Source organism: Bacillus sp. 22483 (assembly GCF_052044605.1).
GTDB classification, from domain to species: domain Bacteria; phylum Bacillota; class Bacilli; order Bacillales; family Bacillaceae; genus Bacillus; species Bacillus altitudinis.
This window is the reverse complement of the sequence record NZ_JBQENU010000002.1, coordinates 288,358-346,028: the sequence shown is the minus strand read 5'-3', so window position 1 is coordinate 346,028 and position 57,671 is coordinate 288,358. Positions and strand designations below refer to the sequence as shown.

Genomic DNA, 57,671 nt, shown 5'->3' with positions numbered 1-57,671 from the left:
TTTGTCAAACCGATCATTTATAAATGGTGTTTGAAAGAAAATCCATTTCCCGTTTTTGCTGAGGCGAAGCTGACACATGATTTTCCAAAAGCCAATCCATTCACACGATTTGTTAGAGCATCACTTGATTTCGCTGGCAGCCAGCTGAGTGTGACGCCAACAGGTCTTGATAAATCTAGTGCGGTGACATCTATTGCTCATGCTGATTGTTTCATTGTTTTGCCCGGAGGAACAAGAGGGTTTAGTGCAGGTGACCAGGTCAGCGTTCTGCTATTTCACCACGAAGGCGGTGCTCCATGTTGGATGACAAATTAAACATTCTACAAGTCGTGGGCTATCAAAATAGTGGTAAAACGACGCTGATCGAAAAATTATGTCAGCTGGCGGATGAAGAAGAAATGCAGCTAGGCTGCTTCAAACATCACGGACATGGTGGAAAGCCAGACCGTCTGTTCAAACAAAAAGATACGGATCGATATGTTCAAGCGGGTGCATTTGCCGCAGGTGTGGAGGGAGAAGGTGAATGTCACTTTTTCATACGGCACATGACATTCACACAACTAATCAACATGTGTCAGCATCTTCCTTTAGATGCCGTCTTGATCGAAGGATACAAACAAGCGCCTTACCGCAAAATCCTGTGTGTCAAAGACGAACAGGAACTCATTGATCTTTCGACACTTTCTCATATACAAGCAGCCATTTATTTCGATAAAGAAATACAGTTCACCGAGAAATACCCGTTTCCTGTGTTTTCAGCATTTGACAAGCGCGGGATCACATTTGCTTTTAATTTATTGAAGGGGGAAGCCTCGTATGAATGAACTTTTTAACATCACAAAAGAGCCAATTGATGTGAATGAATTGATTCAGCATGTCACAAGACGCAAAGCGGGAGCCATTACGACATTCATAGGCACGGTAAGAGAATGGACAAATGGCAAAAAAACGCTGCGTTTAACATATGAAGCATACATACCAATGGCGGAAAATATGTTGAGTCAAATTGGACAAGAAATTAAAAAACGCTGGCCTGATACAGAAGCTGCCATTGTGCATCGTATTGGCACTCTTGAGATATGTGACATTGCAGTGGCAATAGCTGTTTCATCACCTCATCGGAAAGCTGCATACGAAGCCAATGAATATGCGATTGAACGAATAAAGGAAATAGTTCCTATTTGGAAAAAGGAATACTGGGAAGATGGAGAGGCTTGGATAGGTGATCAGCTTGAAACCGTTTCATACCCGGAAGGAAAACCTAGTACTCTCCAACTTAACGAGAAAGAAGGGAAGCGGCATGATTAGCGTATTATTGTTCGCCGGCCTTGCTGAGAAGGCCGGTAAACAACAAATCATCATTCAAAAAGATCAAACAACGGTTGATGAGATTAAAATAGAATTACAGGAGGTATATGGAGTTGATACTGCACAAAACGTGATGGTTGCAGTCAACGAAATATATACGAGGGGAAATGCTGAAGTGCGTAGCGGGGACACTGTTGCACTCATTCCTCCTGTAAGTGGTGGATAATAGATATTAGAGGATTTGGTTATGGCCAGCGGCTGTAACCAATTTTTTTATGTGTGAAAAGATTGTAGAGGTACTTGGGTATGATCTTCGTAAATAAAACATCCCCGGCGTGCTTTAGAAATGTGAGGATCGAGCTGTTGAATGAGATCATACAATTCGCTGATTCGTCTCACATTGAAATCTGTTTGAGCTTGAAGCTGTTCTTTTAGTTCTTTTGTGCTCACGATGCTTCCCTTTTTTTCTTTAATAATATCTACACACCTTGCTGCGTAGTATATTTTGTCATTAGAAGGTCTGCTCTCTTTCATATCAAGTAATTTGAGCTCATGATAAATCAGTTCTCTTTCCTTTCTAAAGTATTGCCATGCTTCTTGTTCCTTTTCATAAAGTAAAATCAATTGCATTTTCAATTTTTCTCTTAACATTCACTTGACTCCATTTCCACTATCATTTAACCTACCTCTATTTTACATTATATGAAAAAATAACATTTGATCAAGTAAAATCCTTTTATTTTTATTTTTTTAATATGAAAGTATTGATACTAAAGGCTCATCTGTTCTATAAAAGGCGCTAAACATAGTCCTATAAAGCCGGGATTCATTGAAATTACTAGGAATATTTTAACAAAAAATTGTTGTGTCTAACTGAGACCATCTGAATCCAAAGGAAAAGGATATTTATTCCGAAAGACATGTTGTTTACTTCATAAACTGTTTTTCAGTCAGTAAAATCATAATTTTTTCATATGAATATGGTCGGATCAAGGTATCATTTGAAGGATGTCGTTCATGAAAATAGAATAATAGATTCAATCCTATCACTATGAAAATAAGAAAATCAAATGATCTATCACTTATTGGCAATCTTTTGATAAAATAGAAACAACAAGAGTATGAAAAAACGATTCCATACTTACAGCACATGGAGAGGATGACATTTGATGAAAGAAACAACGCAAAAACCCACAATAATAGGCGTAAGCACAAGACCATCAGAGTATTTAAAAAGAGTGTGGGAGCAGCCATTCGTTTGGTGGCCTTTATCATGTGTGCTTGTATTAACAGTTGTTGTCACTTATTTGTCTCAGCTAGTGAATGAAGGATTGTGGGCAGATTTAATTTTACCAATCCCTTTCGTTTATGTGATCACGCTCATTGGTCTGGTCATTGGGATTGTCATTAATACTGCCGTATACAAGTTCATCGTCTTTTTAGCAAAAGGTGATGCAACGTTTCAGCAGCTATTTTCAGGTGTACTTTATATCACACCTATTACGATCATTGGTACGATTATTTCTCATTTGGCGATCATTTTTTTTCATGTGCCAAAAGATATCACGGTTACCTCATTAAACGCATTCATTCGAATGTCTGGTCCATGGCATGCCGTGTTAGCCAATATCGATCTTTTTGTGATCTGGAATCTTGTTTTAACAGGCTTTTTATTGATCAAAGTCGGCCGCATTTCGCCAAGAATATCTTGGATTATTGTGAGTGTCTTTTATGTATTATCTTTAATTTTTCAATATGTAGGAACCACAATCACCATCAACATGCAGTAAGCTGGGGGTAGAATGTTTTTATGAGAAAGAAAATCATTATCGGATCCATTATCATTATTGTGATTGGTCTATTCATTGGATTTAATATTGCAAAAAACCAATCAAAGCCTGCCTCTACGGCATCATTTAAAACAGTCCAACTTGCATCAAAAGAAATAACTTCTACGGTGATGACGCCTGGAACACTTTCATTCTCGGAGGAGCAATTCATTTATACAGAAGAAGAGAAGGGAAGCCTGAATCATATCGCTGTGAAAGAAGGAGAAAAGGTGAAAGTTGGAACACCGCTCCTTACATATGAAAATAAGGAACTGGAGCTTGAAGAACAGCAGCAAGCACTTGCGGCTGAATCAAGTACACTAAAGCTTGAACAATTACAAAATAGACTCAATTCATTAGATGAAAATCAGGGAAAAAAGGTGGGCGCTGATTCGAAAAACGAGCGAGATCAGCTTGAACTCGAACTCAAAGCTGCTGAATTAGAGCAAAAACAAGCGGAGCTTAACCAAGAAAAAGTAAAGGCACAAATAGAAGATTTGACGATACATAGCAAAATTGAAGGAACAGTCATCTCCATCGAGCAAGATGCTGGCGCAGGGAAGCTAGAAGAGAGACAGCCGGTAATCCATATTGGCAATGAGAAAAAAATGATTGTACGAGGCTTAATCAGTGAGTATGATGCTATGAAAGTCAAAAAGAAACAAAAAGTAAAGGTAACGTCTGATGTCATTCGCGGAAAGAGTTGGCAAGGAGTAGTGAAAAAAGTGGGCGCTGTGCCTGCCCAGTCAACAGCAGAAACAGCTGCTAGTGATCAAACCGTACAATATCCAGTCGAAATTGAAATGAAAGGGAAAAAGCCGGATGCAAAACCAGGCTTTAAAATGATCATGGAAATTGAAACGGACAAGCGTCAAGTGCTCACAATTCCTGAAACAGCCGTGAAAAAAGAGAAAGATGGTTCATACGTTTATGTTGTTGAAAAGAATGCACTGAAGAAAGTAAAAGTGACATTAGGTGAAACGTCAGGTCAAGATCTTGAAGTGACGAAAGGTTTAACAAAAGAAGATCAAATCATTGCAGAGCCATCAGATGATATGTATGACGGAATGGAAGTGAATGCTGAATGATTCAGCTTTCAAACGTGACAAAAAGCTACGAAGTCGCTGAGGAGACATTTGATGTATTAAGTGATGTGAACCTCGTCATTGGTAAAGGCGAGTATATGTCCATTATGGGCCCGTCCGGTTCTGGAAAATCAACGTTAATGAATATCATTGGCTGTTTGGACCACCCGACCTCCGGACAGTACCATTTTCAAGGTATGGAGCTGTCGGCAGCAAAGGATCAAGAACTCGCAGTGATTCGAAATCGATCCATTGGTTTTGTTTTTCAACAATTTTATTTACTGCCTAGATTAAATGCGAGGCGAAATGTTGAACTTCCGATGATTTACGCTGGTATCAGTCAAAAGGAAAGAAAAGAACGTGCGGAAATGGCACTTGAAAAGGTTGGTTTGGCAGATCGAATGAAGCATATGCCAAACGAGTTGTCAGGGGGGCAAAAACAAAGAGTAGCCATCGCACGTGCGATTGTCAATGAGCCGGAGCTCATCTTGGCAGATGAACCAACAGGCGCTCTTGATTCAAAAACGAGCGGCTCGATTATGGAACAGTTTACAAAGCTCAATGAGGAAGGAACAACGGTTGTGCTCGTTACTCATGAAGAAGAAATAGCTGCGTATACAAACCGGATAGTCGTTGTAAGAGATGGACGCCTCGTTCAAGATAGATTGATACAAGGAGACGCAATGAATGAAACTCTTTGAAAATATCAAAATAGCGCTGAATTCTGTCCTAGCTCATAAATTGCGGTCTATTTTAACGATGCTTGGCATTATTATTGGGGTTGGATCAGTGATTGCAGTCGTTGCCATCGGTCAAGGCGGAGAGCAAATGCTGAAAGAATCAATTTCAGGGCCAAACAATACCATTGATATGACCTATACACCCTCTGATGAGGAGTTAAATGCGAATCCTAATGCGTTATTTGAAGCCACATTTACTGAAGAAGACATTCAAAGTGTTCAAGCATTGAATGGGGTTAAACAGGTTGCCTCCTCCACTGCACAAGGCATGCAATTAAGATTCCAAGATACAACAATAGATGCAACGGTCAATGGGATTAATGAAGGCTACACGAATGTACATTCTTTACATATAGCAGAAGGACAGGACTTACGTGAAATCGATTTTAGGAGCGGAAGAAGGGCAGCTGTTATTTCAGAAGGGATACAAAAAGAATTGTTTAATGGAGAGAAGGCAGTAGGCGAGTTGATTTGGATGAATGGACAGCCGGTTGAGGTGATCGGAGTTTTAGCAAAACAGGAAGGGCTGTTTTCATTTGATATGAATGAAATATATGTCCCTTTTGCAATGCTGACAACTGCATTTGGTGTGAAAGAATATGATAAGTTGTCTATTCAAGTCGCACATGCTGATCAAATGAAAGAAGTGGGAAAGAGTGCGGCTGCACGCTTAAATGAAAATCACCATACAGACGATGCTTACGAAATGATCAATCTGGAAGAGATTGCAGCAGGCATTGGTCAAATTACGTCTGTCATGACAACAATCATTGGCTCAATTGCTGGAATCTCATTACTTGTTGGCGGCATTGGTGTCATGAATATTATGCTCGTATCTGTCACAGAAAGAACAAGAGAAATCGGAATTCGAAAGGCACTTGGGGCAACTAGGGCTCAAATACTCGTTCAGTTTTTAATTGAGTCTGTCGTCCTTACACTGATCGGTGGGTTACTTGGAATTGCGCTTGGCTTCGGAGGTGCTTCACTTGTGTCACTGTTTGCAGGGTGGCCTTCTCTTGTATCGTGGCAAATCGTATGTGGAGGCGTCCTATTTAGTATGCTCATTGGTATTATTTTTGGACTGATTCCTGCCAATAAAGCAGCGAGGCTCGATCCGATTGAATCACTTAGATATGAATAATCCTAAAGTTAACTTTCAAAGTGCTGACAAGAAGGTAGAACGAGATATATTGCCTGCTGCTCCACACCTGAAGCTTTTATGCAAAACGCATAAAGGCTTTTTTTCGTTCAATTGAATGAAATGAAAAATGATAGAAATGCTAATATCATGACTTTCTTCTCAATGTCACATATTTTTCAGTTTACAAATGGTACATATAAAGGTAAGATGACCATTGTGAAAGATTTTGATAGTTATTGAATGTATTTGATTGTTTTGTATTGATAATGTTGAAAAAAGCGATTACAATAAAGGTGCGCGCAAAATGAATACGTTTTCAAAAGGGGGTGTTTTCAATGCTCACACCAGAAAGACATCAACTCATTATCGACTATTTAGAAGAAAACGATGTCATCAAAATACAGGACTTAACGATTATGACGGATGCGTCTGAATCTACAATTAGAAGAGATTTATCAGCCCTCGAAGAAAAAGGCTTTCTTAAAAGAGTTCACGGAGGAGCTGCTAAAATATCTAGTATTCGTCTTGAACCAGATGTGTTTGAGAAATCTGCCAAAAACCTTCATGAAAAGTCATTGATTGCAGAGGCAGCTGCATCACTTTTAAAACAAGGCGATTGTATTTACTTAGATGCTGGTACGACAACACAGCAAATGATTGACTTTATCGATCCAGATCAAGATATCGTGGTGGTGACAAATGGTGTCATGCACATTGAAGCACTCATGAGAAAAGGCATTTCTTTTTACCTGATAGGCGGATCAGTGAAACATCGAACAGGAGCCATGGTGGGAGCCGCAGCTTTGACAGCTATGGAAAATTACCGTTTTGACAAAAGCTTTGTTGGGACGAACGGCATTCATCCCGAGGCAGGGTTTACAACACCTGATCCAGAAGAAGCACTCATTAAAAAAAGAGCCATGAAGCAGGCGAAAAAAACCTACATCTTAACAGATGCCTCAAAGTTTGGCGAAATATCGTTTTCAGCCTTTGCTAGTTTACAGGAAGCCACCATTATCACAAACGACGCAAAAGAGGATTCATTCGATAATTACCATGAAAAAACGGTTATAAAGGTAGTGAAAACATGATTTATACAGTTACTTTAAACCCATCAGTTGATTACATCGTACACGTGGAGGATTTTGCGGTCGGCGGTTTAAATCGTTCAACCTATGACAAAAAATATCCAGGTGGTAAAGGAATCAATGTCTCAAGGCTTTTAAAACGGCACGGTGTTGAATCAAAAGCACTTGGATTCATTGGCGGTTTTACAGGCAAATATATTCAAGACTTTTTACAAAACGAACAATTACAAACAGCCTTTCATGAGGTGTCAGAAGATACACGTATCAATGTGAAACTAAAAACAGGCGAAGAAACAGAAATCAACGGGCTCGGTCCAAGTATTACTGAAGCACAGTTCGATTCGTTTTTATCCCAATTCACTTCATTAACAGAAGGCGATGTCGTTGTATTAGCGGGTAGCATTCCTTCTTCACTGCCTCATAACACATATGAGCGCATTGCTGAGGTATGTGCGAAGCAAGGGGTAAGAGTAGTACTTGATATTTCTGGAGAAGCCTTAAAAAAAGCAGCAGATCTGAAACCATTCTTAATGAAACCAAACCATCATGAGTTAGGTGAAATGTTTGAAACCAGTATTTCATCTGCAGAAGAAGCCATTCCTTATGGGAAAAAGCTGTTGGAACAAGGTGCTGAACATGTCATTGTATCTATGGCTGGAGACGGCGCTCTCTTATTCAGTAAGGAAGGGATCTTTCAATCTAATGTTCCAAAAGGCAAGCTGATCAACTCAGTTGGTGCAGGGGATTCAGTCGTTGCAGGATTCTTAGCTGGCGTTTCTAAAGGCCTTTCCATAGAAGAATCATTTAAGCTTGGCGTCACATCAGGAAGTGCTACAGCATTTTCTGAGGAACTTGGAACAAAAGAGCTTGTCGATACATTATTGCCACAAGTAAAAGTCACACGCATTTAAAGGAGGAGTCATCATGAAAATTACAGAACTACTCACGAAGCATACGATTAAGCTTCAATTAGACAGCCAGCAAAAAGAAGCCGTTATTGAAGAACTGGTCACTGTATTAGATACAGCTGGTAAATTAAATGATAAAGAAGGCTACAAAGCAGCTGTTGTTAATCGTGAAAAACAAAGCTCTACGGGAATTGGAGAAGGAATTGCGATTCCTCATGCGAAAACAGCAAGTGTGAAAGAACCTGCCATTGCATTTGGTCGTTCAACAGCTGGTGTAGATTATGAATCATTAGACGGACAGCCAAGTCATCTTGTCTTTATGATTGCAGCAACTGAAGGCGCAAACAACACGCATTTAGAAGCACTTTCTCGTTTATCCACACTTCTCATGCGTGAAGAGATCCGAAAGCAGCTTCTTGAAGCGGCTACTGAAGATGAAATCATTGAAATTATCAATACACATGATAAAGACGATGAAGAAGAAGAGGAAGTCAAAGAGGAACCGGCTGCACCGGGAAAACCTGCTAAAATTTTAGCGGTGACAGCTTGTCCAACAGGCATCGCGCATACATTTATGGCCGCAGATGCTTTGAAAGAAAAAGCAAAAGAAATGGGCGTTGACATTAAAGTTGAGACAAACGGCTCTAGTGGAATTAAACATGCCCTGACAGCAAAAGAAATTGAAGAAGCGCCAGCTATTATTGTGGCAGCTGATAAACAAGTGGAAATGGAACGCTTTAAAGGCAAACATGTCATTGAAGTACCTGTGACAGCTGGAATTCGCCGTCCGCAAGAATTGATCGAAAAAGCCATCAATCAAGATGCGCCGATTTATAAAGGTTCAGGCGGCAGTTCTTCAAAAGATGAAAATGAATCGTCAGGTAAGGGAAGAAGTGGATTCTATAAGCACTTAATGAGCGGTGTAAGCAACATGCTTCCGTTTGTTGTTGGGGGCGGTATCCTCGTTGCGATTTCATTCTTCTGGGGAATTAACTCAGCTGACCCTAAAGATCCTTCTTTCAATTCATTTGCAGCTGTATTAAAAGGAATTGGTGGAGATAATGCACTTGCCTTAATCGTTGCTGTATTAGCTGGATTTATCGCAATGAGTATTGCAGATCGTCCAGGTTTCGCACCAGGTATGGTTGGCGGATTCATGGCCTCAGCAGCAGGTGCTGGATTCTTAGGCGGATTGATTGCTGGTTTCCTTGCTGGTTACATCGTGGTGCTGCTCAAAAAAGTATTCACTTTTGTACCACAGTCGCTCGATGGTATTAAACCAGTTCTGCTCTATCCATTGTTCGGTATTTTCTTTACAGGGATTATCATGCATTACATCGTCAACACACCTGTTAAAATGGTCATGGACGGATTAACACACTGGCTTGAATCACTTGGTACTGGAAACCTTGTATTAATGGGGATTATTTTAGCTGGTATGATGGCCATTGATATGGGTGGTCCGATTAACAAAGCGGCCTACACATTTGGTCTTGCGATGATTGCTGCTGGCAACTATGCACCGCATGCTGCGATTATGGCAGGTGGAATGGTGCCGCCTCTAGGAATTGCCCTAGCGACAACGATCTTTAGAAACAAATTCTCTAAACGTGACCGTGAAGCAGGTATTACATGTTACTTCATGGGAGCTGCGTTCATTACGGAAGGGGCGATCCCGTTTGCAGCGGCAGATCCTCTGCGCGTTATTCCTTCAGCTGTGATTGGTGCAGCAGTTGCAGGTGGATTAACAGAATTCTTTAGAGTGACGCTTCCTGCACCGCACGGCGGACTATTCGTTTTCTGGGTAACAAACCATCCAGTTCTTTACATCATCAGCATCTTAATCGGTGCCATTGTTACAGCGCTACTTCTCGGAATTCTAAAAAAACCAGTCCGACAAGAAGCTTAATTTGAAAAGAAGCATCGTGAAGAGCGGTGCTTCTTTTTGTTTAATCATCAGCAAATTAGGAAAAAATATCTAATTGAATGGTTGTCTTGTGAATTTTTAAATAACATGTGATAAAGTAAAGTTATTCAATTCGCGTTTCAAGTCTTTTAGCAGAAAGTCTTAGGAGGAAGCAGTATTTTGAACGAAGAAAACAAACAAAACGAAAATGACATTCAATCTGATGGGAAACAAGCCAAAAAAGAGAAGAAAAGTTCTCTGTTTGAATGGATCAAAGCCATTTTAATTGCACTTGCCCTCGTCCTCATCATCCGTACGTTTATTTTTGAGCCGTATGTGGTGGAAGGAGAGTCAATGGAACCAACCCTTCATGATGGAGAAAAGCTGTTTGTTAACAAAACCATCAACTATCTCGGTGGAGTCAAACGTGGTGACATCGTGATTATTAATGGAAAAGACGGTCAGAAAATTCATTATGTCAAACGATTGATCGGCCTTCCAGGCGACACGATTGAAATGAAGGATGATACGCTTTACATTAATGGTAAAAAAGTAGATGAGCCTTATTTAAAAGAGAACAAGGCGCATGCCAAAGAGTATGAGGTCCATTTAACAGGAGATTTTGGTCCAGTGAAAGTACCGAAAAACGATTACTTTGTTATGGGTGACAACAGACTGAATTCTATGGACAGTCGAAATGGACTCGGACTCATTGAAAAGGATCGGATTGTCGGCACATCAGAATTTGTTTTCTTCCCATTTGGCGATATTCGACAAACACAATAAATACACCTTTCTCAATGCGTAAGAAAGGTGCTTAAATGGACGACCCTTCATGTAGGGTCGTTTTTAATTTGGTGTGAGCATCGTGACAATGATGACAATGGCCAAAACAGAAGCGAAAACGGACCCAGTAATCGCCACAACAGAACGGAATAATCCAATTTTCACATTGTCTTTTCCGCGCTTTTGTAAAAACCGTTTTGAAAAGATATGGACCAGTGTGTAAATGAGGACAAGCCCAATATAAAGGCCAAAGTCTCTTGCATTAAAGCCAGTCGCCGATAAATAAATGCCCATAAAGAAAATCAATAAACAGTATTCCATGAGTGTGAGTAATCTCAAATCGCCCGAACTCCTTCAACAAAAACATTCCCACTTATTATACCATATTGGACAAAAAGCCTTTGTTCTTAGCGAGAGACGTTTCTATCAATCGTTATTCATGTTATACTTCATATTGATGAATGAGTGATGGAGGATTAATAAATGATTGCAGTGAATAATGTTAGTTTGCGATTTGCTGATCGTAAATTATTTGAAGAAGTAAATATTAAGTTCACTCCTGGCAACTGCTACGGACTAATTGGTGCCAATGGAGCTGGTAAATCAACGTTCTTAAAGATTCTTTCTGGAGAAATTGAAGCTCAAACGGGCGATGTTCATATGAGTCCTGGTGAACGTTTAGCGATTTTAAAACAGAACCACTTTGAATACGAAGAGTTTGAAGTGTTAAAAGTCGTCATCATGGGTCACAAACGTCTATATGATGTGATGCAGGAAAAAGATGCGATTTATATGAAACCTGATTTCTCAGATGAAGACGGGATTCGTGCAGCAGAGCTTGAAGGTGAGTTTGCTGAGTTAAACGGATGGGAAGCGGAAAGTGAAGCTGCGATCCTATTAAAAGGTCTTGGCATTCCAGAGAGCTTGCAATCGAAGAAAATGTCTGAGCTTGGCGGATCTGAAAAGGTTAAAGTATTGTTAGCACAAGCTTTATTCGGTAAACCTGACGTTCTCCTTCTCGATGAGCCAACGAACCACTTGGACTTACAAGCGATCCAGTGGCTAGAAGAGTTCCTCATTAACTTTGAGAATACCGTCATCGTCGTCTCGCATGACCGTCATTTCTTAAACAAAGTATGTACGCATATTGCAGACCTTGACTTTGGAAAAATTCAAGTGTATGTCGGAAACTATGATTTCTGGTATGAATCAAGCCAGCTGGCATTAAAACTCAGCCAGGATGCCAACAAGAAAAAAGAAGAACAAATTAAGCAGCTTCAAGAATTCGTTGCTCGGTTCAGTGCGAACGCATCTAAATCGAAGCAAGCGACATCAAGAAAGAAATTGCTTGATAAGATTTCGCTAGATGACATTAAACCATCTTCTCGTAAATATCCTTATGTTCATTTTGCGCCAGAGCGTGAAATCGGAAATGATGTCCTTCAAGTAGAAGGTCTATCAAAAACGATTGACGGTGTAAAAGTACTGGATAACGTCAGCTTTATTATGAATCGTGAGGATAAAATTGCGTTCTTAAGTCGTAATGAACTTGCTGTCTCTACTTTATTTAAAATCCTTGCTGGTGAAATGGAGCCAGACAGCGGGACGTTTAAATGGGGCGTGACAACATCTCAAGCCTTTTTCCCTAAAGACAATAGCGAATATTTTGAAGGAAGCGATTTAGATCTTGTTGATTGGCTTCGTCAATATTCTCCTAATGATCAAAGTGAAAGCTTCCTGCGTGGTTTCTTAGGCCGTATGCTTTTCTCTGGGGAAGAAGTGAAGAAAAAAGCAAGCGTCTTATCAGGTGGAGAAAAGGTTCGTTGTATGTTATCAAAAATGATGCTGTCTGGAGCGAATATTTTGCTGTTAGACGAGCCGACGAACCATTTAGACCTAGAGTCCATCACAGCGCTAAATAACGGTCTAATGAGCTTTAAAGGGGCTATGCTCTTCTCATCTCATGACCATCAGTTTGTTGAAACAGTTGCAAACCGTATTATCGAAGTGACGCCAAATGGCATCGTTGATAAACAAACAACTTATGATGAGTTCTTATCAGATCAAGAGATTCAAAAAAGACTACAAGAGCTGTATGCATAAACATAAAGAAAAGACATCCACATGAGGATGTCTTTTTTCTTTAAAAAGCCCAATTTCCATTTCGGAAAATCGGTTCACGTTTACCATCTTTTGTGATCCCATCAATATTCATTTCCTTTGAACCAATCATGAAATCGACGTGTGTAATACTGCTGTTCACACCAGCTGCATCTAATTCCTCTCGTTTCATCTCTTTACCGCCTTCGATATTAAATGCATAACCGCTGCCGATGGCAAGGTGATTGGATGCATTTTCATCGTAAAGTGTATTGTAATAGAGGATATTTGAGTTAGAAATTGGTGAATCATCTGGTACAAGGGCAACCTCACCTAGATAATGTGAGCCTTCATCTGTTTCAACGAGAGAGGTTAAAATGTCTTCGCCCTCTTTTGCTTTCACATCTACAATACGCCCATTTTCAAAGGTTAACGTAAATTCATCGATAATGTTTCCTGCATAACTAAGTGGCTTAGTGCTAGAGACAGTTCCGTTTACACCATCTTTTTTAGGTACGGTAAAGACCTCTTCTGTCGGCATATTGGCCATGAATGATACGCCGCGTTCACTCACGCTGCCAGCACCTACCCAAATATGCTGCTCTGGAAGTTCAATCGTTAAATCTGTACCAGGTGCTTCATAGTGCAGCTTGTGGTAGTGACGTTCATTTAATACTTTTACTTTTTCATTTAGTGATTCATCATGCTTTTTCCACGCTTCAACAGGATCTGGCTGATCAGCGCGGGCGACTTTAAAGATTTGGTCCCATAATAATGCAACAGCTTCTTCATCTGCATGCTCAGGGAAAATCTTTTTCGCCCAATCTTTTGATGCAGCACCGACGACTGTCCATGCAACTTTGTCAGATTGAACGTATTGACGATATGTATGAAGTGCTGAACCTGCAGCTTTTTGCTGTGAAGCAATTTTTTTCGAGTCAATGCCACTTAGAAGATCAGGGCTTTCTGACAAGATCGTAATAAAAGCACCGCCACGTTTTGCGATGGTTTCCATCATCTGTGCTTCCCATTCTGGAAATTGCTCAAACACATCTTGTGGGGCATGTTCATATTTTAAACGGGTCAGAACACCATCACTCCAGCGGATATGTACGTTTTTCGCTCCGCGCTCATATGCGTGTTTTGCCACAAGGCGGACAAGGTCTACAGATTCAGTGAACGCAGATACGACCACTTCTTGACCACTTTGAACATTTACACCTACTTCAACGATGGTTTTTGCATATTGATCTAGTTGTTTTTCGAATGAACTCATAAAAAACCCTCCTTTAGTCATGTTCATCATATCAGATTTAAGACCGAAAAGGAAAATAGGGAGCCGTCCCGAAGCAAAATAAAAAAGCCGCTTTCGTGCGGCTTTTTTAGCGGTTCAGTTGTTTCACAGGCTGTGCATTAGAAGGGGGCATATGTGAAAACGACAGGCTCATTCCTCCTAAAATAATACCGGTTAAAATGACTGTGACAACGACCCGTTTACCTAAATCAAGCAACATGTTCTTCCTCCTTCACGTTTATCCATTCATCACGATATGATCGAAATGATGAAAAAAGAAGTAGAACATGAAGATTATTTTAATGTTTTTTGCAATTTGTCGATGACTTCTAATGAACGACCTGTTCCAATTGCGACAGATTCAAGAGGATTTGCTGCGATATGAACTGGGACGACAATTTCTTGAGAGAGCCATTCTTGAATGCCGTTTAATAGTGCACCACCGCCAGTTAGAATGACGCCTCGATCTACGATATCACCACTCAGTTCTGGAGGGCTGTCTTCTAATGTAGCCCGAATCGCCTCTAAAATATGAAGAAGTGATTCTCGCATAGCACCTTGAATTTCTGTTGATTCAAGTGTAATTGTTTTTGGAAGACCTGTGACAAGGTCGCGTCCACGTACTTCTAATGACTCAGGTTCGTGTTCAATGAGACCATAACCAATTTCCATTTTTACCTGTTCAGCTGTCCGTTCACCGATCAGTAAATTGTATTTCTTTCTCACAAAAGTAATGATATCTTCATCCAGTTGATCTCCGCCAATTCGGATCGAGTGGCAAGAGACAACTCCGCCAAATGAAATGATCGCTACCTCTGTTGTTCCTCCGCCAATATCTACAACGACGTTGGCAACAGGCTCGTCCACCGGGAGATCAGCACCGATTGCAGCTGCGACGGGTTCTTCAATTAAATGCACATGCTTTGCCCCGCAATTTTTGACAGCATCGCTAATCGCGCGGCGTTCGACAGCTGTTGAACCTGATGGTGTACAAACAACCACAGTCGGCTTTCTAAAGGTAAACCCAATATTTTTTCCTGCTTTTTTCATAATTTGTTTAAGTAAATCGGTTGTCATATCATAATCAGCGATGACACCATCTTTCATCGGACGGATCGCTACAATTTTTCCAGGTGTTTTCCCAATCATCTCTTTTGCTTCTGACCCCACTGCAAGGACAGTTTTTGTTTCCGTATCTACTGCCACAACGGATGGTTCATTGAGAATAATTCCTTTATTTTTACTGTAAACCAATATGTTAGCTGTTCCTAAATCAATTCCAATTTCGGCATTTTGAAACATGTTTTCACCCAATCTCTATTTTTGCTGTTTTAAACAATTTTACATTTAAAAGTTCAGAGGGTTGAGGTCATTTGTGGGGGTGTGTGATCACCTTGAAATGAATCTGTAAAATTCAAGTCTCATTTTGACATTCACAATAAATTTTCCCTTTGGTTTTTCGATTTTGAAAAAAATTTTTATGCAGGAGAAACCTTTTAAGAATCTCTTACGTCTACGATATATCAATTGGTGAAAAACAGATTGATCTTGAGCTAATGAAAGAAAGAGGGAACGAAATTGAAATCTATCGGAGTTGTAAGAAAAGTAGATGAACTAGGGCGTATTGTGATGCCAATCGAATTGAGAAGAGCACTTGATATCGCTATTAAAGACAGTATGGAATTTTTTATAGATGGAGATAAAATCGTCTTGAAAAAATATCAGCCAGAGGGCGTCTGCCTGATGACTGGTGAGATTACTTCTGAGAACCACGAGTATGGAAATGGTCAAATTACATTAAGCGCTGAAGGCGCAGAACTACTGCTAAAAGAGCTTCAAGAAGCCCTTCAGCAGTAAATAAAAATAGCCTGTTCTCTCCCATTGTGCTGAGAGCAGGCTATTTTTTCTAAAAAAGTTCCTTAAAAATGCCGCATCTCCCTCAAAAAATAAGTGGAAAATGGTACAATTGACAAAGAATCTCAGGGCGGCAGGTGGAATTATTTGAACAAAACATATCAAGTACGGATCCTGTTATCCGTTCTTGCATTTATATTAATTTTGAGCTGGGATTTCTTTTATTATCTTAGCGGCTATCACATTAATTGGCCGCTCGATCTAGCCTTTACAGTCGTTGTTTTGGCCGGTATTTGGAGCATCTCAGGCTATGTGGACCGGTTGAATTTGCTTGTATCAGATTTGAATAAACGAGAAAAAGAAGCACACGAACTGACAGAGCGGCTGAATCGAATCACAGATAACTTGCAAGAAATCGTTTTTGAAACCAATGAAAAAGGTGAAATCATTTTTTTAAATCAAGCATGGAAACAAATGACGGGTTACGACATAGAGGAGTGTCTAGGTACGATGTACAATCAGTACTTTGATCAAGAAGAGCATGTCGTTCAGCATTTGTTGTCTGTGATCAAAGAGCATAAGGATGAGGGGCGGGTGGAGCTGCAGCTTCTCCATAAAGAAGGAAAAAAGGTATGGGGAGATGTGCATTATAAGCTTTATTTCGATGAACAGCACCAGTTTACTGGAGGTATTGGAACGGTTGCAGATATCACGAAACAAAAGCAGGCAAAGCTTGAACTTGAAAGATCAAATCAGCAACTGCAAATGCAGGCACAAAAGCTGGCTGTTGCAGGACAAATAGCTGCTGGTATTGCCCATGAAGTCAGAAATCCGCTCACCTCAGTCAATGGATTTTTGCAGCTGATGAAAACGCAATATCCTGAAAGAACCGATTATTTTGATATCATCTTTTCTGAAATTAAACGCATTGATTTTGTTTTAAGTGAACTGCTTGTCTTAGCAAAACCTCAATCGGTTCAATTTCAAGAAGTACAGCTCCATGATTTGCTAGAGCAGGTGATTACCTTATTAAAGACAAATGCCGTTCTTTCAAATATTGATCTCAAACAGCCATTTAAAAAGCAGGATGCTGGCACAATATTAGCAGATGCCAATCAAATGAAGCAGCTGTTCATTAACTTAATCAAAAATGCGATCGAGGCGATGCCTGAAGGCGGCAATATATACATATCAACAGAAAAAGTGATGAATGAATGGAAAATCACGATTCAAGATGAAGGAAAAGGAATGTCCGAAGAGGACATTCTGAAAATATATGATCCTTTCTTTTCGACTAAAAAAGAAGGTACAGGACTTGGTTTAACGATCTGTGCGACAATCTTAAAAGATCACCATGGAAGAATGGATGTAAAGAGCGAGCTCAGCAAAGGGACGGCTTTTGATATTTACTTACCTGTGTATCAAAAAAGCAGATAGTAGCAAGGTGAGAGGATGTGATGTGTGATGACGAAGGAGACAAAGACGTTATTTGTGTATGGGACACTTTTAAAGCACGAAAAGTATCACGAGACATTGATGAAAGAAAGCAGTCCATTAGCAGCATCTGCTTGGATAAAAGGGAGACTGTACGATACAGGTGAGGGTTACCCTGTGTGTGTTGTCTCGGAACAAAACACAGTATACGGAGAATTGTATGAGGTCAGTGATGAAACGTTGCATAAGATAGATGAGCTAGAGGAAGGGTATGACCAGCAGGAAATAGAGGTTATGACAGACCAGGGACCAAGGTCAGCCGTTGCTTATACAATATGTAAGCAGAAGGCTTCGAGCCTAAAGGAGATTGAAAGCGGCTGCTGGAAGTCATATCAACTATGGGAGCGCAAACCGTCTTCCTTCTATTATTTTGCCTATGGGTCCTGCATGGATGATGCAAGGTTTAAGCTTGCGAAAGTGGATCATTATTTCAAACAAATCATCGGCGGCGGCACACTTGATCGTTTTACCACAAGGTTTACATTGGTGCGTCCTGATGGATCAAGAGCAGATATGGTAGAAGACGGCGGAGAAACAGAGGGTGTTCTATATGAAGTGCCTTTTGATGCCATTCGTTATTTGTACAAACGAGAAGGTGTAAATGAAGGGACTTATCGTCCAGCATTTGTCGATGTCACAGTAGGTGATCAAGTGTATGAGGACTGCTTAACGTTTCTCGTTTTAAAAAAGAGCGAAGAAATTGCGCCTCCTGGTCATTATCGCAGTGAAATCGAAAAAGGAGCAGACCTTTACTTAAGTGAAGCGTTCCGTAAAAAAATACGGTCACATATGGATTCATTAATGAAACCGTAGTAAAATGCATGGTAAGTGATATAAAAGGAGTCTGAACATGAAAAAGGAATATGCAGTCATTGGTCTTGGACGCTTCGGCGGAAGTATCTGCAAGGCGCTAAGCGAAGAAGGACTTGAAGTCATGGCCATGGATATGAATGAAGATCGTGTGAACGAATATGCTAAAATTGCATCACATGCCGTGATTGGTGATTCGACGGACGAATCTGTTTTAAAGAACCTAGGCATTCGCAATTTTGATCATGTGATCGTTGCGATAGGTGAAAACATTCAGGCGAGTATTTTAACAACGATTATGCTGAAAGAACTTGGTGTCAAAATGGTCACAGTGAAAGCTCAAAATGACTACCATGAAAAGGTTTTGAATAAAATTGGTGCGGACCGTATTGTCCATCCTGAACGAGACATGGGCAGACGGATTGCACATAAAATTATTTCTAACAACGTGCTTGATTATTTAGAGCTGTCAGATGAGTACAGCCTCATTGAAATCGTCGCCAACAGCAGACTCGCTGGGCACTCTTTGTTAGATCTCGACATTCGTGCAAGGTACGGGATCAATATCGTGGCAATTAAGCGCGGGAAAGAAGTGATCGTTTCACCGCTCGCAGATGAAATGATTCAAAAAGAAGATATCCTCATTGTCATTGGGGCAGTGGCAGATATCGGGCGCTTTGAAAAACGGGAAATGCAGAACGACTATTAAACACTCCGAGAAGGGGTGTTTTTTGCTTTAGAAGTGTACATATGGGGCGGACATTGAGGAAGAGAAATAAGTGGAAATGAGCCGTTTACTTTCTAAAAGAACAGCAAAATAGACCATGGTTATTTTTCAGCCAATTATCACTATTCAGAAATAAAAATCAATCTTTTGATATGGTTGATTTTCTCTAAATGTCATTGACTGGACAAACAGATTCGTTTACGATAAGAAACATTATATTGTTTACTCGGAGGAGGCAGTGTCGTTGGATAAGGAGCTTTTCAGACATCAAATTGAGGTAGCTGCAAAGAGAAAAAAAGCAGCCCTAGTGATTAAACATGCGAAGGTTATGGACGTGTTTAACCAGGAATGGATAGACGCTGATGTCGCTGTTGAAAATGGAAAAATAGTAGGAATTGGGGAGTATGAGGGAGAACAGGAGCTGGATGCAACAGGTCAAATGCTTGTTCCCGGTTTCATTGACGGCCACGTTCATATCGAATCCTCGATGGTGACTCCTGCTGAATTTTCCAAAGCTGTCGTTCCTCACGGTGTGACAACTGTTGTAACAGACCCGCATGAAATTGCCAATGTATCCGGTGTTGCAGGTATCCGTTTTATGCTCGAAGAAGCGAGAAAAGCTGCTTTAAATATATATTTCATGCTGCCATCCTGTGTACCGGCAGTCAGCTTTGAACGATCAGGTGCTACACTAAAAGCAAAAGATTTAAAGCCTCTTTATCAGGAGAAAGAAGTGCTTGGTCTTGCCGAAGTGATGGATTATGTCGCGGTTGAACAAGCGGAAGAAGATATGCTTCAAAAACTGCTTGATGCTCAACATGAACATAAACTCATTGATGGCCATCTAGCAGGATTAACGGACCGATTAATTAATGTGTACCGAACAGCTAATGTCCAAACGGATCATGAGGTGACAACAGCTCAAGAGGCCCTTGAACGTGTCAAAAGAGGCATGTATGTCATGCTCAGAGAAGGCTCTGTTGCTAAAAACGTGAAAAACGTATTACCTGCTGTCAATGAGAAGAATGCGAGACGCTTTTTCTTTTGTACGGATGATAAACATTTAGATGATTTAATGGCTCAAGGAAGTATTGATGAACAAGTACGGATGTCGATACAAGAAGGATTGGACCCCTTTTTAGCATATCAAATGGGAAGTTTAAACGCAGCGGAGTGCTTCGGTCTCAAAACAAAGGGAGCGATTGCACCAGGCTTTGACGCGGACTTTATGCTCATTTCTGACTTACATGAGGTAGGAATTACAAGCGTCTTTATCGCAGGAGAATTGGTCTCTGAACATGGAGAATATTTGCCAAGTGTCGACAAGATCACGCCAAATTCTTCGCTCATGCAATCGGTACATGCAGTGGACGTTCAAGAGAAAGATCTAACGCTGCCTATAACAGATCACCAAAAGATGAATGTCATTCGCATTATACCGAATCAACTTGAAACGAAATTAGAACAAATATCTCCATCTGGAAGCGATGGACAATTTACGAGTGATATTGATCGAGATGTATTAAAAATAGTGCTTGTCGAACGCCACAAAGGTCTATCTGAAATTGGGATAGGGGTTGTCAGCGGATTCGGCCTAAAAGAGGGGGCAATTGCAACAACAGTTGCCCATGACTCGCATAACTTAATTGCCGTTGGAACAAATGATGCTGATATGATCAAAGCCATTGAGACGTTAAAAGAAGCAGGGGGCGGTTTGACCGTTGTAAAAGATGGAGAAGTTCTTCATACGCTTCCATTACCGATTTCCGGTTTATTATCAGATCAACCTGCACATACGGTCAATGAAAGCCTTCATGCACTTCATGATGCTTTAAAGGAAACAGGCTTTGTCTTAGACTTTAATCCGTTTTTGACATTATCCTTCTTGGCACTGCCAGTCATTCCTGATGTGAAAATGACAACACAAGGATTGTTTGATGTGAGAAGTTTTCAGCATCTCCCGATTCAATCGTAAAACAATGACTGAACCCGCACGTATCGTACAGATATGCGGGTTTTTTTATTGCGCATAAAAAAGAGACACAGCCAATTGGCTGTGTCTCCCTGTACGTCCTTACACTTCCATAATAATCGGTAAGATCATTGGGCGGCGTCTTGTTTTTTCATAAAGGAAAGGAGCAAGAGTGTCAGTAATCTCGTTCTTAATTTCTGACCATTGAGTCGTCTTACGTTCCATTACTTTTTCAAGATGCTTTGAAATGAGATCTTGCGCGTCATTAATGAGGTCTCCAGATTCTCTCATGTAGACAAAACCTCTTGAGATTAAATCAGGACCTGCAGAAATTTTGAATTCTTTCATATCCATGCTGACAACAACAATGACAAGACCTTCTTCTGAAAGAATGCGGCGGTCTCTTAACACGATGTTGCCGATATCACCAATACCGCTACCGTCGATATACACGTTGCCTGATGGAATTTTGCCAGCGACACTTGCTTCGTCACCTTTCAGTGCAAGAACTTCACCGTTATCCATGATAAAGCAGTTTTCCTCAGGGATTCCGCAATCATTCGCAAGTTTAATATGCGTTTTTTGCATGCGGTACTCACCGTGAATCGGCATGAAGAATTTTGGTTTGATTAAACGGAGCATCAGCTTTTGTTCTTCCTGCCCGCCGTGTCCAGAGGTATGAATATTATTGAGTGAGCCATGAATGACTTCAGCACCAGCACGATACAGCTGGTTAATAGTACGGCTTACGCTAATATTGTTACCTGGGATCGGTGAAGACGAGAAGACAACAGTGTCTCCAGGGTTAATTGAAATCTGGCGGTGCGTACCGTTGGCAATACGAGAAAGAGCGGCCATCGGTTCACCCTGACTACCAGTACAAAGAATGGTTACTTTGTTTGCTGGAAGGCGGTTGATTTCATTGTGTTCAATGAACGTGTTTTTTGGACATTTGATATATCCGAGCTCTTGTCCAATATCAATGGCAGACTCCATGCTACGCCCAAACACAGCGACTTTTCGGCCATTGGCAACAGCTGACTCGATGACTTGCTGAAGTCTGTGAATGTTAGATGCAAATGTAGCAAAGATAATACGTCCATCTACTTTTCTGAAGATGTCATCAATGCTTTCACCTACACGTCTTTCGGACATCGTAAATTCTGGAATTTCACTATTTGTACTGTCAGATAGAAGACAAAGAACGCCTTCTTTCCCGATCTCAGCCATTTTCGTTAAATTGGCAGGCTCGCCAACAGGAGTAAAGTCAAACTTGAAATCGCCTGTATGTACGATGTTACCAGGAGGTGTCTTCACGACAATTCCATAAGAATCTGGGATACTGTGCGTCGTTCTAAAGAAAGACACAGCTGTTTTTCTAAATTTGATCGTATCTTCTTCTTCAAAGATGTGAAGTTTGGTCTGTCTTAATAGACCATGCTCTTCCAATTTGTTACGAAGTAGGCCGATTGCGAGTTTGCCTCCGTAAACTGGAATATTCACTTGCTTGAGAAGGTAAGGGATACCGCCGATGTGGTCTTCATGTCCGTGAGTAATAAAAAGACCTTTGATTTTATCTTCGTTTTTAACTAAATACGTATAGTCAGGGATGACGTAATCAATTCCAAGAAGTTCATCTTCAGGGAACTTAATACCAGCATCAATCAAAATGATTTCATCTTGAAATTGAACGCCATACGTGTTTTTACCGATCTCGCCTAATCCGCCGAGCGCAAAAACTGCCGCCTGATCGTTTTTTACAAATTTCATTCCTCTCATAGCTCCAATACTTTAAAATTTTCACTTTCTCGTTCATAGTCTAAAAAAGCACCGTCTACAGGCTGAATGAATTCAATATTGTAGTTATGTTTTTTCAACTTATCGCGTACGTCTCTTTCAGAAACCGCTTCAACGTATAGTGAATCTGTGTGTTCTCTCACAGGTACCTCAGTCGTACTTGCCTGAAAAAATACCTTATATATCATCCAAATCTCTCCTTAAATACCGTATGTTACACTCGCTTATTCTATTATATTAAAAAAACGCGCATAAGAAAAGTCTCAGAGAAAAAAGGACCTTCAGCAAATGTGCGGAAGATCCTTTTAAGCAATCGATTTTTTACGAAGCATGTCCTTCCATTGTCTTCGAATTTTCTTGCGCAGACGACGAAGCATCGCGGATCGCCTCCTTTCGGTATGAGTCTCATTCAGCCATTTGTTCCGATCTCTCTATATACTTGTATTATATGATGTTTCCACTTAATGTTACATGGTTATATGTGGGAAATAGGCGTTTTAAGAGGAAGTGGTTTCGTCAGTGAAGATCTTTCTGTATGATGAAGGGGAGAGGGTATACATAACAAGAGACAGGAGACGAGATATGAATAAAAAAGTCATCTTCTTTGATATCGACGGTACTTTATATGACCATGATAAAAAAATACCTGAATCAACGAAGCGAGCTGTTCGTTTATTAAAAGAAAAAGGGCATCATCTCTTCATTGCATCTGGCCGATCGCCTTTTCTCATCCAGCCTATTTTAGAAGAAATAGGGCTTGACTCATTTATTGCTTATAACGGTCAGTATGTCATGTACGAAGGAGAAGTCATTTACGGCAATCCGCTTAAGCAAGAGCTGATGGATAAAATTTATGAAACGGCGGATCAACATGATCATCCGCTTGTTTTCATGGGAGAGAAGACGATGAAGGCGTCTGTGCCGAACCATCCATTTATCCATGAAGGGATTGGCACTTTAAAAACAGAGCATCCCGAGCATGATTTGTCATTCTTTAAAGAAAACGTCATTTATCAAATGCTGCTATTTTGTAAAGCAGAAGAGGAACATCTATATGAAGCGTTCCATGAAGAAATTGATCTCGTCAGGTGGCATGAGCTGTCTACTGATGTCCTGCCAAAAGGTGGATCAAAGGCTGAAGGAATTAAACGAGTCATTGAAAGACTTCCTTACGATCAAAAGGACACAATTGCCTTCGGTGACGGGCTGAACGATCGAGAAATGATTTCGTTTGTTGGAACAGGCGTTGCGATGGGGAATGCAGTCAATGAATTAAAAACATTAGCTGACTTTGTCACCAAACCTGTAGATGAGGATGGCATATTCCACGCTGTGACTGAATTAGGCCTTATTGATGAATAAAAAACAAGACCCGCTGATGGACGGGTCTTGTTTTTATATTATGATCTGCCGATCGCAATCGCGTTGTCTGGCTCGGCGAATGGATGATCTTTTTGAATATGATCATAAAACATAATGCCATTTAAGTGGTCAATTTCATGCTGAAAAACGATGGCCGGAAACCCTTTTAAGCGAATATCAATGTCTTCACCTTCAAGCGTTGTACCTTTCACCCTGATTTTTTCATAGCGCGGGACGAATCCAGGGATGGCTTCATCAACAGATAAACAGCCTTCTCCAGTAGCTAAATAAGCTCTTTTGACTGAATGGCTAACAATGCGAGGATTGAATAATGCATAGCTGTAAAGTTCCCCGCCCTCGTCTTCACAGTGAACAGCGATCATTCGTTTACTGATATTGATTTGCGGAGCTGCTAGGCCAACACCGGGTCTAAGTTCATATTTTTCAGCAATGTCTGCATCCTGACTGTTTTTGACAAATTCAATCATGTCAGCTAATTGCTGTTTTTCTTCTTCTGTTGGCGGGAGTTCGACCGCTTCAGCTGTTTGTCTTAAGACGGGATGCCCGTCTCGTACGATATCATCCATGGTAATCACAAAACTTCACTCCTATTTCCTTTGTATGTAAAGTATATAAAATGATACACAACATATGCAATGAAATAAAGAAGACCGGTCGTATGAGACCGGTCAGAGGCTTATTCAGCCATTAGCAGCAGCCACCGCCGCCTAAGAATGCTGCGCCAACAATGATCAATAGAATGAATAGGACGACGATTAAAGCGAATGTACGTCCACCACCGTAACCGCAACCGTATCCACCACCATAACTTGGATAGCAACAACCGCCGCCGTATCCATAACCGTAACCGCCGTATCCACCATACATACTTCCATGACTATAATTAGACATACTTTTGACCTCCTTTGGAAATACACTCGGCCTCTCATAAGTGAAGGCGAAGCGTGTAATATAAACTATGTATGAATGCACTATTTGTATAGTCATGAGCCTAGAGCATGAAAAAAATCTTCTTTCCCCTCAAAAAACCAACCTCTTTCCTTGTCACAACCGCCCTGAAAAATTATAGTGGTATGTGGAGATGTAAAGGGGGACCTTGTAATTGAAACAGATGAAAAGAAGAATAAAAGCAGGTGCAGCTTTAGCGGGGATATGTACCCTCTTGCTTGCGGGCTGCGGAGGTCAAAATCCGCTTTATGAGATGCAAGATGCCATGACAAAAATGAGCGAAAAAGAAGCATCCTTTGAAAAAGAACAAGGTACACTGCAAAGCTATGAGAAAAAAGAGCAGCAGTTGTATAAAAAAATGATTCAAACAACAAAAGACCACACAAAAACAGTCTCAAGCTTGTCTGATCAAGCATTAGCATCGGCAGAAAAGCGTGAAGAACATTTAAAGACAGAAAAAGACAGCATGGATCAATCGAAAAAAGAATTTCAATCTGTAAAGGAATTCGCTGGACAGATAAAAGATGAAGAAGTAAAAGACAAAGCAGAACAAACAGTCAAATCAATTGAAAAAAGATATGCATCGTATGATCAGCTTTACCGTGAGTATCAAAAGGCGCTGAAACAAGACAAGCACTTGTATGAATCCTTAAAAAGAAAAGACTTAGGATACGCCGAACTGAAATCCAAACTGAAAACAGTCAATCGTTCCTATAGTAAAGTGAGAAAAGAAAGTAAGAAGTTCAATCAATATACAGATCAATTGAACGAATATAAACAAGCTTTATACAAAACAGCTCAGAAAGAATCGCAAAATAGCTAAAAACAGTACTTGCATATTTGCTAGCTCTGTTTATCGCTGCTACTCACAAAGTGCCTGCGTGTCGTTACTCGTTTTTCCAAGATGTCAAACTGAAAAGAAGAGAAAGGGTTAAAATGAAGTCCATTTTGGCCCTTTGTCCATCACGTTCAAAAGAGTTGGAAATAGCTCTTTTTTTATTTTTCGACAAAAACAAACATGTGCTATTGTAGTACAGTGATCCACTCTATACTAGTACAGTTTGTGCTGTTGATTAAACAGATTGATACAGGTCACCATAAAAAGTAAAGCGAATACATTTATTTAAATAAAGCCGTTAAATCAATTGACGGACTATTTTTCTTGTTGTAAACTATTCCTTGTTAACAGAAGTTGTATTAGTTTTTTGTGAACTATCGTTAATACAGTTAGAAAAACTCAAAAGCAAGCGATCATCCAATGTTTCGACAATGATCTTTGTGGCTATTATATACAGGAGTCATATGAGCATTTTGGGTTATCCTATATCTGTATGTATAAATGGATTCACGACAAATTGACTGTTAAAAGAAAGGAAGAGGTGACTTTAGAATGGCTGCAAAAACAAAAAAAGCAATTGTTGATAGCAAAAAGCAATTCGATGCCATCAAAAAGCAGTTTGAAACGTTCCAAATTTTAAACGAAAAAGGCGAAGTCGTAAACGAAGCGGCAATGCCAGATCTTTCAGATGACCAATTAAAAGAATTAATGCGCCGTATGGTGTTTACACGTGTATTAGATCAACGTTCAATTTCATTGAACCGTCAAGGACGTCTTGGCTTCTATGCGCCAACAGCTGGACAAGAAGCTTCTCAGCTTGCAACTCACTTTGCACTTGAGAAAGAAGATTTCATTCTTCCAGGATATCGTGATGTACCACAATTAATCTGGCATGGTCTTCCACTAACAAAAGCATTCTTGTTCTCTCGTGGACACTTTGTTGGAAACCAAATGCCTGAAGATGTGAATGCACTTTCTCCGCAAATCATTATCGGTGCACAAATCATTCAAGCTGCTGGTGTAGCTCTTGGTTTGAAAAAGCGCGGTAAAAATGCTGTTGCAATCACTTACACTGGTGATGGTGGAGCTTCACAAGGTGATTTCTACGAAGGTATTAACTTTGCAGGGGCTTACAAAGCGCCAGCGATTTTTGTTGTCCAAAACAACAGATATGCGATCTCTACACCTGTTGAAAAGCAATCTGCTGCACAAACGATTGCACAAAAAGCAGCTGCAGCTGGTATCGTAGGCGTACAAGTTGACGGTATGGATGCATTAGCTGTATACGCAGCGACTGCAGAAGCTCGTGAGCGTGCTGTAAATGGTGAAGGTCCAACATTAATTGAAACTCTTACATTCCGTTACGGCCCACATACAATGGCTGGTGACGATCCAACAAGATATCGTACAAAAGAAGATGAAAATGAGTGGGAGCAAAAAGATCCATTGGTACGCTACCGCAAATTCTTGGAAAACAAAGGCCTTTGGTCTGAAGAAGAAGAGAATAAAGTCATCGAAGATGCAAAAGAACAAATCAAACAAGCAATCAAAGAAGCTGACGAACAGCCTAAGCAGAAAGTCACTGATTTGATTGAAAACATGTACGATGTGAAACCATTTAACTTGGTTGAACAGCTTGAAATCTACAAACAGAAGGAGTCGAAGTAAGCCATGGCGCAAATGACATTGATTCAAGCGATCACTGATGCGTTACGCACAGAACTGAAAAATGACGAAAACGTTCTTGTTTTCGGAGAAGACGTTGGTAAAAACGGCGGCGTATTCCGTGCGACTGAAGGATTGCAAAAAGAGTTTGGTGAGGATCGTGTATTCGATACTCCACTTGCTGAATCTGGTATTGGCGGTCTTGCAATTGGCCTTGGACTACAAGAATTCCGCCCAGTAATGGAAATTCAATTCTTCGGATTCGTTTACGAAGTATTAGATTCTGTTTCTGGACAAATGGCTCGTATGCGTTACCGTTCTGGTGGACGCTGGCATTCTCCAGTGACAATCCGTTCTCCATTTGGCGGAGGAGTTCACACACCTGAGCTTCACGCTGACAGCTTAGAAGGTCTTATTGCACAACAGCCTGGTATCAAGGTTGTTATTCCTTCAACACCTTACGATGCAAAAGGACTATTAATTTCTGCAATCCGTGACAACGATCCGGTTGTATTCCTTGAGCATATGAAACTTTATCGTTCTTTCCGTCAGGAAGTTCCTGAAGAAGAGTACACAATTGAAATCGGTAAAGCTGACGTGAAACGTGAAGGTTCTGACCTTTCAATCATCACTTACGGTGCAATGGTTCACGAATCACTTAAAGCTGCTGAAGAACTTGAAAAAGAAGGCGTTTCTGCTGAGGTCGTCGACCTTCGCACAGTGAGCCCGCTTGATATTGAAACAATCATCGCTTCTGTTGAAAAAACAGGCCGTGCGATCGTTGTTCAAGAAGCACAAAAACAAGCTGGTATTGCAGCAAACGTAGTAGCTGAAATCAATGATAGAGCAATTCTTAGCCTAGAAGCACCAGTACTTCGTGTAGCTGCACCTGATACTGTATTTGCTTTCTCTCAAGCTGAGAGCGTATGGCTTCCAAACCATAAAGACGTGCTTGAAACAGCTAAGAAAGTTCTTGAATTTTAATTAAATGACAGAGGGGAAAAGAATTTATTTCTCTTCCCCTTTATCAATTACATGACCGTGTAATGTTGACAGAACAAGGGTTTAACATAATCTAGGAGGCGAAAAACAGTGGCATTTGAATTTAAACTTCCGGACATCGGAGAAGGTATCCACGAAGGTGAGATCGTTAAGTGGTTTGTAAAACCAAACGACGAAATCAATGAAGATGACGTTTTAGCAGAGGTACAAAATGATAAAGCAGTTGTAGAAATTCCTTCACCTGTTAAAGGAAAAGTATTAGAATTAAAAGTTGAAGAGGGAACAGTTGCAACTGTAGGACAAACAATCATTACGTTTGATGCACCTGGTTACGAAAATCTTCAATTTAAAGGCAGCGAAGAAGAAGGCGAAGCGAAAACTGAAGCTCAAGTACAAGGTACTGCTGAAGCTGGTAACGAGCCTGAAAAGAAAGAAGTTGCTCAAGAAGAAGCGGCAGCAGCAACTGGTGCTGGCGCACAAGAGCAAGTAGATGCTGATCCTAACAAACGCGTTATTGCTATGCCATCTGTACGTAAATATGCGCGTGAAAAAGGCGTTGAAATTTACAAAGTTGCAGGTACTGGTAAAAATGGCCGCGTGCTAAAAGAAGATATCGACAGCTTCCTTAATGGCGGTTCTGCAGCAACTCAAGAAGCAGCACCTCAAGCAGCTGAAAGTGCGAAAGAAGAAGCAGCTCCAAAAGCGGCAGCAGCTCCAGTTCTAGAAGGAGAATTCCCAGAAACTCGCGAGAAAATGAGCGGAATCCGCAAAGCGATCGCGAAAGCAATGGTGAACTCTAAGCACACAGCTCCTCACGTAACATTAATGGATGAAGTTGATGTAACAAATCTTGTTGCACATCGTAAACAATTCAAACAAGTTGCAGCTGATCAAGGAATCAAGTTAACTTACTTGCCTTACGTTGTAAAAGCTCTAACTTCTGCTTTGAAAAAGTACCCAGTACTTAACACTTCTATCGATGATAAAACAGATGAAGTTGTTCAAAAGCATTACTACAACATCGGAATTGCAGCAGATACTGAAAAAGGCTTGCTTGTTCCAGTTGTGAAAAATGCAGATCGCAAAGCGATTTTCGAAGTATCTAACGAAATCAACGAGCTTGCAACAAAAGCACGTGATGGTAAATTGGCTCCAGCTGAAATGAAGGGTGCATCTTGCACAATCACAAACATCGGTTCTGCTGGTGGACAATGGTTTACTCCAGTCATCAACCACCCAGAAGTAGCGATCCTTGGTATTGGCCGTATCGCTGAAAAAGCGGTTGTTCGTGATGGCGAAATCGTTGCAGCTCCAGTCTTAGCTCTTTCCCTAAGCTTTGACCACCGTATGATTGATGGAGCTACTGCGCAAAATGCCCTTAACCACATCAAGCGTTTATTGAATGATCCACAATTAATTTTAATGGAGGCGTAAATTCATGGTAGTAGGAGATTTCCCAATCGAAACAGATACTCTTGTCATCGGTGCAGGTCCTGGTGGATATGTAGCTGCTATTCGTGCTGCACAGCTAGGACAAAAAGTAACAATCGTTGAAAAAGGAACACTTGGCGGCGTATGTCTAAACGTCGGCTGTATCCCTTCAAAAGCATTGATCAATGCTGGACATCGTTTCGAGAATGCAAAGCATTCTGAAGACATGGGTATCAAAGCTGAAAACGTAACAGTTGATTTCACAAAAGTTCAAGAGTGGAAAGCTTCTGTTGTAAACAAATTAACAGGTGGAGTTCAAGGTCTTCTAAAAGGAAATAAAGTAGACATCGTCAAAGGTGAAGCTTATTTCGTAGACAGCAACTCTGTACGTGTCATGGATGAAAATTCAGCGCAGACTTATACATTTAAAAATGCAATTCTTGCAACTGGATCTCGTCCAATCGAATTGCCTACATTTAAATACACAGACCGCGTGATTAACTCAACTGGTGCTTTAGCGCTTAAAGAAGTACCTAAAAAGTTAGTTGTCATCGGTGGTGGATACATCGGTACTGAGCTTGGTACTGCTTATGCGAACTTTGGAACAGAAGTTGTCATCCTTGAAGGTGGAGACGAAATCCTTCCAGGTTTTGAAAAGCAAATGAGCTCATTAGTGAAACGTAATCTGAAGAAAAAAGGAAACGTTGAAATTCATACAAACGCTCTTGCAAAAGGCGTTGAAGAAAAATCTGACGGTGTCACTGTTACTTTCGAAGTAAAAGGTGAAGAAAAAACTGTCGATGCTGACTACGTACTTGTGACTGTTGGTCGTCGTCCAAACACAGATGAGCTTGGTCTTGAGCAAGTTGGTGTTGAATTGACAGACCGCGGAGTTGTCAAAACTGACAAACAATGCCGTACAAGCGTTTCAAACATCTATGCAATTGGTGACATCGTTGATGGACCACCACTTGCACACAAAGCTTCTTACGAAGGTAAAATTGCTGCTGAAGCAATCGCTGGAGAGCCAGCTGAAATTGATTACCTTGGTATTCCTGCTGTTGTATTCTCTGAGCCAGAACTTGCAACTGTTGGATACACTGAAGCAGAAGCAAAAGAAGAAGGAATCGACATCGTTGCAGCGAAATTCCCATTCGCAGCGAACGGACGTGCACTTTCTCTTGATGCAACTGATGGCTTCATGAAAATGATCACTCGTAAAGAGGATGGTCTTGTGATTGGTGCACAAATCGCAGGTGTTGGTGCTTCTGATATGATTTCAGAGCTTAGCCTTGCAATTGAAGCTGGTGTGACAGCTGAAGATATCGCAATGACAATTCACGCTCACCCAACTTTAGGTGAAATCACAATGGAAACGGCTGAAGTAGCAATCGGAAGCCCAATCCATATCGTAAAATAATGAACGTTGAAACCCTCTCCACACGGAGAGGGGTTTTTTATGTATGTGAAACCTCGCTGAAAACAAAAAGCCCTCATGAGCTGAGGGCTTTTTTCATATGGATATATAAGTGCAAAGTCGAACCGTTAATTTGTATTCACTCGATCTAATGCTTGGCATATGGGTGATAAGATATCCTCTTTACTTCGGACATTACCTTCCACCTTCACAATGACTTTTTCATTATTGACAAGTAAAATAGCCGGCAGTTCGTCTACTTCATTTTTCCAGCCTTTACGATCTTCTTTGACAATCATCTTGGACATTTCCTTCGGATATTCATTTTTTAAATCGAGCACTGCGTCATAATAAGGACTTTCTTTATCAAGATTTTCTGCATCAGTAAAAAAGAGAATTCTCGGCTTTTGAATATGACTGACCTGGTCTGTCTGATTCGGTATGATATACGCAAATGAGCATGAACTAAGTACAAAGAGCATAGGGAATATAATGAGAAGGGTCCTCATAAAATTCAATCTATTCACCTCAAAATCCTTTGGGGTTGTACCAACATTTTTAGGAGCTAGTTCCCTGTTAGTCACTCTAGTGTATCACGTCCTTTTTGACAATTTTCGATTGTTACTCAATTGTTACAGAATTGATATGAAGGAAAATACATTTGAAACGTTTCCTCAATATGATGAGAAAAAAGCATATATTTATAAAAAATAATTAAATGTGTCATACAATTAACCGTTGACAACTTAAATGTGACATCATATTATAGAGGTATGAAATAGATTAAACGCTTTCAAACTTTGAGTAAAGAAAAGGGGAATGTACGTGGGTACAATTATTTGTCAAGATTGCAATGAAACCATTGATCAATTTGAAAATGAAAAAGTGACAACACTTTATGGAACATGTGGTCACTGTCATTGCTGTGATGAAGCCTCTGAATAAATAAAAAAGCATGCAGCTCCAATTGGGGCTGCATGTTTCTTTTTTATAAAATGGCTTTTTGTTCTTTAATGACACGAATCATATCTAGTGTGGAATCTTCTGGTCCTTGAACAGGAAGACCGATTTCGATATTTTTAAAGATATAGGAGATATTTTCTTCTGTGATGATTTCTCCTGGTATAAAAATAGGAATACCAGGCGGATAAACCATGACAAATTCTGCAATGATACGGCCAGCCGCTTCTTTAAATGGAATGACTTCCGTTGTTGCGTAAAAAGCGTCACGCGGCGTCATCGCAAGCGAAGGGATCTCAGGCAGTAACACTTCTGTCACGGCTTGTTTGCCGCCTTGACGTGCAGAGGTGGCCGCAATTTCCTTCATAGCCGTTACAAGCGTATCAATCGTCTCATCACAATCGCCAGGCGTCACGATACATAAAATGTTGTATAGGTCAGAGAGCTCTACTTCAATTCGGTAGCTTTCTCTCAGCCATTTCTCCACATCATGGCCATTCAGTCCAAGGTCTTTAATGGAGATGATTAATTTTGTTGGGTCATAATCGTAAGTAGAAGGTGAACCGAGAATTTCTTGACCAATACAAGTAATACCTTCAATTTCGTTTAAACGAGTTCTTGCTGATTCAGCTAATCGAATGGCTTCATCTGCAAGCGCCTTTCCTTCAGTCGCTAATCGCTTTCTAGCGACATCCAGGGAGGCTAAAAGCAAATAAGAAGTAGACGTAGTTGTCAGCATGCTTAAAATAGATTGTACTCGATCCTTTGAAACAAGCCCTTCTTTTATATTTAAAATCGAGCTTTGGGTGAGAGAGCCGCCAAGTTTATGCACACTTGTTGCTGCCATATCAGCTCCCGCCTGCATCGCAGACAATGGAAGCTCATCGTGAAAATGAATATGCACACCATGTGCCTCATCTACAAGAACAGGTACGTCATACGAATGAGCAATCTCTACAATGGTTTTTAAATCAGCTGAAATGCCAAAATACGTTGGGTTAATCACAAGCAGCCCTTTCGCATCTGGGTGTTTAGTCAGCGCTTTTTTAGCTGACTCTGGCGTGATGCCATGAGAGATGCCAAGCTCTTTGTCAATTTCCGGGTGAATAAAAACAGGTACTGCACCAGAAAATACAATAGCAGACATAATCGACTTATGGACATTACGTGGAACAATAATTTTGTCTCCAGGGCCACAGACGGTCATCACCATTGTCATGATCGCGCCGCTTGTTCCTTGTATAGAGAAAAACGTATGGTCGGCACCAAATGCTTCTGCTGCAAGCTCCTGTGCTTCTTTGATCATTCCTCGAGGCGAATGTAAATCATCAAGAGGTTCTATATTAATAAGGTCAATGCTTAATGCATTGTCTCCAATGAATGCTCTAAATTCAGGGTCCATTCCGGCTCCTTTTTTATGGCCTGGAATGTGAAATTGGACTGGATTAGTTGAAGCGTGTTTTTTTAGTCCAGTGTATAAGGGTGTATCATGTTGTGACAATTGCTTTCCCACCTTCATCGAAATACCTGCTATTATTATCCCAATAACAGCAGATTTCATTGCATAAAACAAAAGAATTATATTATGAACTGATCGGAATGTAAAGCATAAAATCAATCGGATTCTGATCAAACAGATGCTATAATAAAAGTTCAAATAAGAAATGTGGATTAAAGTGAGGGACAAGTAAATGGAATATCAATATCCAATGGACGTCGACTGGACAACTGAAGAAAAGATGGCGGTCATTTCATTTTTTCAAGCCGTTGAAAAAGCCTATGAAACAGGAATTGCGAAACAAGCGTTACTAGAGGCTTATAAACGATTTAAAGAAGTTGTACCATCAAAAGCAGAAGAAAAGACGCATTGTGCGGCGTTTGAAAAGGGAAGTGGGTATTCCCCTTATCGCACAGTAAAAAGTGCAAGAGAGGCTGAAGAAACAGCTATGATACGGATGTAAAAAACGAGCCTATCTATATAGGCTCGTTTTTTTATACAGATTCTTTTTGTGTAAAGCGGTATAGATAAGTTACTGTGCGGAAGGCATCTTCAATTTTTGATAAGAATTCTTCATTATTCATTTGAACAACTTCTTCTCTAGGAAGCTGGATGCCGCAAAGGAGTTCGGCCTTTTTGACTGTTTGAACACGTTCAAATAGTGTTCTCAGCTGTTCAGCATCAAGTTCGCTGTGGCGGAGGACGTCCGGTTTCATATGATCCTTAGACCAAACAAAGTCTTGCGGTATTTTCTTTTGGATCGTGTCCAGCTCTTTTTCAAATAATTGCCCATATTCACCTTTTACTGGAGATTCATAAATGAGCGCAAACCATACAAATACATGAGTTTTCCAAAGCCCAATTTGAAAATGAGGGAGCTTTTTATACCCACGCTTACTGTTAGCGAAAGCCACCCAAGTGTCATTTGGCGGGTTGACTGATCTTCTTGCATGTTTTGCCACGTGGACAAACATTTCGTCTCCTGTAATAGAAGAAAGAAGCGGTGCAAAATGTTCACCAAGTGCTTCAAGCTTTGGACGGACTCTCTCTTTTAATACGGCCATACGTTCATCTAAACCGTCTACTGTGAATGTTTCAAAATCTTCATCTCTAAAACGCATTTCACTCATGTTATGCCTCCTGTATCTTTTCGCTGATCATATTTTATCATAGCTTGGGTCAAGCTCAAAAAAAGATGCACTTTAAAGAGAAAGATAGCAGGGATCTTGGTTCGGCGTTTAAAAACATCGATTTTGTGGTACATAACAAATAGGTAAAAACACAATTTTCAGAATGTCGTTGCGGTTATGCGATCGCTTCATACGATATAAGCAAGAACCATTTCTCTTATCGATTGTATTTTTTATCAATGAAAACTGACAAGGAATGAATCATTCTCTGGAAGGGGCGTTGACCAATGAAGCAAATCGTGAAGCATGGGTATAGACAAGAGAAGAAGAATCGCATCGCTGTGTGGAGATTAGAGGTTGATTATGAGCTTTCTACGCTTCATGAAGCCATCGAGCAAAAAGACGATATCCAAGTAGAACGCAGCAAACGAAAGCTTGAGCGCCTAAGAAAAGAATGGGAGCAGCTTCAAGGGTAAAACAAGGTGAGGTAAAAACGAACCAATTCATCGGTTCGTTTTTGTATGAAGCTGCTTTTTTCTTGCTTTTACGTACATAATATCAGTATGCTAATACAAATAGGTACTACATAGAAAAGAGGTTTACAGTACGATGACAAACTGGGTGGAAATTGACCGACTTGCAAAGCTTTGGGTAAAAGAAGCGGGTAGCCGCATTAAAGAATCCATGCAGGAAGGTCTATCAATTGAAACAAAATCAAATCCAAATGATCTTGTCACAAACATCGATAAAGAAACAGAACGTTTCTTCATTGAAAAGATACAGTCGACATTTTCAGATCATCATATTTTAGGAGAAGAGGGCCAAGGGGAAGAAGTGACCTCTCTTGACGGGATAGTATGGATCATTGATCCAATTGATGGCACCATGAACTTTGTCCATCAAAAACGAAATTTTGCCATTTCAATTGGGATATTTGAACATGGTGTGGGGAAAATCGGTCTTATTTATGACGTCATTCATGACGAGCTCTATCATGCAGTCAAAGGAGAAGGGGCGTATATGAACGATACCTTACTCCCGCCTTTAAAAGATGTCGCCATTGAAAAAGCCATTGTCGGCATTAACCCAACATGGGCGATTGAAAGCCCCCATTTTGACGCTAAGCCGTTTGCCCGTCTCGTACGCGATGTGAGAGGAACAAGAACGATTGGATCAGCTGCACTTGAACTGGCTTATATTGCAAGCGGAAGAAGCGACGCATATGTCACGTTAAGGCTAGCGCCATGGGATTATGCTGCTGGATGTGTGTTGCTTGATGAGGTAGGCGCTGTTTACTCGAATATTCACGGAGAACGCTTAACGTTTCTAGAGAAAAATAGCATTGTTGCCGGAAATCGATCCGTCTGTGAGAAAATCTTGCATGATTACATAAAAGGAAGCGGAAATAAAAAATAAACAACATCACTTCATGAGAATGAAGTGATTTTTTGTTTTTCCTGAAACTTTTTGGTAAGGCAGATGTCTAAACGAATGAGGCCTTAATTTGATGTAAAGGATTGTGTAGCAATGTTTGATTTGTTTAGTGATTTATCCCTCCATTTTGAAAGGTTTTTTATTTTAAATGAGTACAGTATCCACATGATTCAATGGTGTGTGCTTGGACTATTTGTCCTTTTCATTACACTTCCCATATGGAAAGAAAAGAAGAGTAGTTATGTATTTTATGCTGGAATCGTATTAAGAGTAGTTCTGCTAGGGAGTATGACACTTGAGATGATTCACCAAGTTCTAGCTAGACAGTATACGATCGAAACATTTGAAGTGCTGACAGATTTCATGCAATTTCTCATCTATGGATATGTCTTGCTTGCATCACTTTTCTATGTGATTTCTCTTCCTTATTTAAAAAATAGGGGCATGTTTTTTGCATTTGATTTATCTGTGTTACTTCTGCCTTTATGTCAAACGGTATTTATTGTGTTAGTTGAGAGCAAAAAGTTCTTTCTCAGCGGTGATGCGGAGCTGATATGGAGAGATTTGATCATCATTTTGCTTATGATTGGCTTTGCCGCTTTGGTACTTCACCTATTCTTTCGTTTGTTTTGGCATCAGAAGTGGAAAGAATTGCTGTTTTTCTATGGCCTGATTTTCGCTGCGCTGCTGTATATTTTTTATCCTTCTATCTCGAAGTATGAGCTACAATCTTCGTTTAAATCCATTGTGATTTTAGCAGCGGCTGCAGGAAGCTTTATGACATTACATTTGTTATGTGTGTTACTACAAAACAAGGGGAAGTTGAGACAGTGGGGTGCTTGGGGAATTGTCGTCTTTTTTACGCTAATGCTGAACCCGATCCTAAATCTCCCACATATCATGTTTCAATTTACTAAAACGGAACTGACAGATACTTTCTCAGAAGAATATCGCCCTTTATCTGAAGCAAGTGCAAAAGCATTCGCTTCAAAGTTTGTACCATCGGACACTACATTATATTCAACGACTAGTAAACAGCCGATCTCTGATAACTACGTGTTTGCAGCCGATCAATATGAAGTGAATGTTTCTGCGTTTACAGGTGAATTAAACAGCTATTTTTATAATGGTCGCGCAAAGGGTCAGCATTTGACCGATAAAGAATATAGGGAAAAAACCATTGAATTTTTTGAAAGAAGCGGCCGATCCGTTGATCTAGACCGCATTCATGTAGTGATTGAAAAAGAAGACGGGGAGACAAGCGTTCTTCTTTTGCCAAAAATGTCTCAGAATAAAGATGAGAGCCTAGCGTTTGCCACATGGAAAAAAGAGACGCTTCGACAAGCGCAATATGGGAACGCCATCTTTCAATTAAAGGATATAGACGGGATCAATTTATCAAACAAAGAAATGAAAACGAAAATAAATCGTATTTATAAAAAGCTAAATTTACAGCCAACAGATTATCAGATTACAGACGTTGATGGCTTTTATTTTCAGTGGCAGCATGAAGTGGAGGTAAAGACAGCCGATCAATCTACATTTGTGTTTAATGGTTCAACGAAAGAATTGCTGAAAATACAGCTATCAAAAGCGATTCTTCAACAGAAAAAAGGAAATATCAGTGACGAAGATTTGTTGGAAATGATAGGGAAACAGTCAAAAGACGTGAAGACAGAAACAGGATCTCGTGAACACAAACAATATACTTTTCACGGGTCATCCCATTTACTTCATGTGACGAGAGATGCCGATGGAATTGCGTTGAATTGGCAATCAGACTCTTCTTTACCGCATACGGTATCGAATCAAGAACGTGATGAAGTCTATCAGCAAATCCTCAAAAAGTATGAACCTTATGCCATCTATAAAAAACAAATCAAGCCGGTGAGAATGATCGACAAAGAGGGAAAAATGAGCATTTCGTGGTTTGTGATCATTCAAACCTTCGGATCGAATGAGCGGAAAATATATGAAGTAAATGGACGAACAAAAGAGGTGCAACGTTTTGACAGATAAAGAAAAACAAGCCATCTTTCAAGACTTATATGAATTGTATCAGGAAGGGGAGCTTGGAGAAGAGGCTTCTAACTGGATGAAGATGCATGAGAAGCAGTTTCAGCATTCCGTTAAGGGAAACGAGTTTGCTCCTGTCCACACTGAGGATCAGAGCGATTATCACGAATTAAAACGCATGAAGTGGTTTATTTCTTCGTTATACTTCTTTTTTATCGTTTTATCAATTTGGATGACTGTGTGGTTTTATTTTTGATGTCTAGACCGACCAATCAAATTGAAAAAATATATGAAGAATATTTTCAGGAAATCACCAAATATTTATATCGCAGAACGGGAAATGTCGAAACAGCCAAGGATCTTGCGCAGGATGTATTTATCAAGGCACTGCATGGATTATCCTCTTTTAAAGGACATTCAAGCATTAAAACATGGCTTTACACCATTGCTTATCATACATTTGTCAACGACTATCGCCGAAAAGTAAAACGAACTTTTACGGATGTAGAAAAAGCTGACTTTTTAGAGCAGCAGATATTCATGACACCTGAAGAGCATTTAGAAACGCAAGCTGATATTCAAAGGCTGTGGAGCCAGATCAATCAATTGAAGGATTCTTACCGAGAAGTCCTCATTTTAAGAGATATTCAGGAATTATCGTATGAAGAAGTAGCGGAAATTTTGAATTGGACTTTACCTAAAGTAAAGACAACCCTTCATCGAGCAAGATTAGAGCTGAAACGAAAGCTACATTGTGAGGAGTTCAACAAATGAGCTGTTATTTGATTGAAGAACTATTACCACTTTATATAGAAGGGGACACGAGTGAAGAAACAAATCAATTAGTGAATGAGCACTTACGTTCATGCAAAAAATGCCTTCATCTATATGAAGAAATGAAAGAACCAGTCTCTATTGCAAAGTCAACAGATTTTATACCGTTCATAGATGAAAAAGAAGAAAAAAGAAAGTTTGAAAAGCGCTACTATGGAAAACTGTTATTAAGGGCAAGTATCGTTTTTAGTATCGTCTATCTCATCATGCTCTTGATCTATTGGATATAAGAAAGAACCCCCATCTGGATGAACCGGATGGGGGTTTTTTGAGCTTAGTTCAATTTTTCTTTAGCAATTTGAACTGCATCATAGAACGTTTTTAATTGCTCTTGAGGAATTTTCTTAAGCAATTGGTTGAAAACAAGTAATTCAGTAGAGCTGAATCCAAGACCTTTAGCGATTTTAGAATCAATTACAACGTTTCCTTTTTTGTCTAGAACAAGTGCATCACCAGCAAGATCAGCAATTCTGATCACTGATTTGAAAAGCTTTTCGAATTTAGTTGCTTCTTCTTTAGTAAGACCAAGTTCAACAGCTTTTTCTGCATCAAAAACTAATTTTCCTTTTTCGTTTTTAGTGATGCTTTCACTGAAAACGATTGTAAGAACAGCTGCGCGATCTAAGAATTTCTCAGCAGTCGCCGCTTCTTCTTCAGTCAAACCGAGCTCAACAGCTTTTTTCACATCAAATGTGTAGTTGTTGTCTTCCTCAACAAATGAATTGATGAGAATGTTGATGACACGCTCGTTTTTCTCCAATAATTCTTTAATAATTTGTTGCTGCTCAAAAGGAATCCCTTTGAAAGTTGCAGCACTTGCTTGCCCAGGAGCTACTGTTGTGAAAGTAAAAATGATAGCTAAAGCGAAAAATACAACAGAGCTGAGCGATTTGCTCAAAAACTTCTTCATGCTTCTTTTCTCTCCCTTTTCTGTTAAATTTTGTTGCAAGAACAGCATACCATGAGAAACTTTGTGGAAGAATAGGAAAAATGTAACTTTGTGTTTGATTTTGGAGAACTATAAAAGTTCTTGTCGAAAAATGGAAGAGTTCAGATTGCTTAGATTTGCCAACACTATATGAATTTTTTAGTTGAATCACTAGTGTTACATAGGTGGTTGGTCTTGTTTTTACCCAAAATAAAAGCCTTCTACATGTAAAATGTAAAAGGCTTTTCATAAATTTTATGATTGTACGTTTAATTTTCGTTTTAATGTAAATCCTGTACCCATGAAAATCATGGCGAACACAATACTTAGACAAATACCCAGCACGTTTTTTTCTGCAAGAGTTACCCCAATAAACGCCATACTGACAACCGCAAGTAATGCACATAATAATAGAAGCCATTTGATTTGTTTCATTTGTCTCCATCCCTTTTTTTAGAGTTAATATAAGTTTACAGAAAAACGATCGGCATTTAAAGGGGATTGTGATATAATATGAAAGTTATCTAATTATTTTAGGAGATGAAAATGTGAAACTTCGAAAAGACCTTCGCAACATCGCAATTATTGCCCACGTTGACCATGGTAAAACGACGCTTGTTGACCAATTGCTCCATCAAGCTGGTACTTTCCGTGCGAATGAAAATATCGCTGAGAGAGCCATGGATTCAAATGATTTAGAGCGAGAGCGCGGTATTACGATCTTAGCTAAAAATACTGCGATCCATTATAAAGATACACGCATTAATATTTTAGATACACCAGGACACGCCGATTTCGGTGGTGAAGTTGAGCGTATCATGAAAATGGTAGATGGTGTACTTCTCGTTGTGGATGCATATGAAGGTTGTATGCCTCAAACACGATTCGTGCTAAAAAAAGCACTTGAGCAAAACTTAACACCAATTGTTGTTGTCAATAAAATTGACCGTGACTTTGCTCGTCCAGCTGAAGTAGTCGATGAAGTCATTGACTTGTTCATTGAATTGGATGCAACAGAAGAACAGCTTGAATTCCCAGTTGTATATGCATCAGCAATCAATGGTACAGCGAGTAACGATGCTAGTAAGCAAGATGAAAACATGGAATCGTTGTTTGAAGCGATTGTCAACCATATCCCATGCCCAGTCGACAACCATGAAGAGCCGCTTCAATTCCAAGTGGCGCTACTTGATTACAATGATTATGTTGGAAGAATTGGAATTGGCCGTGTATTTAGAGGAACGATGCAAGTAGGACAGCAAGTTGCTCTAATGAAAGTGGATGGCAGTGTAAAACAATTCCGCGTGACAAAGATTTTTGGTTTCCAAGGGTTAAAACGAGTGGAAATCAATGAAGCGAAAGCTGGAGATCTTGTCGCAGTATCTGGTATGGAAGACATCAACGTAGGAGAAACAGTCTGCCCTGTAGAACACCAAGAGGCTTTGCCGATCCTTCGTATTGATGAGCCGACACTTCAAATGACATTTGTTGTGAATAACAGCCCATTTGCAGGACGTGAAGGAAAGTACGTGACATCACGTAAAATTGAAGAGCGTTTAGAACAGCAGCTTCAAACAGACGTAAGTCTTCGTGTAGATCCAACGGATTCACCTGATGCTTGGGTCGTATCAGGACGCGGTGAGCTTCACTTATCCATTCTGATTGAGAATATGAGACGTGAAGGGTTTGAACTGCAAGTATCGAAGCCAGAAGTTATTGTAAAAGAAGTAGATGGTGTTCGATGTGAGCCTGTAGAGCGTGTTCAAATTGATGTACCTGAAGAGCATACTGGCTCTGTTATGGAATCAATGGGTGCAAGAAAAGGTGAAATGATTGACATGATCAATAATGGTAACGGTCAAGTTCGCCTGATCTTTACAGTGCCATCACGTGGTTTAATCGGATATACAACTGAATTTCTTTCATTAACTCGTGGTTTTGGTATTTTGAACCATACATTTGACAGCTACCAGCCGATGCAGTCTGGTCAAGTTGGTGGACGCCGTCAAGGTGTACTTGTTTCAATGGAAACAGGTAAAGCAACTGCTTACGGAATCCAAGGTGTTGAAGAGCGCGGTGTGATTTTCGTTGAGCCGGGTGTTGAAGTATACCAAGGAATGATTGTTGGTGAGCATAACCGTGAAAACGATCTTGTTGTCAACGTGAGTCGTATGAAACAACAAACAAACGTACGTTCAGCGACAAAAGATCAAACGGTGAGCATGAAAAAACCACGTATTATGTCACTTGAGGAATCTCTTGAGTACTTAAATGAAGACGAATACTGTGAGGTTACACCGGAATCGATCCGTTTAAGAAAGAAAATTTTAGATAAAAACGAACGTGAGAAAGCTGCGAAGAAGAAAAAGCTAGCAGGATTATCTTAATTCCATGAAGAATTAAAAAGATAGAACCCTGAAAGATAAGGGGAGGGAATCTTTTTGAATGATCAGGAAGTAAGTGAGAATCTATCCTTTTTCGCGATGCTGTTTCGTGTCGATGAAAATCCGCAAACAGGGATGTGGCTCCTATATGGCACCATCCTTGTTTTAGCGATTATTGTTTTTAAACTCGGATTTGCTAGACGTTTACCGATTTTAAAAGCACTTGTCATTTATTTGTTTTTGATTTTTGGTTGCACGTTTCTCACATTTCTAGGTATCTTCTTGCCAGTCGCAGAAGGCCTGGTTGTGGCAGCTGTCATTTTGATTATTTATAAAATACGACTGCATCGTGCGAAAAAAGAAGGAACAGTAAGTACGTAAAAAAGACCTGAACTTGTGTCAGGTCTTTTTTATGTCTTCTGTTCTTTTTTTCCTTTTTTCTTCTTTTTCTCTTTCGTCGCAGGATCTTGATAAAGAGAGAATCTGCCAGTTTTGATGCGTGCCTCTGTCTTTACTTTAATTCTTTCTTGGCAGTCATCGCACATATATGTATGAATCGGTCGATTTCTTAACCGTTTAGCAACAAGTGTATCATCATTAATGGTTTCAAGCTTTTCACATAATGAGCACTTCACTCTCATCATTTTCACCTCACTTTGGTCATGCCTTCATTATAGCATGTTTTTTGAACCACTTAAAATCAGTATAAAAAAGGCTTATATCACAAGAGATATAAGCCGCAGCGTGTAGACAAACCTTCACATTCGGTGTCAGTCCTGCGTTTCGGTGCTCACGAATGTCAAATTCGCTCCGCGCCGATGCTCGTCCTTCCTAGGGCTGCAAAGGTTTTCTATCACGCTGAAAAGAAGACAAAGAGCCAAAATAAAGTTCATTTTAGCCCTTTGTCAACAATCTGATGCTTATATCACAATAGATATAAGCCGTTCTCATTATTTCTTCTGATTCATATGATGGTTTGATTGATCGTTTTGGTTTTTTTCTAATTGCTTTTGATCTTGTTGTTTGAGCTGATGGTTCGGATCATTTGTCGGATCTATTTCGTTACGGTCGATTTCATTTCGAGGCATTTCTGGCATAACACGGCCCACAATAGCTGCTAATTCGTCCATAATTCCACTTACTGGCCTGCCAGCTTGTATTTCTTTGCCCATTTCCTTTAAACGGCTCACTGTATCAGGGTCAGCGACGACAACAGCATTCGCACCTTCTGGGTCATTTTTCAGTGCTTTGGCGACTGAATATTTAATGGTTTCAACTTTGCTTCTATCTAAATCATCTTTTACATCAATGCCGACGACAGCATACTTGCCGATGACGATCGCTGTTGCGTCATTTACATCTGCTACATGCTCAGTCACATTCACTAGGTGCTTTGCCACATCTGTTGATGGGCGGGCTTTGTCAGTGTTTTTCTTGGATGAGTCTGATACTCTTACTAAATGCTTGTTTCCGTCTTCATGTTCTTGTGCCAAAGGCTTCTCTTGATGCTGGCAAGCGCCTAATAAAAGAATGGTTTGAACCATGAATAACGTCAAAAATAGTCGCATGTGTATTCCCTCCTTCACAAACTGCATGATTTATTTTATTGTTGAATTAACCTTCTAACTTTATTCATGAAAACATATATTTTAACAATCGTTTTTGGAAAGACAAGGATGAATGAAACCCCGATCAGGAGGCGAAGGACCTGAGTAAAATTTATGTATTAGACACAAATGTGTTATTACAGGATCCGAATTCAATCTTTTCATTTGAAGACAACGAGGTCGTGATTCCGGCCGTAGTGTTAGAAGAAGTAGATTCGAAGAAGAGATATATGGACGAGGTTGGGCAAAATGCACGACGTGTCTCACGTTTAATCGACGGGTTGAGATCGAAAGGGAAACTGCATGAAAAAATTACGCTGGAGTCAAAAGGAACGCTGCGTATTGAGCTGAATCATCGCTCTTTCCATGAACTTCAAGAAATTTTCATCGAAAAAACAAACGATAACCGGATTTTGGCTGTTGCGAAGAATTTGAGCCTAGAGGAAGAAACAAAACCGGATGGCCGGCCTGTTATTTTGGTCAGCAAAGATGTCCTAGTGCGAGTAAAGGCGGATGCCATTGGTCTGCAAGCAGAGGATTTCTTAAGCGATCGAGTGCTACAAAATGAAGACATTGATAACGGCTATCACGAGCTCTATATTCCGACTGAGCAGCTGAATACATTTTATAAGCAAAATCAGTTACCGATAAAAGACGTCACCCAGGCGCCATTAAATCCTCATCAATTTATCATTATGAAGGGAAATGAAGGTGGTTCTGCTTTGGGGATGCTTGATCAAAAAGCAGAGCATGTGAAACGGCTTATTTATGACCAAGAACATATTTGGGGAATTCGCCCAAAAAATGTCCAGCAAACGATGGCGCTTGAGTTACTTTTGCGCCGCGATATTCCGCTTGTGACACTTATCGGAAAAGCGGGAACAGGAAAGACACTGCTTGCACTTGCTGCTGGATTAATGCAGACAGAGGACCTCGGCATGTTTAAAAAGCTCATCGTGGCCCGCTCTATTGTTCCTGTCGGTAAGGATTTAGGGTATTTGCCAGGCGAAAAAGAAGAGAAGCTCAGACCGTGGATGCAGCCGATCTATGACAACCTAGAATTTTTATTTAACACAAAAAAACCTGGTGAACTCGATGCGATACTAGCGGGCATCGGTTCAATTCAAGTGGAAGCTTTAACATATATTCGCGGGAGAAGTATCCCAGATCAATTTATCATTATCGATGAGGCGCAAAATTTAACAAAACACGAAGTAAAAACATTATTAACGCGGGTTGGTGAGGGAAGTAAAATTGTGCTGATGGGAGACCCAGAGCAGATTGATCACCCTTATTTAGACAGTTTAAATAATGGGCTCACATATGTCATTGAGCGTTTCAAAGGGCAGCAAATATCTGGACATGTCAAGCTTGTCAAAGGAGAAAGGTCTGGACTTGCACAGCTTGCAGCTGATTTATTATAGTCCAGACCCGTCATCTTATGTAATGATTAACTCTTTGACGCTTTTAATCGGCTGAGTGATGTTGGACTGATCCTCGAAATAGACGTGGATTGGTCCTTCTTCTGTTATAGGCTTTCCATTTTGGCTGAAATGGGCAATGCTATCCATCGCCTTAGAGAGCGGAACAGCAATCGTTTCTGTTTCTGTGACAAATTCACACGTCTCCGCTTGTTCGAGCGGTTCTGCATTTTTTATCATGTCGCCAAGTTTCATCCCGAAGCTGCCTGTGACAAGTCTTTCTTTTTCGTACTTTTTCTCTGTTTTTAATGTGGGTGGAAGTGTTTGACCTTCTCTTATGACCCGCTCTTGATCGAGTTCCTGATCTAGCTGCTGCTCTTCGTTTGCTGCACTTTTCTCAAAAAATGAATCCATTAAAAATTTACGGTCATCAAAAATCCATACACTCGGATCAATGGTGATCTTGTATTGTACGTTCCCCTTGATTTGAATAATGCTCATGTTCAAGACAACCCCTTTCCAACATAAATTATAGAAGTTTTCGCCCGCTTTGTCACTTTCATAAACATGCACTTCCTTGTACACACTACGATTAGACGAAAAATAGGGAGGATTTTGGGCATGGCATGTCGTGACAATGAAGAGCTTCAGCGATTTGTAGAAGAGGCAAAAAAGGTGGCCAAAAATGGAAAGGTAGCATCCTATATTCCGGCACTCGGTAAAGCGGATCAATCGGATTTATCTGTCGCTGTTTATCATGTGAGTAATACGTGCCACTCAGCGGGAGATGTTGATAAACGATTCACCCTGCAAAGTATTTCAAAAGTATTAGCACTGGCGCTCGTGCTCTCAGAAGAAGGACCGAAAAAAGTGTTTCAATATGTTGGACAAGAACCGACTGGCGACCCGTTTAATTCGATGATTAAACTAGAGACTGCAAGCCCCAATAAGCCGCTTAACCCAATGATTAATGCAGGAGCGCTTGCCGTTACAAGTTTAATAAGAGGGGCAACGCCGCAAGATCAGCTGAACCGGCTGCTTGGTTTTATTAGAGAGCTTGCCAATGACACCACCATTACATATTGCAAAGAAACCGCTGCATCCGAATTTGAAACATCAATGATTAACCGCGCAATGTGCTATTATATGAAGCAATATCATATCATTAAAGGGAATGTAGAAGAGGTGATGGATGTCTATACGAAGCAGTGCGCCGTCATGATGAATAGCCTGGATTTGGCGAAGATCGCGTGTGTTTTTTCATTAGATGGCAGGCATCCAGAGACAGGAAAGCAAATCCTTTCGAAAGATGTTGCTAGAATTTGTAAAACGTTTATGGTCACATGCGGTATGTACAATGCGAGCGGGGAATTTGCAATCAATATCGGAATCCCTGCTAAAAGTGGTGTTTCAGGCGGAATTATGGGGGCGGCGCCATACGACTTTGGGATAGGTATATTTGGGCCTGCTTTGGATGAAAAAGGGAATAGTATTGCGGGTATTAAGCTGCTTGAGCTCATGAGTGAAAAATATGAGATGAGTATCTTTTAATGACGAATGGCTTCTTTTTATTTTTACAGAGCGAACTGTACAAATCTGCTTGCAATTTTGGGCGTTTCGCTTTATGATAAATAGAAGAATTAGGTACTCGCCTGGGGAACGGAGGGATACTTTTGGCGTCAGAAATTTTAGTCGATCATCGGCAAAAAGCACTGGCTTTATTAAAATTGGATGCAGATAAAATTTTAAAATTGATCCAAGTGCAAATGGACAACTTAACGATGCCGCAATGTCCTCTTTATGAAGAGGTTTTAGATACTCAAATGTTCGGATTATCGAGAGAAATTGATTTCGCTGTCCGGCTTGGATTAGTTGATCAACATGAAGGCAAAAAACTACTCGATAAACTTGAGAGAGAATTATCAGCACTTCATGATGCGTTCACAAAAAAATAATGATTGAAAACTCAAACTTCCACAACATAAGTTTGAGTTTTTTTGTCCGCCTTTTTATTTGATGCCAAACGGACTTGATTGTCTCATGAAAGACGAACAATATAAAGAGGTAAAACGGGATCAAACGGAGAAAATGTAGTAGAATAAGAACAGCTAAGAGAAGAGAATATCAAGCAGTAGAAATAGACGTTAGGAAGAGGATTATATGTTAAAGAGAATGCTAAAATCGTATGACTACTCATTATTGTTCGCCATTATATTAATTAGCGCATTCGGCTTGGTGATGGTGTATAGCTCAAGTATGATTACATCTGTGATCAGATATGATGCTGCGCCAGATAATTTTTTCAAGAAACAGCTTTTATTTATGATTGTCGGGGCGGTCATCTTGATGTTTACAGCCCTCATTCCGTATCAGCTGCTCTTAAATAAAAGATTCCAAATTGTGATGCTTTTGCTATCTGTGTTTTCTCTCATTTATGTGTACTTTGGCGGTCACATTGCAGGGAATGCTAGAAGCTGGATCAAATTTGGGCCTTTTAGTCTTCAGCCAGCGGAATTCGTGAAGATCGTTGTCATCATTTATCTTGCTGCTGTCTATGCAAAGAAGCAGCATTATATTGACCATATTTTAAGAGGGGTTACACCTCCAATTGTGGTTGTCTCCATCCTATGCGGATTTATTATTTTGCAGCCAGACTATGGGACAGCTTTTATCATTGGTATGATTGCCCTTGCGATGATTTTATGCTCAGGGTTTAGCGGTAAAACGCTGGCCAAGCTGCTCGCTTTATTTAGTGCGGTGATGGTTGTTGTGACACCGTTTATTATTCTTTTTTGGGATAAAATTTTCACGCAGAATCGTCTTGGACGTTTTGAGAGTTTCCAAGATCCATTTAAAGACGCAGGCGCTTCTGGGCATCAATTGATTAATTCATATTATGCGATTGGATCAGGCGGCTTTTTTGGGCTTGGTCTTGGAGAGAGTGTACAAAAGTATGGATACCTTCCAGAACCGCATACAGATTTTATCATGGCAATTATCTCGGAAGAGCTTGGTTTTTTCGGTGTATTTTTTGTCCTTGCTCTCCTTGGCTTTATTGTCGTGAAAGGTTTTTACATTGCGAGGAAGTGTGAAGATCCGTTTGGAAGTTTGCTTGCAATAGGAATTTCTTCAATGATTGCCATCCAAACGTGTATTAATTTGGGCGGTGTTTCAGGTCTCATTCCGATCACTGGGGTCACACTTCCGTTTATCAGCTACGGGGGATCCTCTATCATTTTACTGAGTGGATGTATGGGAATATTGCTGAATATCAGCATGTTCACTGAATATAAAGAGCGTTATAAAAAGAAAAAATCAATCAGCAAACCATCGATTCAAAAAAATGGATTGCAGAAAACTTTGAATCTTTAGAAAACAAAAGTGTACAGTTTTCATTTCTTCCTTTATTATAGAGTACATATAAAATTTTAAGGGATATGGAGGAGTGAGAATGTCACAGAGAACAATTCAAAAGGTTCTAGTTGCAAACAGAGGGGAAATCGCTATCAGAGTCTTTAGGGCCTGTACGGAGCTCAACTTACGTACAGTGGCCATTTACTCCAAAGAAGACTCGGGCTCTTATCATCGCTATAAAGCCGATGAAGCATATCTAGTTGGAGAAGGGAAAAAGCCGATTGATGCCTACCTTGATATCGAGGGGATCATCGAAATTGCAAAACGAAATGACGTGGATGCGATTCATCCAGGATACGGATTTTTATCTGAAAACATTCATTTTGCAAGACGATGCGAAGAGGAAGGCATCCAATTCATCGGCCCAACTTCTCAACATTTAGATATGTTTGGAGATAAAGTAAAAGCGAGAGATGAAGCGAAAAAAGCTGGAATTCCAGTCATTCCAGGAAGTGACGGGCCAGTTGATTCGGTCAAAGAAGTCGAAAAATTCGGTGAAGAATACGGTTACCCGTTTATTATTAAAGCTTCACTTGGAGGCGGCGGCCGAGGTATGCGGATTGTCAGATCAAAAGAGGAGCTAAGCGAAGCCTATGACCGTGCAAAGTCAGAGGCGAAAGCGGCTTTTGGAAATGACGAAGTATATGTTGAAAAGCTGATTGAAAATCCGAAACATATTGAAGTGCAGGTGATTGGAGACAATCACGGCAATATCATTCATTTATACGAGCGTGACTGCTCTGTTCAAAGGCGTCATCAAAAAGTCATTGAGGTTGCGCCAAGTGTGTCTCTTTCTAATCAATTACGTGAAGACATCTGTGAAGCGGCTGTTCAGCTGGCCCAGAATGTATCGTATATCAATGCAGGGACTGTAGAATTCCTAGTGGCAAATGGCGAGTTTTATTTTATTGAAGTCAATCCTAGGGTCCAAGTGGAACACACGATCACAGAAATGATCACAGGTATCGATATCGTCCAAACCCAAATTCTTGTCGCAAAAGGACATGACCTCCACAGCAAAGAAGTCGGGATACCAAAACAAGAAGATATCTTTACACATGGATTTGCCATTCAATCAAGGGTCACAACAGAAGATCCTTTGAATGATTTTATGCCAGATACAGGAAAAATCATGGCTTACCGTTCAGGCGGTGGTTTTGGTGTACGTCTTGATACAGGGAACAGCTTCCAAGGTGCGGTGATTACGCCTTTTTACGATTCACTGTTGGTCAAGCTGTCTACTTGGGCACTTACTTTCGATCAAGCTGCGGCTAAAATGGTCCGAAATTTACAAGAATTCAGGATTCGCGGCATTAAAACAAATATCCCGTTTCTTGAAAACGTCGCGAAGCACGAGAATTTTCTAAAAGGGGAATATGATACATCGTTTATTGATTCGACACCAGAGCTATTTAACTTTCCTAAGCAAAAAGACCGCGGAACGAAAATGCTTACTTATATTGGTAACGTTACCATTAATGGGTTCCCTGGTATTTCTGAAAATAAGAAGCCTCATTTTGATCAACCAAATGTGCCGAAACTTGCTGTCCATGAAACGATTCCTTCTGGAACGAAACAATTGTTAGACAAGCATGGACCTGAGGGGCTCGCCAATTGGGTGAAAGAGCAAAGCGGTGTACTCTTAACGGATACAACCTTTAGAGACGCACATCAATCCCTGCTTGCAACACGCTTTAGAACACACGACTTAAAGAAAGTTGCTCAGCCAACAGCAGGCTTATGGCCAGAGCTATTCAGTATGGAAATGTGGGGCGGTGCTACATTTGATGTGGCATATCGTTTCTTGAAAGAAGATCCTTGGGAAAGATTGAAAGAGCTTCGTCAAGAAGTGCCAAACACTTTGTTCCAAATGCTATTAAGATCATCAAACGCTGTCGGATATACAAACTATGCGGATAATGTGATTAAAGCATTTGTAAAGGAATCGGCAGAGGCAGGCATTGACGTCTTCCGTATTTTCGACAGTCTAAACTGGGTCAAAGGTATGACGCTTGCCATTGATTCTGTTCGTGAATCCGGCAAAGTGGCAGAGGCAGCGATTTGTTATACAGGTGATATTCTTGATCCATCACGTCCGAAATATGATTTGAAATATTATGTCTCTCTTGCGAAGGAGCTTGAATCTGCAGGCGCTCATATTTTGGGCATTAAAGATATGGCGGGATTATTAAAACCGCAGGCGGCTTATGAGCTTGTATCTGCTCTAAAAGACGAGCTCACGATTCCAATTCATCTTCATACACACGATACGAGTGGGAATGGACTCTTCACCTATGCAAGAGCGATTGATGCAGGTGTTGATATTGTTGATGTTGCTGTCAGCTCTATGGCGGGGCTCACATCACAACCAAGTGCGAGCTCATTATATTATGCTTTAGACGGACATGAAAGAAAGCCAGAAATGAATGTTCAAGCGGTTGAACGTCTTTCTCAATATTGGGATTCCGTCAGAAAATATTACCATGAGTTTGAAAGCGGAATGAATTCACCGCATACAGAAATTTATGAGCATGAAATGCCTGGTGGCCAGTATAGTAACCTGCAACAGCAGGCGAAAGGGGTCGGCCTTGGCGAACGCTGGAATGAAGTAAAAGAAATGTACAGACGTGTAAATGACATGTTTGGTGACATTGTGAAAGTGACACCGTCTTCTAAAGTGGTCGGAGATATGGCACTTTATATGGTGCAAAACGATCTGACAGAAGAGGATGTTTATGAAAAAGGAGCAACACTGGATTTCCCAGATTCGGTTGTTGAATTGTTTAAAGGCTATTTAGGACAGCCTCATGGCGGATTCCCAGAAAAGCTGCAAAAGCTGATTTTAAAAGGGGAGGAGCCGCTTACTGTCAGACCGGGTGAGAAACTGAAGCCTGTGGACTTTGAAGAGATCAAAAAGCAGTTCAAAGAATCACATGATCTGACGTTGACAGAACAAGATGCCATTGCATATGCTTTATACCCGAAAGTCTTTTCTGAATTTGTTCAAACAGCAGAAAGCTATGGAGATATCTCTGTTCTTGACACACCAACTTTCTTCTACGGCATGAGACTTGGTGAAGAAATTGAGGTGGAAATTGAAAAAGGGAAAACCCTCATTGTCAAACTCGTGTCCATTGGAGAACCGAATCCGGATGCTACAAGAGTGCTTTACTTTGAACTGAATGGACAGCCGCGTGAAGTGGTCATTAAGGATGAAAGCATCAAATCCTCCGTTCAAGAAAAAATGAAGGCAGATCGCTCAAATCCAAATCACATTGCGGCATCAATGCCAGGCACTGTCATCAAAGTACTTGTTGAAAAAGGACAGAAAATTTCTCAAGGTGAGCACTTGATGATCAATGAAGCGATGAAAATGGAAACGACGGTACAAGCACCGTTCTCAGCAGTCGTGGATGAAATTCATGTCACGAATGGAGAAGGGATTCAAACTGGAGATCTGTTGATTGTCTTAAAGCCTGAATAATGAGTGAGACACATCCACTGCGATGTGTCTTTTTTTGAGCGCATTAAAATGTGCAGCCGCCCGCTAGAGTGATTACACTATAGAATGAGGTGAAGAAAGAGTGGAAATTGTCGTGATTTGGTTTCGCCGAGATATGCGATTGGATGATCATATCGCCTTATCAAAAGCGATCACATATGCAAAAAAACATCAGTACCGATTATTTGCTTTTTATCATCTAGATCCGTTTTTTACAGAAATGGAACTGGATTTGAACAACGAACATTTCTTTCAAAACTTGGCCAATTTCGTCAAGGAAGCGAGAGAATTTCACATGTATGTTCATCTCATTCATGATGATATTTTGTCCGCTTTTCAAAAGCTCATGAATGCTTATGACATCAATGCGGTCTTTTTTAATGAGGACGAAGTAGGAAATGGTCGAACACGTGATGAGCAAGTGACCCGTTTCTTAGAAGAAAAGGGCATTCATGTGTCAAAGTGGCAAGATACGCATCTGCATGGGGCGAGAGATATTTTAAAAGCGGATGGGTCTCATTATCAAGTGTTTACTCCATACTATCAAGCGTGGCGGAAGCAGGAGAAGCAGTCTGTGATAAAAGTTGACAAATCATTTCTGAGCAGTGAGCACACGATTTGTGATGAGTCACTTTCTGAAAAGGGAGATGAGAAACTAAGGGACATCATCAAGAAATGTACAAGGAAATTCGATCAGATTGGGTCAGACAAAGCGAGAAGCACGCTAGACGGCTTTATTCAAGAAAGATTGACGCGTTATCACGAGAAACGAGATATTCCGTCTGTTTTTGGGACGAGCAAGCTGTCTCGGTTCTTAAAAACCGGGACCATTTCTATTCGCACGATCTTTCATGCTGTCAATGAGGAAGAACTTTTTGAAGATGAGGGCAAGGAAACATTTATCAAAGAGCTGGCATGGCGTGATTTTTATCATATGATCTTTGCGCATTATCCAGAGATGAAAGAAAAAGAAATCAACTCCTCCTTTCAACATATAAAATGGAATGATGATGAGACACTTTTTGAAGCTTGGTGTAAAGGACAAACAGGCTTCCCACTCGTTGACGCAGGGATGAGACAGTTAAATGAAGAAGGCTGGATGCATAACCGTTTGAGAATGGTGACGGCTTCATTCCTGACAAAAGATTATTTCATCGATTGGAGAAAGGGCGAAGCGTATTTTGCGAGAAAACTTGTCGACTATGATGAGGCTTCGAATATTGGGGGATTTCAGTGGGCGGCCTCTGTTGGAACGGATGCGGTTCCTTACTTCCGTATTTTTAACCCAACGACCCAGTCGAAACGATTTGATCCAAGTGGAGAATATATTAGAAGGTATGTACCAGAACTAAAGCATGTGAATGAAAAATGGATTCATGAACCGAGTAAAATGCCGATAGATGAGCAGATGAAATCGGGGTGTGTGCTGGGGGATATATATCCTCTGCCTACAGTCGATCATCAAGAAAGACGAAAAAGAGCCATTTCGACATTTGAAGAAGCGAAACAAACATAAAAGAAATCCCCCTTTTCGGATGAAAGGGGGATTGTATGTTTATCTGAAAGGCTCTCTATTTTCATATTTAAACCGGGCAATGAGTAAGCAGAAGTAGCATAGTACCCCAAACAAACAAGAAATAAAGAATGAATGAGCAAGCGCATAACCGAGTGCGAGCTGAGAATAAACAGACATGACACCAGAGATCGCTTGAAGTGTAATCAGAATGGCTGAAATGATCCATCCATAATACAGCTGCTTTTGTTCTTTATAATGTTTAAGGGCATGGAACATCGCAACAAATATCCAAACGAATAAAAGAAGGGCTGCTGCTCGGTGAGACATTTGAACCCATTGATTAAAATACGCTGGAAGTGCGCCGTCTTTTGAACAAAATGGGAAGACAGAGCATGCAAGACTTGATTTTGTATGTCTCACATAGGCGCCCGTATACACCACAATATACGTATATGTGATCAACCCATAAATATGGAACTGCATTCTTTTGCCGATATGAAGCGGCTTCACAAGCTTTGTTTCAGATCTGGTTGCTTCAAACACAAGCAGGGCCAGCAGTAAAATGGAAGCAAAAGAAATCAGTGAAATACCGAAGTGCAGTGCCATGACAAGTGCGTTAGAACCAAACACAACTGCGAGTGCCCCTAACAGCGCTTGAAGCAGTAAGAATATAATGGACATGATGACCAAAAATTTGGTTTCACGGAATACTGGACTGATTTTTTTCCAGCATAAGACCGCCAGTGCCAGTACAAGAATGGTGGAAACTCCTGTTGACATGCGGTGGCTCCATTCGATAATGGAAGCAGGGTTCATTTCTGGAAAGAAACGACCGTGGCAAAGGGGCCACTGTCTGCCGCAGCCAAGACCGGAGCCAGTTTTCGTCACAAGCGCACCGCCAATCAGAACGATCAGCATCACAAATGTTGTGACAACGCTCAATAACCTTAAAGCAAATTTCATCAAATGATTTCACCTTCTCTAAATAACTTCTGATCTAAATGAAAACCTCACATGCTCTCAAGTTTAAGCCAAATGCGTGTTCTGTTGCAATTCATAATGACCAAAGTTCACAAAAAAATGATATGTTAGTTCACAAAGTTTACAGATTTAGAGTGCTTGATCTTTCTTTGACAGTCTGATAGAAATAGAGGAGAGAATATTTCATTTTGCACCGCCTTCTGAAACGCACATCCTAATAAATTCACGAAAAGTTCACAAATAACTTCAAGTTTGTCGTTTATTATTTAATAGGATGTTTTTTTACAGCTCTTTATCTTGTATGATAGAGTTGTAACGATTTTACGTTTTATTCGTTCGTTTGAAGGTTTGGGCAAGGGAGGTTATACACATTGGCAAATTCCAAAACAGCCGCGGAAGCAGCTATTCATGGACAAATAGAAGAAACAACCGCTTTAAAAGATTTTCTTGCTCTTATTAAAATGGGCATCGTCAATTCCAATTTCATTACAACATTTACTGGAATGTGGCTTGCTTTTTATTTTACAGATATGAGTTTCCTTGGGAATCTTGATATTGTTCTGTTAACAATGATTGGTTCTTCTCTTATTATTGCCGGTTCATGCGCCATTAATAATGCGTTTGACCGTGATATTGATATACTAATGGAAAGAACAAAAACAAGACCGACGGTGACAGGTAAAGTTCAGCCAGGTCAAGCGTATGCATTTGGTATTCTGCTTGTTGTACTTGGACTGATTATGCTTCTGATGACAACTGTTACATCAGCAGTGATTGGATTTATCGGTGTCTTTACTTATGCAGTTCTATACACGATGTGGTCTAAACGTCATTACACCATTAATACAGTCATTGGGAGTGTATCTGGTGCGGTTCCGCCATTAATTGGCTGGACAGCTGTTACAGGCACCATCGACACAACGGCTTGGGTCCTGTTTATGATTATGTTCATCTGGCAAATTCCGCATTTCTTATCACTTGCGATTAAGAAAACGGAAGATTACCGCAAAGCAGGTATTCCAATGCTGCCAGTTGTTTACGGCTTTGAAGTCACAAAACGCCAAATCATCATTTGGACAGCATGTCTTCTCCCGCTTCCATTTTTCTTAGGTGGATTAGGATGGCCGATTGTCGCACTTGGCACATTGCTGAACATTGGATGGCTCGTCATTGGTCTTATGGGCTTTAAAATGAAAGATATCATGAAGTGGTCAACACTCATGTTCGTTTATTCATTAAACTACTTAACAATCTTTTTCGTTGCGATGATTATTATTACACTATTCTAGAGTGAAATACACTTTGATCACATCAAAACAATGGCTATATCTTATAACACAACATTTTCTTACAACTATGAAAGCCGCCTGATATTCAGTTCTATTTAGGCGGCTTTCTGTTTATACATAGATGGTATTTTGAGTAAAAACATCATTTTTTTATGAAAAGAGGAAATGTAAGTGCTTTTATAAGAGGCGGGGGTTATGGATGGGTGAAAGGTGATTTTATAAATAAGAGGTAAAAAGCGAAAGGCAAAGGAGATCAAGCAAAAGGGGTTGGGACAAATTATGATAAGAAAATGGCGTGTTTATTCACTGTTTCTTTTACTGACGCTCGTTTTGGCGGGCTGCGGTGAACCATACTTATCAACACTGAGGCCAGTTGGGGAAGTAGCAGATAAACAGTTTTTCCTAACGGTACTGAGTACACTTATTATGGTTCTTGTCGTTATTGTTGTATCGATCATTTTCTTTTACGTCATCATTAAATTCAAACGTTCTAAAGTGGGAGAAGATACGATTCCTAAACAGGTAGAAGGGAACCGTAACCTCGAAATTACGTGGACAGCGATTCCGATACTTCTACTCATTATTCTCGTTGTACCTGTTGTGGCATACACGCTTGAGCTAGGGGATACAAGCGCTATGGATAAGAAAAAACGAGATCCTGAAAAAACACTTGTTGTGAATGTAAGAGCCAGCTTATATTGGTGGGAATTTGAATACCCTGATTATGGGATTGTGACAAGTCAGGAATTGATTGTTCCAACTGACCAAAAGGTTTATTTTAAGCTGAAAGCATCCGATGTGAAACACTCTTTCTGGGTTCCATCGGCTGGGGGTAAAATTGATACAAATACAGACAACGAGAACAAGTTTTATTTAACATTTGACTCAAAACGAACGAAAGATGCTGGAGAATATTTCTATGGGAAATGTGCGGAGCTTTGCGGTCCATCACATGCTTTAATGGACTTTAAAGTTAAAACGCTTTCTCAAGATGAGTTTTTAGGCTGGACGAAAAAGATGTCAGATTATAAGAAGCCTGCATCTACGTCAGATCTAGCCCTTGAGGGTGAAAAACTCTTTAAAGAGAAAAACTGTTTAAGCTGTCACGCGGTAGAGCCTGGAGATGAACGGCCAGAGGCGGCAAGGACTGCTCCAAACCTTGCAACCTTCGGAGAGCGGACAAAAGTAGCTGGAATTAAAGACATGAACAAAGAAAATGTCAAAGCATGGCTGA

The 57,671-nt window shown here is 40.3% G+C and carries 60 protein-coding genes (2 of these 60 only partly in view); 42 read left to right on the top strand and 18 right to left on the bottom strand.

Features of this window, described 5'->3' with window-relative positions; translation table 11 throughout:
• The 4 genes in view from ACTJJQ_RS04690 to moaD are tightly spaced (each overlapping or abutting the next) and all read left to right on the top strand, a layout consistent with a single transcriptional unit that may run on beyond the window.
• A protein-coding gene (locus tag ACTJJQ_RS04690) for a molybdopterin molybdotransferase MoeA (RefSeq protein WP_284565064.1) crosses the window boundary here: on the top strand, window positions 1–315 show its final stretch. Its footprint begins 960 nt before the window's first position; 315 of the gene's 1,275 nt are visible here — the last part of the coding sequence; its start codon lies beyond the left edge, outside the window; its stop codon occupies window positions 313–315.
• Complete coding sequence (gene mobB, locus ACTJJQ_RS04685) at window positions 297–824, top strand: molybdopterin-guanine dinucleotide biosynthesis protein B (protein WP_007498638.1); 528 nt, start codon at window positions 297–299, stop codon at window positions 822–824. The genes ACTJJQ_RS04690 and mobB overlap by 19 nt, the downstream gene beginning before the upstream one ends.
• Window positions 817–1,308 carry a molybdenum cofactor biosynthesis protein MoaE gene (locus ACTJJQ_RS04680; protein WP_041092418.1) on the top strand — a complete coding sequence of 164 codons (492 nt, stop codon included), beginning with the start codon at window positions 817–819 and terminating at the stop codon, window positions 1,306–1,308. Before mobB ends, ACTJJQ_RS04680 begins: the two co-directional genes overlap by 8 nt.
• Entirely contained in the window at window positions 1,301–1,534 is a 234-nt protein-coding gene (moaD, locus tag ACTJJQ_RS04675; protein WP_008345159.1) for a molybdopterin converting factor subunit 1, read from the top strand. The genes ACTJJQ_RS04680 and moaD overlap by 8 nt, the downstream gene beginning before the upstream one ends.
• Window positions 1,535–1,581: 47 nt before the next feature.
• Here moaD and ACTJJQ_RS04670 read toward each other — a convergent pair whose 3' ends face one another.
• Window positions 1,582–1,959 (bottom strand): Rok-like winged helix domain-containing protein, encoded by a 378-nt coding sequence (locus ACTJJQ_RS04670; protein WP_008345156.1) that lies wholly within the window; start codon window positions 1,957–1,959, stop codon window positions 1,582–1,584.
• 518 nt (window positions 1,960–2,477) lie between these two features.
• Here ACTJJQ_RS04670 and ACTJJQ_RS04665 point away from each other — a divergent pair.
• The 8 genes from ACTJJQ_RS04665 (at window position 2,478) to lepB (ending at window position 10,791) form a co-directional block, all read left to right on the top strand.
• Entirely contained in the window at window positions 2,478–3,098 is a 621-nt protein-coding gene (locus ACTJJQ_RS04665; protein ID WP_242731943.1) for a YIP1 family protein, read from the top strand.
• A 20-nt stretch (window positions 3,099–3,118) separates the two neighbouring features.
• The gene (locus tag ACTJJQ_RS04660; protein ID WP_440599989.1) at window positions 3,119–4,225 is read left to right on the top strand and encodes an efflux RND transporter periplasmic adaptor subunit; all 1,107 of its coding nucleotides are present in this window, start codon (window positions 3,119–3,121) and stop codon (window positions 4,223–4,225) included.
• Window positions 4,222–4,923 (top strand): ABC transporter ATP-binding protein, encoded by a 702-nt coding sequence (locus tag ACTJJQ_RS04655; RefSeq protein ID WP_019743800.1) that lies wholly within the window; start codon window positions 4,222–4,224, stop codon window positions 4,921–4,923. Before ACTJJQ_RS04660 ends, ACTJJQ_RS04655 begins: the two co-directional genes overlap by 4 nt.
• Window positions 4,910–6,103, top strand: a complete 1,194-nt coding sequence (locus ACTJJQ_RS04650) for an ABC transporter permease (RefSeq protein WP_041092427.1) — start codon at window positions 4,910–4,912, stop codon at window positions 6,101–6,103. The genes ACTJJQ_RS04655 and ACTJJQ_RS04650 overlap by 14 nt, the downstream gene beginning before the upstream one ends.
• 335 nt (window positions 6,104–6,438) lie before the next feature.
• Entirely contained in the window at window positions 6,439–7,194 is a 756-nt protein-coding gene (locus tag ACTJJQ_RS04645; protein WP_138278468.1) for a DeoR/GlpR family DNA-binding transcription regulator, read from the top strand.
• Window positions 7,191–8,102 (top strand): 1-phosphofructokinase, encoded by a 912-nt coding sequence (gene pfkB / locus ACTJJQ_RS04640; RefSeq protein WP_017359406.1) that lies wholly within the window; start codon window positions 7,191–7,193, stop codon window positions 8,100–8,102. Before ACTJJQ_RS04645 ends, pfkB begins: the two co-directional genes overlap by 4 nt.
• Window positions 8,103–8,115: 13 nt before the next feature.
• Window positions 8,116–10,008 carry a PTS fructose transporter subunit IIABC gene (locus tag ACTJJQ_RS04635; RefSeq protein ID WP_008345139.1) on the top strand — a complete coding sequence of 631 codons (1,893 nt, stop codon included), beginning with the start codon at window positions 8,116–8,118 and terminating at the stop codon, window positions 10,006–10,008.
• A gap of 210 nt (window positions 10,009–10,218) precedes the next feature.
• Window positions 10,219–10,791 carry a signal peptidase I gene (gene lepB, locus ACTJJQ_RS04630; RefSeq protein WP_034647709.1) on the top strand — a complete coding sequence of 191 codons (573 nt, stop codon included), beginning with the start codon at window positions 10,219–10,221 and terminating at the stop codon, window positions 10,789–10,791.
• 63 nt (window positions 10,792–10,854) lie between these two features.
• Here the strand turns inward: lepB and ACTJJQ_RS04625 are convergent, their stop codons facing one another.
• Complete coding sequence (locus tag ACTJJQ_RS04625; RefSeq protein ID WP_024719551.1) at window positions 10,855–11,130, bottom strand: hypothetical protein; 276 nt, start codon at window positions 11,128–11,130, stop codon at window positions 10,855–10,857.
• 144 nt (window positions 11,131–11,274) lie between these two features.
• Between ACTJJQ_RS04625 and ACTJJQ_RS04620 the strand changes: the two genes are divergently transcribed.
• On the top strand, window positions 11,275–12,894 hold the full coding sequence (locus tag ACTJJQ_RS04620; RefSeq protein ID WP_007498620.1) for an ABC-F family ATP-binding cassette domain-containing protein: 1,620 nt from the start codon (window positions 11,275–11,277) through the stop codon (window positions 12,892–12,894).
• 40 nt (window positions 12,895–12,934) lie between these two features.
• Here the strand turns inward: ACTJJQ_RS04620 and ACTJJQ_RS04615 are convergent, their stop codons facing one another.
• The 3 genes from ACTJJQ_RS04615 to mreBH form a co-directional block, all read right to left on the bottom strand.
• Window positions 12,935–14,167: an aminopeptidase gene (locus ACTJJQ_RS04615; protein ID WP_008345134.1), complete on the bottom strand. Its 1,233-nt coding sequence runs from the start codon at window positions 14,165–14,167 to the stop codon at window positions 12,935–12,937.
• A gap of 106 nt (window positions 14,168–14,273) precedes the next feature.
• Window positions 14,274–14,405, bottom strand: coding sequence for a protein YkpC (locus ACTJJQ_RS04610; protein WP_003210922.1), 132 nt, complete (start codon window positions 14,403–14,405; stop codon window positions 14,274–14,276).
• Window positions 14,406–14,479: 74 nt separating this feature from the next.
• Window positions 14,480–15,487: a rod-share determining protein MreBH gene (gene mreBH, locus ACTJJQ_RS04605; protein ID WP_017359401.1), complete on the bottom strand. Its 1,008-nt coding sequence runs from the start codon at window positions 15,485–15,487 to the stop codon at window positions 14,480–14,482.
• Window positions 15,488–15,763: 276 nt separating this feature from the next.
• On the opposite strand from mreBH, the gene ACTJJQ_RS04600 reads away from it, so the two are divergent.
• From ACTJJQ_RS04600 to ade, 5 genes are all read left to right on the top strand, one after another.
• Entirely contained in the window at window positions 15,764–16,042 is a 279-nt protein-coding gene (locus ACTJJQ_RS04600) for an AbrB/MazE/SpoVT family DNA-binding domain-containing protein (RefSeq protein ID WP_017359400.1), read from the top strand.
• A 144-nt stretch (window positions 16,043–16,186) separates the two neighbouring features.
• Window positions 16,187–17,476 carry an ATP-binding protein gene (locus ACTJJQ_RS04595; RefSeq protein ID WP_017359399.1) on the top strand — a complete coding sequence of 430 codons (1,290 nt, stop codon included), beginning with the start codon at window positions 16,187–16,189 and terminating at the stop codon, window positions 17,474–17,476.
• 27 nt (window positions 17,477–17,503) lie between these two features.
• The gene (locus ACTJJQ_RS04590; protein WP_035700616.1) at window positions 17,504–18,346 is read left to right on the top strand and encodes a gamma-glutamylcyclotransferase; all 843 of its coding nucleotides are present in this window, start codon (window positions 17,504–17,506) and stop codon (window positions 18,344–18,346) included.
• A gap of 37 nt (window positions 18,347–18,383) precedes the next feature.
• The gene (locus tag ACTJJQ_RS04585; RefSeq protein WP_008345123.1) at window positions 18,384–19,052 is read left to right on the top strand and encodes a potassium channel family protein; all 669 of its coding nucleotides are present in this window, start codon (window positions 18,384–18,386) and stop codon (window positions 19,050–19,052) included.
• A 262-nt stretch (window positions 19,053–19,314) separates the two neighbouring features.
• Window positions 19,315–21,045 (top strand): adenine deaminase, encoded by a 1,731-nt coding sequence (gene ade, locus ACTJJQ_RS04580; protein WP_060781035.1) that lies wholly within the window; start codon window positions 19,315–19,317, stop codon window positions 21,043–21,045.
• A gap of 99 nt (window positions 21,046–21,144) precedes the next feature.
• On the opposite strand, the gene rnjA is transcribed toward ade, so the two are convergent.
• Together rnjA and ACTJJQ_RS04570 are read right to left on the bottom strand one after the other, a co-directional pair.
• Window positions 21,145–22,812: a ribonuclease J1 gene (rnjA, locus tag ACTJJQ_RS04575; RefSeq protein WP_008345116.1), complete on the bottom strand. Its 1,668-nt coding sequence runs from the start codon at window positions 22,810–22,812 to the stop codon at window positions 21,145–21,147.
• A 5-nt stretch (window positions 22,813–22,817) separates the two neighbouring features.
• Entirely contained in the window at window positions 22,818–23,027 is a 210-nt protein-coding gene (locus tag ACTJJQ_RS04570) for a DNA-dependent RNA polymerase subunit epsilon (RefSeq protein ID WP_008345114.1), read from the bottom strand.
• A 394-nt stretch (window positions 23,028–23,421) separates the two neighbouring features.
• Between ACTJJQ_RS04570 and ACTJJQ_RS04565 the strand changes: the two genes are divergently transcribed.
• Window positions 23,422–24,201: a Cof-type HAD-IIB family hydrolase gene (locus tag ACTJJQ_RS04565; RefSeq protein ID WP_046343448.1), complete on the top strand. Its 780-nt coding sequence runs from the start codon at window positions 23,422–23,424 to the stop codon at window positions 24,199–24,201.
• 38 nt (window positions 24,202–24,239) lie between these two features.
• On the opposite strand, the gene def is transcribed toward ACTJJQ_RS04565, so the two are convergent.
• Entirely contained in the window at window positions 24,240–24,797 is a 558-nt protein-coding gene (def, locus tag ACTJJQ_RS04560; protein WP_440599988.1) for a peptide deformylase, read from the bottom strand.
• 112 nt (window positions 24,798–24,909) lie between these two features.
• Window positions 24,910–25,089, bottom strand: coding sequence for a YjcZ family sporulation protein (locus ACTJJQ_RS04555; RefSeq protein ID WP_026050085.1), 180 nt, complete (start codon window positions 25,087–25,089; stop codon window positions 24,910–24,912).
• Between the two features lie 235 nt (window positions 25,090–25,324).
• Here ACTJJQ_RS04555 and ACTJJQ_RS04550 point away from each other — a divergent pair, with 235 nt between their 5' ends.
• The 5 genes from ACTJJQ_RS04550 to lpdA all read left to right on the top strand — a co-directional run bounded on the left by ACTJJQ_RS04550 (window position 25,325) and on the right by lpdA (window position 31,526).
• Entirely contained in the window at window positions 25,325–25,993 is a 669-nt protein-coding gene (locus ACTJJQ_RS04550) for a YkyA family protein (protein WP_440599987.1), read from the top strand.
• A 567-nt stretch (window positions 25,994–26,560) separates the two neighbouring features.
• The gene (gene pdhA / locus ACTJJQ_RS04545) at window positions 26,561–27,676 is read left to right on the top strand and encodes a pyruvate dehydrogenase (acetyl-transferring) E1 component subunit alpha (RefSeq protein ID WP_007498599.1); all 1,116 of its coding nucleotides are present in this window, start codon (window positions 26,561–26,563) and stop codon (window positions 27,674–27,676) included.
• 3 nt (window positions 27,677–27,679) lie between these two features.
• Window positions 27,680–28,657, top strand: coding sequence for a pyruvate dehydrogenase complex E1 component subunit beta (gene pdhB / locus ACTJJQ_RS04540; protein WP_007498597.1), 978 nt, complete (start codon window positions 27,680–27,682; stop codon window positions 28,655–28,657).
• Window positions 28,658–28,765: 108 nt separating this feature from the next.
• Window positions 28,766–30,109: a dihydrolipoamide acetyltransferase family protein gene (locus tag ACTJJQ_RS04535; protein WP_008345100.1), complete on the top strand. Its 1,344-nt coding sequence runs from the start codon at window positions 28,766–28,768 to the stop codon at window positions 30,107–30,109.
• Window positions 30,110–30,113: 4 nt separating this feature from the next.
• Window positions 30,114–31,526, top strand: a complete 1,413-nt coding sequence (gene lpdA, locus ACTJJQ_RS04530; RefSeq protein ID WP_003211097.1) for a dihydrolipoyl dehydrogenase — start codon at window positions 30,114–30,116, stop codon at window positions 31,524–31,526.
• A gap of 125 nt (window positions 31,527–31,651) precedes the next feature.
• Here the strand turns inward: lpdA and ACTJJQ_RS04525 are convergent, their stop codons facing one another.
• Window positions 31,652–32,032 (bottom strand): hypothetical protein, encoded by a 381-nt coding sequence (locus ACTJJQ_RS04525; RefSeq protein ID WP_223255627.1) that lies wholly within the window; start codon window positions 32,030–32,032, stop codon window positions 31,652–31,654.
• Between the two features lie 316 nt (window positions 32,033–32,348).
• Between ACTJJQ_RS04525 and ACTJJQ_RS04520 the strand changes: the two genes are divergently transcribed.
• Window positions 32,349–32,468, top strand: a complete 120-nt coding sequence (locus ACTJJQ_RS04520) for a GapA-binding peptide SR1P (RefSeq protein WP_003212464.1) — start codon at window positions 32,349–32,351, stop codon at window positions 32,466–32,468.
• Between the two features lie 43 nt (window positions 32,469–32,511).
• On the opposite strand, the gene ACTJJQ_RS04515 is transcribed toward ACTJJQ_RS04520, so the two are convergent.
• Window positions 32,512–33,984 (bottom strand): aminotransferase class I/II-fold pyridoxal phosphate-dependent enzyme, encoded by a 1,473-nt coding sequence (locus ACTJJQ_RS04515; protein ID WP_090756397.1) that lies wholly within the window; start codon window positions 33,982–33,984, stop codon window positions 32,512–32,514.
• 190 nt (window positions 33,985–34,174) lie between these two features.
• Between ACTJJQ_RS04515 and ACTJJQ_RS04510 the strand changes: the two genes are divergently transcribed.
• A complete protein-coding gene (locus ACTJJQ_RS04510) occupies window positions 34,175–34,444 on the top strand; it encodes a UPF0223 family protein (protein ID WP_008345089.1) in 270 nt (89 codons plus the stop codon).
• A gap of 31 nt (window positions 34,445–34,475) precedes the next feature.
• On the opposite strand, the gene ACTJJQ_RS04505 is transcribed toward ACTJJQ_RS04510, so the two are convergent.
• On the bottom strand, window positions 34,476–35,111 hold the full coding sequence (locus tag ACTJJQ_RS04505; RefSeq protein WP_035392176.1) for a DUF1054 domain-containing protein: 636 nt from the start codon (window positions 35,109–35,111) through the stop codon (window positions 34,476–34,478).
• 287 nt (window positions 35,112–35,398) lie between these two features.
• Between ACTJJQ_RS04505 and ACTJJQ_RS04500 the strand changes: the two genes are divergently transcribed.
• From ACTJJQ_RS04500 to ACTJJQ_RS04475, 6 genes are all read left to right on the top strand, one after another.
• Entirely contained in the window at window positions 35,399–35,587 is a 189-nt protein-coding gene (locus ACTJJQ_RS04500; RefSeq protein WP_008345085.1) for a hypothetical protein, read from the top strand.
• Window positions 35,588–35,720: 133 nt separating this feature from the next.
• The gene (locus ACTJJQ_RS04495) at window positions 35,721–36,527 is read left to right on the top strand and encodes an inositol monophosphatase family protein (RefSeq protein ID WP_046343457.1); all 807 of its coding nucleotides are present in this window, start codon (window positions 35,721–35,723) and stop codon (window positions 36,525–36,527) included.
• Window positions 36,528–36,710: 183 nt separating this feature from the next.
• A complete protein-coding gene (locus ACTJJQ_RS04490) occupies window positions 36,711–38,564 on the top strand; it encodes a hypothetical protein (protein ID WP_234717147.1) in 1,854 nt (617 codons plus the stop codon).
• Window positions 38,554–38,817 carry a hypothetical protein gene (locus tag ACTJJQ_RS04485; RefSeq protein WP_203144303.1) on the top strand — a complete coding sequence of 88 codons (264 nt, stop codon included), beginning with the start codon at window positions 38,554–38,556 and terminating at the stop codon, window positions 38,815–38,817. Before ACTJJQ_RS04490 ends, ACTJJQ_RS04485 begins: the two co-directional genes overlap by 11 nt.
• The gene (locus ACTJJQ_RS04480; RefSeq protein ID WP_349926118.1) at window positions 38,817–39,335 is read left to right on the top strand and encodes a sigma-70 family RNA polymerase sigma factor; all 519 of its coding nucleotides are present in this window, start codon (window positions 38,817–38,819) and stop codon (window positions 39,333–39,335) included. Before ACTJJQ_RS04485 ends, ACTJJQ_RS04480 begins: the two co-directional genes overlap by 1 nt.
• Window positions 39,332–39,625, top strand: a complete 294-nt coding sequence (locus tag ACTJJQ_RS04475) for an anti-sigma factor family protein (RefSeq protein WP_008345075.1) — start codon at window positions 39,332–39,334, stop codon at window positions 39,623–39,625. The genes ACTJJQ_RS04480 and ACTJJQ_RS04475 overlap by 4 nt, the downstream gene beginning before the upstream one ends.
• Before the next feature lie 44 nt (window positions 39,626–39,669).
• Here the strand turns inward: ACTJJQ_RS04475 and ACTJJQ_RS04470 are convergent, their stop codons facing one another.
• Together ACTJJQ_RS04470 and ACTJJQ_RS04465 are read right to left on the bottom strand one after the other, a co-directional pair.
• The gene (locus ACTJJQ_RS04470) at window positions 39,670–40,305 is read right to left on the bottom strand and encodes a hypothetical protein (RefSeq protein WP_203144304.1); all 636 of its coding nucleotides are present in this window, start codon (window positions 40,303–40,305) and stop codon (window positions 39,670–39,672) included.
• 273 nt (window positions 40,306–40,578) lie between these two features.
• Window positions 40,579–40,758, bottom strand: a complete 180-nt coding sequence (locus ACTJJQ_RS04465) for a DUF5325 family protein (RefSeq protein WP_003211596.1) — start codon at window positions 40,756–40,758, stop codon at window positions 40,579–40,581.
• 113 nt (window positions 40,759–40,871) lie between these two features.
• Here ACTJJQ_RS04465 and typA point away from each other — a divergent pair, with 113 nt between their 5' ends.
• Both typA and ACTJJQ_RS04455 read left to right on the top strand, forming a co-directional pair.
• A complete protein-coding gene (gene typA, locus ACTJJQ_RS04460; protein ID WP_008345068.1) occupies window positions 40,872–42,710 on the top strand; it encodes a translational GTPase TypA in 1,839 nt (612 codons plus the stop codon).
• 96 nt (window positions 42,711–42,806) lie between these two features.
• Entirely contained in the window at window positions 42,807–43,088 is a 282-nt protein-coding gene (locus ACTJJQ_RS04455) for a YlaH-like family protein (protein ID WP_045034298.1), read from the top strand.
• A 29-nt stretch (window positions 43,089–43,117) separates the two neighbouring features.
• On the opposite strand, the gene ACTJJQ_RS04450 is transcribed toward ACTJJQ_RS04455, so the two are convergent.
• Complete coding sequence (locus ACTJJQ_RS04450; RefSeq protein ID WP_008345063.1) at window positions 43,118–43,348, bottom strand: YlaI family protein; 231 nt, start codon at window positions 43,346–43,348, stop codon at window positions 43,118–43,120.
• Between the two features lie 309 nt (window positions 43,349–43,657).
• Window positions 43,658–44,275, bottom strand: coding sequence for a YhcN/YlaJ family sporulation lipoprotein (locus tag ACTJJQ_RS04445; protein WP_440599986.1), 618 nt, complete (start codon window positions 44,273–44,275; stop codon window positions 43,658–43,660).
• A 140-nt stretch (window positions 44,276–44,415) separates the two neighbouring features.
• Between ACTJJQ_RS04445 and ACTJJQ_RS04440 the strand changes: the two genes are divergently transcribed.
• Window positions 44,416–45,738 (top strand): PhoH family protein, encoded by a 1,323-nt coding sequence (locus ACTJJQ_RS04440; RefSeq protein WP_039168623.1) that lies wholly within the window; start codon window positions 44,416–44,418, stop codon window positions 45,736–45,738.
• Between the two features lie 15 nt (window positions 45,739–45,753).
• Here the strand turns inward: ACTJJQ_RS04440 and ACTJJQ_RS04435 are convergent, their stop codons facing one another.
• Window positions 45,754–46,236: a peptidyl-prolyl cis-trans isomerase gene (locus tag ACTJJQ_RS04435; protein ID WP_159159603.1), complete on the bottom strand. Its 483-nt coding sequence runs from the start codon at window positions 46,234–46,236 to the stop codon at window positions 45,754–45,756.
• 120 nt (window positions 46,237–46,356) lie between these two features.
• Here ACTJJQ_RS04435 and glsA point away from each other — a divergent pair, with 120 nt between their 5' ends.
• The 5 genes from glsA (at window position 46,357) to ACTJJQ_RS04410 (ending at window position 54,167) form a co-directional block, all read left to right on the top strand.
• The gene (gene glsA / locus ACTJJQ_RS04430) at window positions 46,357–47,286 is read left to right on the top strand and encodes a glutaminase A (RefSeq protein WP_019743436.1); all 930 of its coding nucleotides are present in this window, start codon (window positions 46,357–46,359) and stop codon (window positions 47,284–47,286) included.
• A 122-nt stretch (window positions 47,287–47,408) separates the two neighbouring features.
• Window positions 47,409–47,690, top strand: coding sequence for a YlaN family protein (locus tag ACTJJQ_RS04425; RefSeq protein ID WP_003212509.1), 282 nt, complete (start codon window positions 47,409–47,411; stop codon window positions 47,688–47,690).
• A 205-nt stretch (window positions 47,691–47,895) separates the two neighbouring features.
• Window positions 47,896–49,107 carry a putative lipid II flippase FtsW gene (gene ftsW / locus ACTJJQ_RS04420; protein WP_007499829.1) on the top strand — a complete coding sequence of 404 codons (1,212 nt, stop codon included), beginning with the start codon at window positions 47,896–47,898 and terminating at the stop codon, window positions 49,105–49,107.
• A 79-nt stretch (window positions 49,108–49,186) separates the two neighbouring features.
• Window positions 49,187–52,633 carry a pyruvate carboxylase gene (gene pyc, locus ACTJJQ_RS04415; RefSeq protein WP_440599985.1) on the top strand — a complete coding sequence of 1,149 codons (3,447 nt, stop codon included), beginning with the start codon at window positions 49,187–49,189 and terminating at the stop codon, window positions 52,631–52,633.
• 100 nt (window positions 52,634–52,733) lie between these two features.
• Window positions 52,734–54,167, top strand: coding sequence for a cryptochrome/photolyase family protein (locus tag ACTJJQ_RS04410; RefSeq protein ID WP_440599984.1), 1,434 nt, complete (start codon window positions 52,734–52,736; stop codon window positions 54,165–54,167).
• Window positions 54,168–54,206: 39 nt separating this feature from the next.
• On the opposite strand, the gene ACTJJQ_RS04405 is transcribed toward ACTJJQ_RS04410, so the two are convergent.
• Window positions 54,207–55,130 carry a COX15/CtaA family protein gene (locus ACTJJQ_RS04405; RefSeq protein ID WP_008345045.1) on the bottom strand — a complete coding sequence of 308 codons (924 nt, stop codon included), beginning with the start codon at window positions 55,128–55,130 and terminating at the stop codon, window positions 54,207–54,209.
• Between the two features lie 389 nt (window positions 55,131–55,519).
• On the opposite strand from ACTJJQ_RS04405, the gene cyoE reads away from it, so the two are divergent.
• Window positions 55,520–56,437, top strand: coding sequence for a heme o synthase (gene cyoE / locus ACTJJQ_RS04400; protein WP_007499825.1), 918 nt, complete (start codon window positions 55,520–55,522; stop codon window positions 56,435–56,437).
• A 279-nt stretch (window positions 56,438–56,716) separates the two neighbouring features.
• Window positions 56,717–57,671, top strand: partial view of a cytochrome c oxidase subunit II gene (coxB, locus tag ACTJJQ_RS04395; RefSeq protein ID WP_440599983.1) — the 5' portion only. Its footprint extends 113 nt past the window's final position; 955 of the gene's 1,068 nt are visible here — the first part of the coding sequence; its start codon is at window positions 56,717–56,719; the stop codon falls past the right edge of the window.

Coding starts and splice junctions, on each gene's coding strand:
- ACTJJQ_RS04565 (WP_046343448.1), top strand. CDS start 23,422: ATGAATAAAAAAGTCATCTTCTTTGATATCGACGGTACTTTATATGAC.
- pdhB (WP_007498597.1), top strand. CDS start 27,680: ATGGCGCAAATGACATTGATTCAAGCGATCACTGATGCGTTACGCACA.
- rnjA (WP_008345116.1), bottom strand. CDS start 22,812: ATGAAATTTGTAAAAAACGATCAGGCGGCAGTTTTTGCGCTCGGCGGA.
- ACTJJQ_RS04435 (WP_159159603.1), bottom strand. CDS start 46,236: ATGAGCATTATTCAAATCAAGGGGAACGTACAATACAAGATCACCATT.
- ACTJJQ_RS04510 (WP_008345089.1), top strand. CDS start 34,175: ATGGAATATCAATATCCAATGGACGTCGACTGGACAACTGAAGAAAAG.
- ACTJJQ_RS04665 (WP_242731943.1), top strand. CDS start 2,478: ATGAAAGAAACAACGCAAAAACCCACAATAATAGGCGTAAGCACAAGA.
- ACTJJQ_RS04490 (WP_234717147.1), top strand. CDS start 36,711: ATGATTCAATGGTGTGTGCTTGGACTATTTGTCCTTTTCATTACACTT.
- ACTJJQ_RS04555 (WP_026050085.1), bottom strand. CDS start 25,089: ATGTATGGTGGATACGGCGGTTACGGTTATGGATACGGCGGCGGTTGT.
- ACTJJQ_RS04645 (WP_138278468.1), top strand. CDS start 6,439: ATGCTCACACCAGAAAGACATCAACTCATTATCGACTATTTAGAAGAA.
- ftsW (WP_007499829.1), top strand. CDS start 47,896: ATGTTAAAGAGAATGCTAAAATCGTATGACTACTCATTATTGTTCGCC.
- mobB (WP_007498638.1), top strand. CDS start 297: ATGTTGGATGACAAATTAAACATTCTACAAGTCGTGGGCTATCAAAAT.
- ACTJJQ_RS04480 (WP_349926118.1), top strand. CDS start 38,817: ATGTCTAGACCGACCAATCAAATTGAAAAAATATATGAAGAATATTTT.
- ACTJJQ_RS04585 (WP_008345123.1), top strand. CDS start 18,384: ATGAAAAAGGAATATGCAGTCATTGGTCTTGGACGCTTCGGCGGAAGT.
- pdhA (WP_007498599.1), top strand. CDS start 26,561: ATGGCTGCAAAAACAAAAAAAGCAATTGTTGATAGCAAAAAGCAATTC.
- ACTJJQ_RS04465 (WP_003211596.1), bottom strand. CDS start 40,758: ATGAAACAAATCAAATGGCTTCTATTATTATGTGCATTACTTGCGGTT.
- ACTJJQ_RS04655 (WP_019743800.1), top strand. CDS start 4,222: ATGATTCAGCTTTCAAACGTGACAAAAAGCTACGAAGTCGCTGAGGAG.
- ACTJJQ_RS04505 (WP_035392176.1), bottom strand. CDS start 35,111: ATGAGTGAAATGCGTTTTAGAGATGAAGATTTTGAAACATTCACAGTA.
- ACTJJQ_RS04475 (WP_008345075.1), top strand. CDS start 39,332: ATGAGCTGTTATTTGATTGAAGAACTATTACCACTTTATATAGAAGGG.
- ACTJJQ_RS04650 (WP_041092427.1), top strand. CDS start 4,910: ATGAAACTCTTTGAAAATATCAAAATAGCGCTGAATTCTGTCCTAGCT.
- ACTJJQ_RS04470 (WP_203144304.1), bottom strand. CDS start 40,305: ATGAAGAAGTTTTTGAGCAAATCGCTCAGCTCTGTTGTATTTTTCGCT.
- ACTJJQ_RS04525 (WP_223255627.1), bottom strand. CDS start 32,032: ATGAGGACCCTTCTCATTATATTCCCTATGCTCTTTGTACTTAGTTCA.
- ACTJJQ_RS04450 (WP_008345063.1), bottom strand. CDS start 43,348: ATGAGAGTGAAGTGCTCATTATGTGAAAAGCTTGAAACCATTAATGAT.
- ACTJJQ_RS04660 (WP_440599989.1), top strand. CDS start 3,119: ATGAGAAAGAAAATCATTATCGGATCCATTATCATTATTGTGATTGGT.
- pfkB (WP_017359406.1), top strand. CDS start 7,191: ATGATTTATACAGTTACTTTAAACCCATCAGTTGATTACATCGTACAC.
- ACTJJQ_RS04570 (WP_008345114.1), bottom strand. CDS start 23,027: ATGATATATAAGGTATTTTTTCAGGCAAGTACGACTGAGGTACCTGTG.
- ACTJJQ_RS04670 (WP_008345156.1), bottom strand. CDS start 1,959: ATGTTAAGAGAAAAATTGAAAATGCAATTGATTTTACTTTATGAAAAG.
- moaD (WP_008345159.1), top strand. CDS start 1,301: ATGATTAGCGTATTATTGTTCGCCGGCCTTGCTGAGAAGGCCGGTAAA.
- mreBH (WP_017359401.1), bottom strand. CDS start 15,487: ATGTTTCAAAATGCCGAAATTGGAATTGATTTAGGAACAGCTAACATA.
- ACTJJQ_RS04635 (WP_008345139.1), top strand. CDS start 8,116: ATGAAAATTACAGAACTACTCACGAAGCATACGATTAAGCTTCAATTA.
- glsA (WP_019743436.1), top strand. CDS start 46,357: ATGGCATGTCGTGACAATGAAGAGCTTCAGCGATTTGTAGAAGAGGCA.
- ACTJJQ_RS04680 (WP_041092418.1), top strand. CDS start 817: ATGAATGAACTTTTTAACATCACAAAAGAGCCAATTGATGTGAATGAA.
- ACTJJQ_RS04620 (WP_007498620.1), top strand. CDS start 11,275: ATGATTGCAGTGAATAATGTTAGTTTGCGATTTGCTGATCGTAAATTA.
- ACTJJQ_RS04610 (WP_003210922.1), bottom strand. CDS start 14,405: ATGTTGCTTGATTTAGGTAAACGGGTCGTTGTCACAGTCATTTTAACC.
- ACTJJQ_RS04445 (WP_440599986.1), bottom strand. CDS start 44,275: ATGCGACTATTTTTGACGTTATTCATGGTTCAAACCATTCTTTTATTA.
- ACTJJQ_RS04405 (WP_008345045.1), bottom strand. CDS start 55,130: ATGAAATTTGCTTTAAGGTTATTGAGCGTTGTCACAACATTTGTGATG.
- ACTJJQ_RS04495 (WP_046343457.1), top strand. CDS start 35,721: ATGACAAACTGGGTGGAAATTGACCGACTTGCAAAGCTTTGGGTAAAA.
- ACTJJQ_RS04455 (WP_045034298.1), top strand. CDS start 42,807: ATGCTGTTTCGTGTCGATGAAAATCCGCAAACAGGGATGTGGCTCCTA.
- ACTJJQ_RS04590 (WP_035700616.1), top strand. CDS start 17,504: ATGACGAAGGAGACAAAGACGTTATTTGTGTATGGGACACTTTTAAAG.
- ACTJJQ_RS04500 (WP_008345085.1), top strand. CDS start 35,399: ATGAAGCAAATCGTGAAGCATGGGTATAGACAAGAGAAGAAGAATCGC.
- ACTJJQ_RS04615 (WP_008345134.1), bottom strand. CDS start 14,167: ATGAGTTCATTCGAAAAACAACTAGATCAATATGCAAAAACCATCGTT.
- pyc (WP_440599985.1), top strand. CDS start 49,187: ATGTCACAGAGAACAATTCAAAAGGTTCTAGTTGCAAACAGAGGGGAA.
- lpdA (WP_003211097.1), top strand. CDS start 30,114: ATGGTAGTAGGAGATTTCCCAATCGAAACAGATACTCTTGTCATCGGT.